A 52,739-nucleotide genomic window follows, 5' to 3' on the forward strand; every position below is an offset into this window, starting at 1 on the left:
TTTACGAATGCGGCCCAACAAACCCAACAAATCGTGCAGCAAGTAGAAAGCCGCGTACAACAGTTGGAAAATGAAGAACCTCAATATAAGGGGTTTTAAGAAAAACAGACAAACCATGAATATTGAGGACATGGCTTGTCTGTTTTCATCGGTGAACAGATTAGAAAAGAGATCAAACCCTACAAGTTGAGTAGGGTTTGATCTCTTTTCGCCACTATTCTTTTGTTTAGACAGCTAACCTTGGATAAACCTAAACACTGCCGCCCCCATCGCCACTGCTAAAGTTGACAGTATCCAAGTTCCCCCTCATTTCGACTGCAGCTTTCCTTTTAAGGAAAACCTCTTTACGTTCTTCCGACCAATCGTCGGTTAAAACGACTGGCCAGTTGTTTATATCCAAATATTTCGGTTCAATTTCGACATTTTCTAAAATCCGTTTTCTACCCAATTCGCTTCACCTCGGTCAAGATTCCTAATTCGACTTCCTTTATATTGGATGCAATTAGTTCTCCTGAATAAATTAAGAAATATATGGATACGACTGATCGGAATTGTTGAACATATGCTTTGCAACTCTCCGATAGTTTTAGTTTCGTCACCGAGAGCACGTAGAATGTGCCTTTTATCCGTTTCGATGGGAATATTCCGTTGACCGATATATGGCAGTAACTACTTCATATTTTTCAGGTAAAGATCTTGTCCGCGTATGTCCTCTTCGTAGAGTACTTTATAGTCATATCCTTATTTAAAGCACCATTTTTCTAACCTCTCATGATCAGTCTCTTGGTTTTTATATCTTACGTTTACAAACGTTTCTTTTCCGTTTCGTTCAAGCTGCCACATATCAAAAACCTTATCTTATGTAAATTATTTTCTAGCAGTTTCTCACTGTTTGGTCTTTCGCAAAATTTAAGAATGTTGGGATCCGTTTCGACCAATATCCAATGATCGTACTTAAGATCACCGAACAATTGAACGTCCTTTTGAAGCTTGTAACTATACCTTTCCCAATAGCTACTACCGACTGCTTCGTTTAATAGGAATATTGGCTCGTACATAAAACACCTTTTTTTGACAAGATTTTGCTATTATCTTATCATAGTCATAATTTTCGGTAAATAATTTTCGCGCCTTATAAGTATATGTTTGTGTCACCAGATACGTAAAAGGGGATGTTTGTGTCACTGAACTAGGACACAAACATCCCCTTTCAACTAATAAGAACCCTTGATTTTATTGAGTATTAATTATGGCATGTTTGTATCATTGGACAGTGTCTAACTGCTCAGGAATAGAGCTATAGTAATATTCGTCTATATTCCATTCATTCAAGTTTGCAGCTTCAAAAATTGTAACTAATCCGGGCAGTGTTTCCTCATCGTTCTCAAATATAAAATCAACATACTCTTTTAATAATTCTATCTTGCCAGACAATAAATCAACGGCGTACCCGTTAGCCTTCGCAAATCCTTTAAACCGCTCAATTTCCTCCATATCTTCATCTGTGGCATTCTCATACCATCCCAAATCCGCATATTTGGCTATGTACTCTCTAGCGCGGTCAAAAAGACCTTGCTTCTGGAAAACGATTGACTTTGCTAAATATCCGTATCCAAAATAAAAAATCAAAGGACGCTTTAGCATTTGATTTAAAGGAATAACAAGTTCACCCCATTTTTTCTTGTTTTCATACATCCGTTCTGCCAAGGACAAAATATGATTAGCAACGCGATCCGCTTCGTTCCAATTGTTCTGCCTGTAGTTTAGTCGGAATAACTCAAACCCTTTATCCAAGGCATTTACATGATCCGACAGCAAATAAAATTCATTGTCTATATCGTTCTGGTTTTCCACTACCAACCGCCTCCATAAAATAGATTCATTTCACTATATAAGAGCATCTTAGCTGTCATTACATAGAAATTTCCTCCATATAATTACAAATATAACCAACGAAATCCCCATTAGTCAAATCCCCTTAGTATCAAGTAGTTTGACCATGAAACTATATATCGACAAAACATTGTTTCTTTTGAAGATATTTACAGTATACCCCATGACACATATGGGAACAATATTTAAAACTTTTAAATCTTATAGTGGCTCCACTACATTTCGCCAATTGTCTACACTTCTTAGTAAGAGGAGTAGATCACTTTTATGAATCAAACTATTGCTGAACAAATCGGAAGTATTATAAGGAAGTTGCGGACCGAAAAGGGTTTAACCCAACAGGCCCTAGCAGATGAAATAGGCTCATCCTTCTCCTTTGTCGGCAGAGTTGAGCGCGGTGAAAGCAACATTACATTAGAGACCATCATAAAGATATCAAGCGCTTTAAATATTGAGTTCTTTGAACTTATGAGTTTAGGAAGAAGACAAGACAGCGAAGATATTATGGAAATCCATGCACTGCTATTAAAAAGAAGCGAGAAAGAGCAAAGAAAAGCACTTAACATATTGAAAGAGGTATTTGACGAAGTATAAAAAGTACAAAATCTATCCTGGCATGTGCAACAGAGCATAATCTGTATACAAAATGTGAGCTGCCGGCTCTTTCCGGAATCGTTTAATGTATACAAAAAACAAGAATGGCCACGCTGATCGAGAGTGGCCATTCTTGTGTATGTGTACAATTCTATTTTTTTGCAGTCGTGATAACGTATTTACCCTCTTCATTTTGATTAGGAATACTTGCAAAAGACCCTAAGTTTGCCTCATCAATACTCCATATCTGCTTTTCCTCATCATATAAAGCTTTTAGGGAAAGAGAATAAACATACTCCTTTTCCCTAAGATAATCGGTTTTCAGTCTATTCAATCGAATAACTCCGTCCAGCTGCATGACCGGATTACCCTCTTTGTCGATTACAATTTTGGGTGTTTCCTTATTGAAATAGGTTTTAATTAAATTATAAGAGTAGTTACCAAACATTGAAGGCTGATAAGCATTTGCTTGTTTAGCCTTGAATTTGTCCGTGGCACTTTTGAAAGGCTCAACACTTTGTTTTACACTTGCTTGAGCGTATTCCTCTGCAAAACCAAGGAACAACTCGTTTGCGAATTCTATATCAGGAATAAAATAGAAGTGTGATCCGCTACCAAGGGTATAGTATGATTTATCATAATGCGAGCTTAACGTTTCTCCCCACGGAAATTGCGCTGCAAGCTGTATCTCTTTCTCGTCAGATTCCTCTATAGGCCCAAACTCTGCTGATTTAGGGTCGCCAACACGGATTCCTGTCCCTTTACCTTTAAACAAAATTTCAGCTCCTTTTAGTTCCTTAGACAAATCCAGAACATACCCCGTTAAGTCAAATGACAATTCCCTACTCGGCTTTTCTCCAGCTGTTACTGATTTCTTATCAGTGATGCTTGTCCATGCAGATGACTTGATAGCTTCAATTTCATAGCTTCCTGCTAGTAATGGTTTTTGTAAGTCCTCACGCTTCACTTCTTTGCCATTAAGTTTCAACGTAACATCATTGCTAAGGTCTTTAAAGGTCACATAAGTTTCTTTAGGCAACAACACGTATTTATCAAAAAACAGCAGTTTCTTCCCCGATTTTTCTATGCTGAATGGAAACTCTCCACTCAAACGCATTTCTTTAACGCTGTTTGCTACATCAGAATTTTCCTTATCCAAGAGTTGCATTGTCAGCTCCTTGTTGTCAGCTGCTGTCTGCAAAAAGTATTTAGCCGAATCCTCCACTGTTGGATAGCCTTGTATTTCATCAGGCATTACAGATATGAGCAATTCTGTATCGTTATTGTCTATTGCCGCGCTGATTCTATTTAGGACACCTTCTCTTGAGGTGCTTGTGTTCACCACCATTGCTCCAGCGATCATAAGCAGTACAACTACTCCAAGACTGACAAACAACCATTTTTTACGTTTCACCATCACAATACTCCCTTCAAAATAAAGGGCTGAATAGCGATTATTCAGCCCTCAGATATAATGATTTAACCTTGCCCCACAGCCTCACCGGATGTATTCCCTCCAGCATCAGCAGAAGCTTTCTTTAAATGGTCAAATTTCCCTTGTTGGATTTCCTTGATTACATCATTCAAATTAATGCCATGGCTACTCAAAATCACTATGCTGTCCTCAATATTTCTTACCTTCTGTTGATGTTCAACTTCCTTGATCTGTTTGGCTACCTTCCGTAAGTCTTCCTCAATTTTCTCCTTTTTCTTTTTCAAAGCCTCTTCTTTCTCCATCAGCTTTAGCAATTTATCTTCCACAAAAAAACCTCCTTAACAAAATCCTTAGCAATCATAGTAATCATGCTTGTAACTAATCTGTTTATAAAGAAATACCATGAGTGCCAACAAAGCAATAATAGTGATCCCAATAATGATTTTCAGTGTTTGGGGTTGTATGGTGAATTTTTGCCGCTGTGGTTTTTCGGTTGGTTTAACAGCAGCTGATTCACTTAAAGCACTGTTTGCGGAGCTTTGAACACCGCGATCTGTAACAGCGTTCTGATTCCCGCTCGAATCCGTCCCGTTAAGCATTCTTTCGACGCTCGCCTCTGTAGGTTCCTCATTTGAAGAAAGCTCTTCTTTTGGCTTAGCCGTGGGTTTCAAAGAAAGCTGTATTTTGAATTCAACCGTATCACCTTTCTTGACGATAACTTTCTCGGACGAATCAATGTTATAGTCCGTGGCATTTTCCCCCACAACATTAATGAAATCAACTTTGTAAGTCCCTGGCTTCACGTCTTCTTCATACGTATATCCGTTCAACTTATCCAGTCGGGCCATAACATTCTCATTGTCAGTAGATGTGAAATTAACAAGGATAGTCTTATCGAATTCTGGAGGAACAGCAGCGCTTATTTGAAGCATGTTCCCTACCGCAGATTCAGCTTCTGGCTGTTTTGTTGGTTTACTCGTTGATCCGGTTGTAACTGGCTTCTGATCAGCCTTATTCGCCTTATTGGTTTGGCTTGCCGCCTTCGAAGAAGGCGGCGGCGTTTTAGTGGCTTCCGCTGCAAAGGAAGAACCAGCGGATACTGCAAAGAAGATAACAGAAGCGATCGCTATACTAGAGACAAAACGCTTTCGCACATATTCACCTACTCTCCTGAAAATAATAAGGGTCTTCTCGGGTACTTGAAGCCTTTATAACTGTTTACAATGACCCCCGTCCCTCCCTGACAATGTACATAGATAGGTTTACCCTTACTGTCTCTACCGATGAAAATACCAATATGATTCACACCGCCCTGTCCCGGTATGTTCTTAAATACCAAATCACCGGGTATTAACTCGCTTTCCTTGATCGCATAGGTTTTACTCCATTGATAAGAGGTACCGCCAGCAGAAAACGAGTTGCCAAGGCCAGCTGTTTTAAATGCCCAATCTATAAAGCCGCTGCAATCCATCCCGTAAGGCTGATATGTCCCGGTCGTCCTACTTCCCGGCGCTGTTACTTTAACCGGAGTTCCCCACTTATCGTTCCAACCGGGGCCGCTTTTCCCTCCCCAGAAATATTTGACCTTACCTTCCAGCGTTAGAGCAGTTTCAATCAGCTTTTTCCTCGCCTCGCTTACATCACCAGTAAATTCAGGCGGTGGAATCCCCGGTCCCGGTCCGGTTCCCCCTCCAGGTAATTCTTGGGCCAAATCCGGAAATTGCTCTTGTATCGCTCCCGAGGTAACAAGTCGCCTAGCCCATTCTTGTTGTTCTTCGTTGAAACCAATCTGTTCGAAAATATCCTCCATATCATAGGTGTAAATCTCAATAACAAGTGTTGTTTTAATTTCCGTTTCACAGTCTCTATTCCCATCGCTGTCCGTAGAACATTTTCTTATTCTTTCAGTCTCTGTCCTTGTTTCTATAACATTGAATTTCTCGTAAATTTCCTCCATAAATTTTTCTTGTTTATCTGTGAACTCTAAATCTTGTTCGAATTGAACTGCAAGAATGGCGAACATCTCAACCCAACTAGCATGGGCAAAACCATCTTCATTCATATAGTCTGTTCGAACCTTATCGTAACCACCACTATTTTGAAGCCGGTTGATTTCTTCTTGAAATTCATTATTAAGCCTCTCCACAACCTCCTTGTATTTTCGAGCATTATCTTCATCTGTCATAAAAAACGAACCAGCTGAAGATGTGGTGGTTCCCCCCATGCTGTTTGTCAGCATCATTAGGAAGAATATACCTGCCGCCACAGCCGCTCCTACAATCCAAACTTTGGGGTTAGCTGCTATAGCCGCCACAAATTTTTTAGCAGCCTGTTGAGCAGCAAGCTTTAAGTAGGAAGCGGCAGAAGAAGCAGCCTTTCTCATCCCATTTTTAAGGCCAAGCGATGAATAACGCCCTTTGGGTACATACTTGCTGCTTAATGTCTTGATCTTGTTGACACTGATTTTAGAACTGCCCTTAGTAGCATTGCTTCCCTTTATTTTGCGATGTGCTGAGATAGTTGGCACACGGTAGCGGCGATTTTTTATATAATGGTTGGCATGTTTAATCCGGTCTGTTGATTTTTTAATATTTTTATACGCGGTTCTGGTTTTTTTTACCCCATCCCTCGGAAGCTCCAAGGATGTAATAACGTCATGTGCTTCCTCATGATCATGAGGATCTATTGTCCGTGTAAGCTGCCTTGCAGTCTCTTTGGCAGCGGTCTTTATCTTTTCCTTGCTTTGCCTTGAAATATGGTTGCGAAGTGCAGCCCTGATCCCTTTGATATTGCTGGTGGAATGAACAGGTGTTTTTCGGGTAAGCTTCATTTTGTTACTGAGGCCACGCTTAACATATACGTTTCTGGCGGTGGTCTTTATCTTTTTGTCCTGGCGTTCCCTTAAAATATGTCTGCGTAGCCTAACGTTCATCCTCCTGTCACTACTGGAGGGGTGAACAGCTGTCCTCCGGTTAACCTTCACTCCACGCTTAACATGTGTATTCCTGATAGTGGCTTTTACCTTTTCATTCTGGCTCTCTCTTGAAATATGGCTGCGTAGCCTAGCATTCATCCTCCTGTCATGGCTGGAGGGCTGAACAACTGTTCTCCCGTTAATCTTCGCTCTGTTACTGAGGCCACGCTTAACATGCGTATTTCTGACAGTGGTCTTTATTTTTTCATTCTGGCTTTCCCTTGAAATATGGCTGCGTAATCTGGACTTCATCCCTCCGTTACTGGAGGGATGAGCAGCCGTGTTCCGGTTAGACTTCACTTTGTTATTGAGGACGCCCTTAGCATATACATTTCTGACAGTGGTTTTAGATGAAGTACGGGTACGGATATTGTTCTTCCTCATGCTGTATTACTCTCCAGATTAGCCTCCCTTACTTCATCAACCTTGGTCGTCATCATTTTGTATAATTTCGTATCCCTTGGGAACTCGTCATGGAAAGGAACAATCCCTTTACCTTCACCGTTCCCGATAAACATTAGCCCCTGCCCACTATCTGCATTTGTCACATAGCTAAGCTGCGTTTCCGATATGTCCAGCAAAGTCGCTAACTCGCGGCGATCCGATTTAGCTTGATTGAGCATCATCAAGAACATGGAGTTAGAAAGCATCGTTCGTGCAAGGTCTGATTTAAGCAAATCCTCGACGTTTTGGGTGATTCCTGTTGGAATCCCTCCCCATTTTCTGGCCCGTTTGTACAGTTCGTATAAGAAAGCTGCTGAATATTCATTAGCAAAGAGCAAGTAAATTTCATCAATATATATCCATGTCCGCTTACCCTTACCACGATTAAGGGTGATTCGGTTCCAAATTTGGTCAAGCACAATGAGCATCCCCATTGTCTTGAGCTGCTTCCCTAAATCCTTAATGTCAAAGCATACAAGACGGTTATCTATATTGATATTTGTCTTATTAGCGAATACAGACAGATTACCCTTAACATAAAGCTCAAGCGCTGTAGCAATTTCGATAGCTTCCGGGTCTTCTTGCTGTTTGAGCTGTTCATAGAAATCAATTAGTGTCGGTATATCATCTTTCGAAAACGTCTGTAGATACTTGTGGTATGTGAGTTTCAAGCATCGGTCAATAATTGATTTTTCCTTTGGTGTAAGGCCATATCTACCACCGACTATTACCTCGCAGAGAGAGAGTACAAAATCAGATTTAAGCATCAATGGGTCATCATCATCTGCATAGTCCATTGTCATATCCAGCGGATTGATGTAGTTCTTTGATCCAGCAGAAATATGAATAACTTCTCCTTTGAAATTGGATACAAGTCGTGTGTATTCGCGCTCCGGGTCGATGATGATCACATCATCATCCGTGTTGAGAAGCACGTTTACCATTTCCCTTTTTGCCGCGAAAGATTTACCTGAACCCGGCGTTCCCAATATAAAGCCGTTCGGTGTATCCAGCGAAAGCCTGTTGAACATAATCAATTTTCGTGATACAGCATTCAGCCCGTAATACATTCCACCCTCCTGAAACAATTCTTGGTTGGTGAATGGCATGAAAATAGCTGTGCTTTCTGTAGTCAATGTCCGTGATATTTTAAGCAGATTCAGCCCAAATGGTAAGCACGAATTCAATGCATCTTCTTGCTGGTAATGCAATGTACCCGTTTGACAAAGGAATTTACTGCTTATGGCTGAAATCTCTTTAGTATCCTTGTTTAATGCCTCAAGCGTATCTGCAAAATGAATCAATACGATGTTTGTTAGGAACATCTTTTGATTTTTATTGATCAAATCATCCAAAAGTTCATTTGCCTCTGTAAGCGAGTGCTTTAATTCATGAGGAATAAACGCCTCCAGATAACCGTTTTTAAGGCTTCGTTTCTGGTATTCAATCTTATTAGCTTCCATGCCTGTAATCTGCTTCTTAACGATCCTGAGCGCCTTATAAGAGTCCACAGATTTGATATTCATAGTCGTGATCAGATTAAAAGAGAAATCGGTGATCTCGCTAAGGAATTTGTCGTTTAGAAAGGTAGGCAAATCTTTGATGTAAATAGCCCTTGCGTATTTATCGCCTATTATCATATGATCCCGTTTAAAGGTAAGAGAGTCCGCAGCTATAAGGTCTTTGGTTATAAGCCCTTTTCTCTTATGCTCTTTCGGATCATAAGTAAAGTGTCCTTCTTGACCCATACGATACACATCATGTAGCAGCTCCAGACGTTCATTAAGGTTTAAACCACTGATGGAGCTACCCATTCTTTTGAATACGGCCTGCGTCTCTCTCTCCATTCTCAGGAATGTGTTGCGTGCTTCGTCCATGGAAATAGACTCAATATTGACCGTGACAAATTTCTCTTTTTTTATCTCATTCTTACCGCCCGATATTCTGCGTTTCAACATTTGATTGTACTCTTCACGAAATGGCTCCATATGGTCATTCCGAGACTTAATCATTACTCTGCTTTCAAAATCTTCTTTGTTAAAGCTTTTATTGATTATGGTCACTTGGAGATTAACAGTGTCATCAAAGAAGTTTAAAAACTCGCAGTATTTCGAAAATACTTCTTCTTGATCATCTTGCTTACTAACCTGATAATTGATGTCCACATAAGAGAAGGTTTTAGAGTAGCGATCCTTGCCATGTTTCAAAATCCCGTCCTCAGAAGCTGCGGAATATGGAATGGATTGTTGACTTGATTTAGGAATTCTCGCTTTCTTTTTTGCGCTTTTTTTGTTTAGAAACAGCACGCTTATTCCCCCCCTTTTGGTTTTCTGTTGTAAGCAGCTCAAACATATTCAAAGTGATATATTTTCTTTTTTGCGGATAAATGAACTCCTGCTGAATCACAGATTTTATAAATTGTTCAAAGGTCATACCGTTATAGTTAAAATATCCGATTAAGAATAATGGCATCGCAACGAATATAACCACCCAACTTGCAGCATCGGCTCCTATAACGTCCCTGCCAAACCAGTACAGCGGCACGTTAACCACAACGGCGATTAGGGTGCAAATCAACTGTCTGAGCGTTAAACCAAAGAACAATTTTTCTTTATAGGTTCTTATCTCCTTGGGGATTCTTATCTCAATCATAGTACCTCCAATTAGTGTACTCATTTATGTTTAGTGATTTAGGAGAGACGGTGAATGTACACAAAATAACGGGATCTTCCTGGCTGCCGGCTTTAAAATTGTATACATACTTTTGGATCTGCAGCTGAACCAGGCTTAAATTTTGTGTACACTCGAACTTAGTCACCCATTATCTTTCTTGACCATGATCCTGATTTGATCACAACAAGCAGTAAGGCCAATGAAGTCAGCATACCTTTCCAAAGCTCCATATTAGCCCCATTTCCGGTAAAGAATCCGAATGATACATTGGCTATGATCGCCACGTATACAATACATCCGATGATGATGATGATTCCCTGTAAGCAGACCGCGGCATAATCGAATACGAACCTTTTAGCCTTTTCTTTAAGTTCATCGTGTATAAATGCAGCTATTGGAATAGGGGCAGCAGCCGTGTATATTAAGAGCTGGAATAGTCGTCCAAAAACAATCAACATGATAACGATTTTGATCCCCTGCAGAATCCATTCGAAAGGCATCAGTTTAACTGAATAAAGCTTTTTATCGAACCAGCCCATATCTTCGTACTCAGCTTCCATGGCTGAAAAATCAATTTTATAAAGTGATGAATCAGCTCCAGTAGTTCCCACAAGACTTGAAACATAAGAGGATACATGGAAAATGATGTTTAACAAGTCAAGCGTGTGTTCCATGACTAACTTGGCAAACACCAGTTTTAACATACATGAGACAACCGTTTCCCACCTGAAAAAAGCGAAGTTCATTGACTTGTTCATAAAATCCAATAAAAAATATAGAGTCAGCAGACTGTATGCAACAGGCAGAATGGCTTGATGAATTTCTGTTATAACCGAGTACACCCCCGGATACTCGGAAGGCCCCTGATTTACTAACCCTGTAACCTCTGTAATAATTCCGCTAAAGCCTTCAAAAGCCGCTTTTATATCCTCAATCGGAGAAGACGCCAACTATTTCACCACCCACTTTTTTTGAGATAGGGGGCTGCAAGCCCCCTCACAATTACAGTCCGAAAAGTGCCAGTGATTTGGAGATACCAAAGACCATAAACCCTGCGGCCATTGTCTTCATTCCTCGAACTTTCCCATCGGCATCATCTTGTTTAAAACCTAATGCTGTTTGGATACCCCCAAAGAAGGCGACAACGAGACCAATTCTTCCTGCCCAAGTGGCAATTACATCAACAACACCGTCGAATTGGTCCATTCCCTCTGCCCCTCCGGCTGCGGCATAAATTTTAGTACCCGCCAACATAAGGGCAAAAGACAAGGACAGGACTTTAGCAACCACAGGTTTTTTGAAAGTGTTCATGATAAAATTTTTCATTTAAAAATCTACCTCTTTCATATTTTAATTTTTAGTTTTCATATCAGAATAATAGGTTTTTGGAATATGCTTTAGCAGTGACTAATTCAGCTTTAGCTAAATTAGCTCATCCATTTGCTTTTCTAAACTATCCAACTCATCAACATTTACAACAGTTAAATCTTCCATCCTTTCCTCTAACTCTTTATCGGGAACTCGCATGTTCACCAATTCAGCTATCGGATCGGAGGACGGGGATTGTTTCAAACTCATGGATGAATCAAAGTAATTATTCTCATTCGCCTCATAAAGTAACTTATAGTTAGGATGGGACTCTAGCTTATACTTGTCAGAATAAAAAGGATCAAGGCCCCTTACAAAAAGAATACATTTATTATCTGGCATTCGTGAAAGTTCGGAGATAGTCATTAAATCACGGCCTTGAGTACCGTAACTGGTACTTGATGAGCTATTCCTTCCTCTGGACTGACTTGTATTTTTGGTGTCAATCGTTTGTTTATCAAGCCCTTTATTCACCCATTCAAGTGTAGAACGCTCCTGTCCACCTAGAAACAGAATCGAATCACAGTTACCTATAATCGTTTCATATGTCTCTTTATAAAGCGATTTAAGTTGTGTCATATTTTGTATTATTGGTGCTACTGAAATATTTCGGCTTCGCATGGTGGCAATTAACTTATCAAATTCCGGAATTTGCCCGATATTAGCAAACTCATCGAGCCAGAACTTAACATGATGCTTTAGGCTGCCGCCACTCACAAAGTCAGCTTGATAATATAGAGAGTCAAACAGCTGGGCATACATCATAGCTACAAGGAAATTAAATGTGGTATCGCTATCCGGTATCAATACAAACAGTGCTGTCTTCTCGTCTCCCAACGCTTGCAGTTCAAGGTCATCGTCACTTAGTAGGTGTTCTACCTCTTCAATACCGAATGGCGATAAACGTACACCTGCCGATATGAGAATACTTTTTGCAGTTTTACCGGAAGCCATTTTAAAAATATCATATTGCTTGACGGCGATATGATTTGGGTTTTCTTCGCGTAGCACTTCGAACAGAAAATCGAATTCGCTTTTAAAGTCTTCCTCATCCTCCTTTATCTCTGCCAGCCTCAACATAGTGAATACTGTTGCAAATTTATGTTCATACTCAGGCAATTCATAAAAGATATAGAGGAATATAGCTTGCAAAAGCGCTCTTTCTGCACTTTCCCAAAATGGATCTGATGCTCCATGTTTGTTCCCATTGGTATTTTTGATCAGGTTGTTAATGACCTTTAGGATATCACTCTCCTTTTTGACATAGGCAAAGGGATTATATCTGCAACTTTGCGACATATCTATCAGGTTAAAAACCTTAACCTTATAGCCTTGTTGTGCTAAGGAATATCCCGTATCCCGAAGCAGCTCGCCTTTAGGGTCTGTAATGACAAAGCTTGTATTTGCCTGTAGAATGTTGGGTTTAACAACAAATCTACTTTTCCCTGTACCAGCTCCCCCAATAACTAAGAGATTTAAATTCTTCCTTACCTTCTTTGTATCAAGGCTAAGCCGTTCGGTTTGAGTTAAGATAATATTTGCAAATTGATCCTTGCTATTTTTTATTCGATTTCTCTCTGCATTACCTCCCCACTTGGCTGTGCCGTGTTCCTTTCCTGGCATAAGGTTCTTTTGAGTTGTGACCTTATATAGTGCAAAAATGAATACAGCGATCAATTCAAAAAATAAAATTTGAAGTGTCTTCTCACTTGGCAATACAAAAATGTTGTTGATCATGCTGGCCTTAGAAGCTTCGGTAAGCTGCTTTACATCCACAGTTTCAATATCAAACGGCTTCCCTGAAAGCTCAATCACATGATGAACATGCAAGGTTATATAAGCGATAACAACGTAAAGGATTACACAGAGGATCAAAAAGTTCCTATTCTGTATTTTCCTTTTTTCTTGATCGGTCATTATTGTAACTACCTCCCCCCTTTCTCCCTATTTCTGTTTTTTGTAGGTGGAGCCTGTTTTTGAGCTTCCACTAGCGGCCTAATTTGTTGTCTTCTTTCATCTAAGTTCATGCGTGTATTAACTCTGTGCAGCATGTCGCGTACCATTGTGGCCCTGTCATCCTGTACTGGCCCCTTACCAGTCGCACCTAACCTTTCTGTGAGGGATTCCCTACCCTTCACTTCTTCCTTTTCAATAGTTAAGTCAGACGTTTCACGTTTGAAATCAATCTCATTAACTTTAATGCCGTAACTTTCTGCCAACTCACGATGTTGAGGATTATTCATATCTAGTGTTACATGTGGAACTTTTATTTTATTCCCCTCAAGCCGCTCATAAAGCATTTGCTGCTCTGGCTCAGGCTCACTTGCCTCAGATTGCCTTCCCTCTCTCTGCTTGAGAAAATCAGGAATAGTATCTGGAGCTTCCTTCTGAGGCTCGGCCTGTAGTTCAGCTTCTTTGGCCTGCCCTCCGATGTAAATCTGCGGTTTAGAGCCATCATACTGAGATACAAGTCCCTCCGATTCCATGCGATCAATGAGGCTTCTCGCCTCACCGTAGCCGACATTAAGCTCGGACTGTAGTTTTGGGATCGCTATTTCCCCGGCCTCTCTCGCAAGATCGACAGCCTGCAAGTAACGTTCGTCTGCCATATTTTTTTGCGGGTCAGTGAATGAAGAAGTATCAATTCCTTCTCTTTCAGCCAGTTCACGTTGAAAACCCACATTCATATCCAGCACGGCATCGTTAACCTTAATTTCACTGTCCCCAACAACGTCATATTTCGATTTACCGTTGTTTGGCGTATCCGCACTATCTCTTACTGCCTTTTCATTTTCGAGACGTGCGTTATTCACTTGAAGGTCACTTAAATTGATACCTTCCTTTGCTGCCAATTCACGATGAAATTTAATGTCCATATCCAACACAGCATTAGGAACCCGGATGCTTGATTCTCCAACCACCTGATAGGGTAATGCTCTTTCAGGCTGCTTATCGGCGCGATCAGTCGGGGTCAGCTCTTTATTTATAAGGTTTTCAATAATACTTTTGACCCGAACTTCATCGCTTTGTTTATAGAAAACAGAATGTCGGCCTTCATCTTCAACCACAGCATAGGCGATTTGATAACGTTTAGCTTTCTCTGCAAATTCCTTTAATCTGCTTTTATCCAGATCGAATAGCTTAATTTCATCCTTGCTGGCAAGGAGCTTTTTCAATGATTTCTCGCCCGGCTTGTCGCCCTGTTCTCTAGCCTTATTGATGAGGAATATCAACATCTGTTTTATTGATTCGTTAGTCATTTTAGCGGTTTCTCTGGAGAAGTCAGAAGCCATTCGCGTAACAATTGTTGAAACATCACCGCCGATATCAGACATTCTATCGCCCCTCATTACGAATTTTTCACTGGAACAGTACACGTTTCATTGATGACCATTACACTGTTGCTGTATCTTCGCTTTCATCTTCAAGCTCTTTAATATCAACCTCCAGCGCCTTAGCAAGCTTTCTTATATTTTCGTGAGTCGGGTACTTGCGATTCCCTTTCTCGATTTGGGATATGGTTGGTTGCGGAACCCCCGATTTTTCCGAAAGCTTCAGCTGAGTCCAACCTTTCTCCTTTCTCTTTTTTTTAAGTTTATAAATAACTCGCACCTCCTTGATGACATTATATTCGAAAACGAATATTTTAGTCAACAGTTTTTTATTCTTATTCGAATAATTATTTGAGTAACGGGCATCGCTTATTCTTTTCTGTTATGATTTAAGTAAAATTCTCAGCAATGGTGCGTGAAGTGAATGGATCAGCTAAACAGTATAATTGGAGCCAATATTAAACATTTTAGAAAAGCAGTAAAAATGTCCACTACGACATTAGCTGAGTTATCAAAAACATCACAAAGTACGATCAGTAAGATCGAAAATGGAAGTTCAACCAGTATCGAAATCCTAATACAGATATGTGATGCTCTCAAAATATCGCTTAATGACATTCTTCCTGCCGGCTTATTGCCCGACACACAACCGGATCATTCCGGAAAGAGACAATTACTTGGGTTATTAGATGAACTAACGGATGCAGAAATTAAAACAATACAATTTTTACTCTCGGCCAACATACTTCCGGTAATAAAGCAAATCACCCCTTTATTAACAGCTTTAGATGAGTTGGATGAAAAATCACGTAATAATCTTCACACCCTTCTTTATTCGATATTAAATAACAGGTGATAGCTATATCGTACAAGTTTCGACAATTTCAAGGGAGGGCCAAAATTATACCCCCTCAATCAAAAATAAGAGACTGACCATATAGGGTCAGCCTCTTATTTTGATTTGTATTTGCTTTATTTGCTTCTTTACAGTCTCAACAGACTTGAACAGCACCTTTGCTATCTCCGCTTTATTCATCCCCTTTTCCCGTAGATCGTAGACCTCTCTCTCTGTGGGAGTAAGGATATACTTTAGCTTCCTCTCCTTTTTCAGCTCCGCAACGAGTACAGCGGACGCGTCAGAATGAATACCCGGATGATCACTGTAAGCTTCCCGTACAGCCCTTGGTATGTCCCGGTAAGACGTTTTAGTAATATAATTAACTGCGCCTTTATCAAAGGCATCCAGGATGATTTCCTTGTCGTTTAGAGCGGTCAACATAATTATATTGCTAAGTCCTAGCTGCTTTAACTCCAAAGCCGTATCCAGCCCGTCACATTCGTTAGGACTTAACATGACATCGACCAAGGCTACATCAACGTTATTTTCTTTATAAGCCCTTATTGCTGCCTCTTTACTTGCCGCGCAGCTAACCACATTCAAATCCTGTTCTCTCTCTATGAAGGAAGACAAGCAGTCTTCCCATACTGGATCATCCTCAACCAACATAACATTTATTTGGGTCATCAAATTCCCTCCTATAGCGGTAAAAGAACCTTCTTTTCAAACACACAGTATGGCGTTATACAAGTTGTTCAGTTATAGGAATTTGCAGAATAAAAGTTGTACCTAACCCCTTCTTGGATTGTACATCAATTTTCCCATCGTGCTTATGCATAACATTCATGCAGTAGGCCAACCCTAATCCGAAATTTTTGCTTCTGTTCTTAGTTGTGAAATACGGATGAAATATACGAGTTAAATCTTCCTGATCAATGCCCGAGCCGTTATCTTGGATTTCAATAACGATAGCCTTTCTGGTTTCATATGCAGATATTCGCAGCTGCCCATTTTGTTCCATAGCCTCAGCTGCATTCTTAATCAAATTCCGTAAAACCTCTTGCATATGCACACTGTCACAATACATTTTCACATTGGTTTTGACATGTATAACAACGTCTATATTTTTCTTTTCCAAATACGGTAAACTCATTTCAATACTGGATTCAATGATCTCACAGACCTTATGGTAATCAGGTATAAGTATAATCTCCTGAGAATGTTTCTGAATTCGATCAACCATTGAGAGCATGTGTGAAGTGGAGTCCATTATAGTATTAATGTCTTTTACAATCGGCTTCGGGTTTTCCCGTTCAGCTTCATACTTAATCCGATCAGAAAGTATGTCAATTTTACCAATCTCATTTTTTATAGTATGGTTTAACGCTGATGCCCCGGAAGTAACCGCACGCATCGCACTTTCACGCTTGTTATTATCGAATCGAAGTCTGACCCCTAAAAGTCCATGCTTTGAAATCAAAATAACAAAAGCCATAAACAAAAGGGTTATAACTAAAGGCATTAACCTCCACACTTCCTCAAAATCAAAAAATGCCTTAAACGTGTAGTTCACAAAAATTTGAAAGATGATCGGTGGAAAGGTGAACAAAATAATATAGAAGCGATTCCGTTTAATTAACTGGATGCTCTCTTTAGCATAGCTGACTATCAATAAAGTCATCCCCACCAATAAATAAGGCACACACCACATAAAGAGTATTCGAAAATTATTTTTTATGTCTGGATAGAATGGAGTGTTGAAAAGCATTATCACTATTGGGATCAGTAAAACATAAGCAAGCTTGCTCTTCAATTGTTTGTTGAAGAATCCGCTGTAACTAATGGCGAACATCAAAAAGCAATAGGGCAATCCATTATGATTCATGAATGAACCTATTATGTGTAATTTAAAAAGTATGTTTTCAATGGTCGGCGTGATCAGCTCATGTGTATGTAAGTAAGGAATGGCCGTTTCTGTCATGGCACGAGACAGGCCACCACCGCCAGCCGCAAAAGCAGAAAATGCAACCCACCGAGTAGATTCATTTTTTGGGTTATTTACAAGAAGAACAGCAGCAATTGTCCATAAAAAAATAAGAACAAAAACCATATTTCCTCCTACAATGTTTCGCCCAGTTGAACTATATCTGCTTTAATAAAACGGGCCTCTTTCTTTATCTGACCCATCCACTTTTCATCTTTCTTCGCAACTACTAAAGGATAGTCCACATGATTCAGTGCTGGTAAATCATATTTTGAATCTCCAATGGATAGAGTTACGGCAGGATCAAACTTGGCAATCTCCCTGCCCTTAAATCCATCAAGATTTGAGAAATCTATTGTTATCCCATTCCCATCCGGTTGTACCTTTAAGCAGCTGTAAGGAACATCGAAATACTCCCCATACTGTTTTACCAATAAATCAAAATTCGTCGAAAGCAATTCAACATAAACACCTTTTTCTTTCAGATGGAAAATCAAATCGTGAGTAAAGCTAATGAACCTACCTTTTAAGCTTTTCTCAAAAAATAACTTCGATAAGTATTCCAACTGAGCATAAGAATATTTTTTGAATTTTCGAAGCACAAAAAGTTTATTAAATGAATCCCGTGACACGGCATCCAATGCTAAAAAATATGGGGCACGGAGAACAAATGTTGAAAAGTATAGGGGCCACAACTTTTCTCCAATTTCTTGTTTTTTTATAAACAGATAAAATTGTACGATGTTACTTTTTGTTATTGTGTTATCTACATCAATAACAGCGTTCCTCACTCCTTTGTTGTCAATCAAGTCGTCAATGTAAGAAAAGTCTGTAATGTAGTTCATGCGTTCTCCCTTCTCCTAATAATTGGTTTACACCCAATTTTATCAGGTATCCGTTTGAGCAAAATGAGTCCATGTATACAAAAAATCTATGCATCTAGTCCCGATCTTTTCGATGCCGGTCCTATTTTTGTGTACAAATAATAGGAGTTCAATTGTGGCCAAGAAATGAAATGAGTACAATCGAACTCCTGCAGCAAGATCCCTGGATTAAATTTTGTGTACATATAATTGTTTTTAGCGTTCTTTCCTTTCATCACGCTCATTATTTTTATTCTTGGACAAATCGAAACGCCCTCTCTGATTCAGCGTTTTTTCAATATCAGTGAGCTTATATAGTTCTTTAGTCATTGCGTTATGCCGTTCCCTCAACTGTTCGATTTTTATTCCGTATGTTTCTTGTCTCTCTCTGTAAATTGAAAAGTCCTTCTCCTGAATATTAAGCTTATCCAGTTGGTTCATTGCTTTTTCAAATGTTTCGATCTCCGCACTATATTTTTTCTTCACGAGCATTTTTCTGATTGTCGCTGACTTATATTCTTCATAAATCGGCTTATGCTTGTTGTAAGCTTCGATTGTCTGATTAATGAGTATGATACTTCGATTTGCTTTATCTGCTTCCTCAATAACTCCATTGATTTGTTTCAATCGTTGCTCTGTATCTTTGATCGCTTGTTGTAGATCACTGCGACTTTTTAAATTGTAATCTGTTATTAGCTGGAGCTGCTTGGACAGTTTCAATATTTCAATGTCGGTGCTAAAATCTCTACGCGAATTTCTCCTTGTTGCCTCTTCTACCTTCCGGTTAGTGAGCGCCCGAAGCAACGCAATAGTCAGCATGAAATTAACCGCCAATGAACCTCTTTTATATTTGTAGTTCCTTGCTGCGTCAAAAATTTGTGTTCGAGTCGGCTTCCTTTTAAAGCGGTATTTGTATTTCCGTTTTGATTCAACAAAATTAAATTCTCTAAGCTGAGTTCGTTCCTTGATACGATCTTCTGTGTATTCTGGCCCTAGGGTTTTTCCGCGAACTGATCTTTCCATGCCAGGAGCCTTGAACGTCATATATTTAACATGACCTTGCTTCATCGTGTACCCAAGTCGCTTCATGTTCTGCATAAACTCTTCGAAGGATTTAGATGATTTAATGACTTCATCTATGTCCTGCTTGATATGTGCTTTCCACGAATTCCCCCTCTTCTCTTCGTTCCATTCTTTATAAGATTTCGGAATAGCATGTTCATTTTGAGGAATAACACTGAGGCTGTATTCCTTTGCAATCTCATCTGAATAATCTCTTGCATCCTGTAAGCTCTGTTTACAAGCATTGAATTTCTTGCCATTCAACGAAACAGAATTTATAACAACGTGATTATGAATATGGCCTTTGTCTATGTGAGTGCTTAGAACGTATTGATACTTATCGCCAAACATTTTCTCGGCCCACTTCAACCCAATTTCATGCGCCTTGTATGGATCAGTAATCTCATTTTCTTTAAAGGACTGCATGAAGTGAAACCCCAGCGTTCCTTTTTCTTTTTTATGATTTTTTTTATTCGCAAGCATCTGCTTATAAGCAAGCTTATCATTAGAAGCACAGTTAACCCCAGTAACCAAACAGCCATGATCGGTCTTATTATCATTCACTATATATTTAAGAGAACGGTTCAGCGTTGATCTAATCGTTATTTGTTTAACATACGGCAATGAAATCAACCTCCACCGTAAAATTTTTCAATCTGCTGATAGATAACGTCCAGTTGTTTTTTCAGATACTTGATGTCATCGAGCGTCACATGCTCCAGCTCATTAGCTCTTCGCGCTACCTGATTAATGTTCGTCCCGATCTTATTCACTTCATAAACCAAATCGTCCACCTGTTTAAAATCTTGTTTGACTATCAGACCATCAAGAGTCATGCTGCGACAGTATTTACTTCTATCTAAACCAGCGGCATCTGCCTTTTTATCAATAATCTCAAGTTCACCCTCAGTAACAAAAAACTTCACTTCTTTATCTCTGTATCGCTTTTTTGCCAACAGGATCACCATCCTCATTTTACAGGGGTATTAGGGCGCAGCCCTAAATGAAACGGGTATTAGGGTGAAACCCTAACAAGCGTTTTTTTCGGAAGTGTGGCTACACTTCCAATGCTTGCTACCCTAAACCAACCCAAAACGCCTTTACCCATCATTTTATCATTTCCATCATTTAGAATAAAGAAAAAACAAAAAAACCTCCCTACAAAGGAAGGTCCTTATACCATAGGTCCTCTCGTACCCTGCCAGATCGGCAGACGGTATAAAAGGGATGAGGTGGCTACGCTTTTAGCGAAACGTTCCTAACTCCAACAATTAGTTAAACCCATATTGCTACTACGTTCCTTATTCATATTGAATTACAAAAGTTCAATTACAAATCGATCCCTGCGAAGTTCTAACGATTGTATGAATAGTTTGTACACTTCGTCACCAGCGTTCCCAAGCCAGCTACTTAAGTCGAAGTAATGCTGACTACCAGTAAACAATTCAACTGTTGATCGAATCAAACCTCGATATGAACTGGAAAGTTGACCGACGATTTCAGACTCAGCATGATAACCATTTTCGTCGTTATCATCCTCACCAATCCACTCTCCCCAGTACCATCCTATCGGCCCATCAGACTCACTCCAATTTACTCTGTAATAAATTTCGGGGTGGGAAACAACGTAACAAGCAGCCGCATATTCCGGATTTTTGTAAGCATTAAATCTCTCTACAAGTTGAATGAAGTTTTCTCCGTGTTCCTTAGAAGCAAACCAAACATTCCCTAACGTCATGCCTCTTTTGGCAGGTTGTCCAGATTGTACTTTTTCCGTTTTCATTTGATCTTTCATGTCCATTCCACGCACTCTCCTAATCTATAGGTTATCGTCTATTCCTTTGGACTTTTTCCCGAGCTTGATCTATCGTGTAACCCTGACGAATATAATGATTTTCTTCCACATACTCCATGTGTCGATCAACTTTTTCTGGCATTGTTTCAGGACTCCAGCCTTCCTGAATAGCTCTTCGAAGAAAATTCAAAGGTGATTTAACCGGACGTGGTGACTGCCTCATAATAAGTAATAATTCCAATACTCGTTCAAAAGGTAACGGTCTTAGCAATTCCATAATTTCGAAACTAGGATAAGTAAGTGTTGCCGTTTGATAAGCCAAAGCTATTGCCCTTACACTCCCTTTCTCCATAAATCAAATCCCCTTTCATTCAATTGAGGAAAGACTTTCTAAAGCCTCCCTGCGTTCCTGACTACTCGACTTTGTATAAACGCGAGTGTAATTCAGGTTCGTGTGACCCAAGATATCAGCTACCCTTTGAAGAGAATAACCAGTCTCTATAAGATCATGAGCGAGTGTATGACGAGGAACATGAGTAGTTAAGTCATCTATGCCTGTCTTTTCGCTTAATGTTCGGTATAGATATTCAATACCTTGTTTAGTAAGGCTAGTGCCGCCTCTTGATGAAGTAAATAATTTTTTAGTGGCTGGATTGCCGCGCTCAGCCAGCCATTCAGTGAGTGCCATACGTAAATCTTTATTCATTTCAATACGTCTGGCTTTGCCTCCTTTACCGTCGCGTACAAATAAATATCCCGTTTCAAATGAGATATCTTCTGGTTCCAGGTCAGTAACTTCACTTACCCGAAGCCCAGCATACAGCTGTACATAGACGATCGCTCGATTACGTGTGAACTTCCAACGGTTCTTTTGCTCTAAATTCTTATCATCAACAGCCCTGAGCAATTTATTACGTTCAAAGCGCTCCAACCATCTCGGGTCTTGGTCAAAATCAGCAGCTATTTTTTGCGTTTTTACTTTCAATGCTGGATTACTTTGGATAAGTTCATTCTCATTAAGAAACCGAAAGAAAGAGCGAATTGATTTCACAAAATTATTTACTGAACTGACCGAATAGCGTTTTGGTTCTTCGTTTCCTCGCTGGTAAGTCGCTTCCTCAAGCAAATACTTTTTCCATGCATTCAAGTCCCGGCCTGACACATTTACGGGATCAAACGCCTCGCTTTTCATTATCCGGTTGTGCCACTCGATGAATATTTTTGCTACGGTAACATAACGATCTACAGTGTTTTTACTCGCTCCATCTTCGAAAAGCCATGCTTCAAATTCTTGTAAGAGGTTAGTCATCGCATTCACGTCCTAATATCAATTAACTTCACGATCTAACCTTACTAAAACTGCTTGCTGATAAACTTTGATCAATTCATTGTCCCAAGTTCTTAAAGCATCGCAAAGGTTAAAATCGTCATAGCTGCTGTTGAACAGGTTAGCCCCCAAAAGTATCAATTTTCGATATCCACTAGATAAAGTCGAATATGCTTCGGTTTCAATTCCATTTCCGCTTTCATCCTCTTCATAAGTTCGCTCAATAATGACGTTCTTCTTTTTTGTTAAAATGTCTTCCACTTCAACTTCCTTGTCCTGAAATTTGTACATCCACTCCATGGGGCCTTCGTCACCAAACTTCCCACTAGTCCGGTTGTAAATTTCGGGCAGCGCAAGAATATAACATAAAGACTTATACTCTGGATCATTTACCGAATGATAAAACTCAACAAGCTTATAATAGTTACTTTGATGGGCATCGTTTACAAAGTACATACCGTACGCCTCCGTTTTCTTTTGCATTAACTTAAAACCACTCAATCTCTTTCAATCCGCTTAATATCTACACCCAAATGATCTGCAAGCATAATCTCTGCATCAGCTTTCACCTTACCCCAAAGCATCGAAATGGAGTCCACATATCCTCTGCAAAGAAACTCAGCAGCAAGGGAATGAGGCGTTCTTTTCTCGTCAATTATTTTAATTCCCTTTTGCCTCATTCTCTGCCTAATAGAACGCTGCTGTTTTATAATTTCGTCTTGTATACTCTTTAGCTGCAATTCAAATATGTGGCGAAGCTTGAAATCAGCTTCCTTCATTTTTTGGATGTTCAGCTCTAAAACATCTAGTAAGACTGGCAATTCCAAGTACGCTTTAACTAACGCCATGTCCTCTGTATCAGCTTTACGCATTTCCCCTCCGCAGACGATTCAGCATCACTTTAAAGACCGATACAGCTCAAACGTAGACTTATCAAGTCTGTTTGATGTCGTGTAATGATGTAAGAGAAATTCAAGCGCCGAAGAATTCTCGTTTAGATTAAGTTCTTGCTTGAGTGCGACAAATTTCTGCTTGTGATCCTCACCTATTTCTAAAGCCTCTTTTTCCAAACGTGCTTTCTCTTTTTTTATCTCCTGTTTATAATTCTGAAAATCTTTATAGATTTGAATTAAGCTTTCAATGACGCCATATGTTGTCTTTGCATTGAACTTATCTTTCAAGTTCTCTATCTCCACTTTCAATTCATCTGGAACCTGTATTGTTGCTCTCGACACGTACACACACTCCTTATAAAGTTGTTTTGATCCTTTAGTTAAGTGGACAGAATCGTACTCAAAAAATCATTCCGGATCTCGCCGGTTCGACTCTTATTGTGTACAAAAATGGATCTGAAGCAGCTCGCCAGGATTGTTATTTGTGTACAGAATTAGAATGATTGTTGCCGATCAATTATTTCTGCCTTCTCACGATACTGTTTATCCTTCACAAGCGTTATCTTCTCATAAGAATCATCATATAGGGCCAATAAATACGCGAGTGTTTCTGAATCGGTCTTGCACTTCAACGCCTCACGTACTGAACGTAATGATGCCTTGACTCCGCTGCTGCAATCCACCCTCGGCCTTGCATCCTTAGACGTTGTTCTAGCCATTAACACACCTCCTGATGGGTCTGTTATGTATCATTTAGGGTCATAAAAAAACGATAAGGGGCCACAGCCTATCTCTCTGGTTCATCCTTGCTTTTAGGTTTCCGTTCAGTCTTACGATTGTCTATTAGAGGTTTAATCCGGTTCAATTTTTCCGCTAACGTAGAACGCGAGTCAAACGAATGTCTGGCCCATTCAGGCAGCTTGTCCACGAGATAGCGTACTTGTCCTCTCTCATTGATTTCGAGTAATTGCGTAAACTCCGAAGTATTGTCAAAAACGTATGTCCGGTCAGCAATTTTCGAAGCAACAGCCAAATTTTTAAGTGAACGATCATAACGGCGTCTAATGTCTTCCTCCGGTATGAAATGTCCTCCTTGAGCAACCCGCATTTCAACACGGCTTATATGGTATTCAACATTCTTCAATCCCACATAATACAAATCAACCTCAAAGCCGGATGCTTTTGCTTGTTCCATTTGACGAATGGCCGTTTTTCCTGAAAGAGTTGTCTCGATGGAAAAGCTTCTCCCTGACCGGATGCATTCCTTAACACGGTTTAAAGTTTCCCTGCCAGCTGCTGGTGAGACACTTTCAGGATTGTCAGGGTTGATACTTTTAGCAATCGCGTCCGGGTCGATTACCTCTCCGATCCGCCCGACTAATTGTTTAGTCAGCGTGCTTTTACCAGCTCCATTTGTACCAGCGAAAACAGTCATGACAGGTTTATTCATGATAGGCTACTTCTTTTCGTCCTTCTTCCGTGAAAACGACTTTAGTTTTTTTACCATCTGGATACTCCTTCACCATTTCCCCATTTTCTTCATAGACAGCTGGTACACCGTTTCTTTTAGCTTCTTCACGAGCAGAATGTGTCGCTTTTTTCAAAACTTCTTTCAATTCATTTGTGGAAATCCGACTCATCTGTAATCGCCACCTTTTCGAAAAAGTTATGTGTTGAATTTATAAATTCATTTTACCATAGTTATGTATTGAAAAACAAGCGTTTAGCGCAAATTTTCAATACATAACTTCTGTTATGTGTTGAAAAAAAACCGCCCTGTTGAAAGGACGGTTTAAGCCTTTATTATTTTCATTTTCAGGAATCTAACCAACAAATTTATGAGGATAGGCAAGGACAATATAACTAATGCAAATAATTTATCCCCCCAATTCGGAATAGAGCCTGAGAACAGAGTGTAGGCCATCATTCCGAACAAGGCTAAACGTGTTAAAAGACCAATCAGATTTTTCATGGGATACAGAAAGCTGGCGATCAGCACGATTATAATAAATTCCTGCATTCTTGCCCTCCTTTCATAGCGTTTCCTAATTATAGCATTTATTCAAGGGTATTGACATAGTAACCAAAGCCTGTTTTGTATCCATGAATACACATACGTATACATTTACGTTTACGTTTACATTCGATAATTGTAATTATATAAACGTATATGTATACGTAAACATTTACGTGTGCGCGCTTTCTTTCGTAAAGAATCACTTCATCCGTCTATTTGCTTAATTAAAGATTACATTTACGTATACGTAAATGTAATCGTATATGTATACGTAAACGTTTATAATTTGAGAAACAGACCGCCCGGTCAAAGGATGCGGTCTGCCCCATAAAGCCCACCTTGTAAGCCGCCGCCTTTATTTAAAGCGACTGCCAGAGAACCGTGTTACCAGCACGGTTCTCCTGAAACAAGTATAACACCTCGTTCAAATGGAATAAATGCCTTTTGTGGCGTTGATTTCAAATAAGGATTTGGCTGAAATAGGTTTTGCATACACGGCCCTAATAAAAGAGGCTGTCTGCGATCCGAGCAGATAGCCTCTTTTTGATACGTAAATGTAAACGTACACGTTTACGTAATTATTTATGTGCTTCATTAAAGTAAAGCCTCAATGCTTCATTGATGATCCTTGTTTTCTCCCCTCTGCCATTTTCCGCACTCTGACTATCTATCTTCTTTTTTAAATCATTCTCGATCCAAACGGTATCTCTTGTATGCGTTTCTTCAAATTTCTTCTTTTTAGGCTTGGGCTTCGGCTTGTCTTCGTGTGAAGTATCAATAAGTTCAGGATGAACGCTGCTGGCTGACGTGCTTCTTATTTTGTTTTTCAACTCATCCATCTTACTACTAGACACGTTTAATCAGCTCCTTAACGAATTCTCTGTACAGTTTTAAACCTTGATTCAACTCAGGATTATCTTTAAACCCATTAATAGACAAGCGGCCTATAGCAGCTGTACGGGTCATTATAGTTTCAAAGCATAATTCCCCGTATTCTTCCTCAATCAGCTCGATCAAAGCCTTATTATCGGTTCTCCTTGAATCTATGAGAGAACGCAGTATTCCTGCAATCTTCATATCCTTATTGACCAGTTCCTGCACATGAATGCATGTTTCTAAAAAGCGGCCAATTGCTGAATAGCAAAATTTACTTGCTTCAAACATAGCAACAACTGCATCAGAAGCAGCTAGTGCATTAATCGTCTGATCACCAAGAGCTGGCGGAGTATCAATGATAATATAGTCATATTCGCTTTGTACGTTCTCAAGAGTCTCCTTTAGCACTAGCGAACGGTTGCCTTTATAAGACTCATATAACCACGATGGAAAACGCGCCAAATGATCCTCTGCCGTGAGCAAGTCTAGCCCCTCAGATACCTTATGTACATACTTACGTGCGTCTTTTTCCTTTAGGGCTTCAAAAACAGTTTTCTCATGAAAGTTATAAATGTCTTGTTGAGTCAGTAATTCAGTCAAATTCCCTTGTGAATCCAGATCAACCGCAAGAACCTTTTTTTCATATTCCTGACTAAGAATATAAGCTACAATTCCGGAAGTAGTTGTCTTGCTCGAACCACCTTTTTGTATGCCAAATGAGATAACCTTTGCCATATCATGCCCTCCCTATACCTTTAATATTGTTGTTATTATAACATACATTTACGTATACGTAAACATAAACGTAAACATGAACTGATCAGCTTAACCCTCACGCTAAAATGTTGTTGTGCCGCAGGTGCGGCAACAGGTGTATTCTGTGGTCATTCCTCCACTTCCTATTATGAATATTTCATATAGTGAAAAATCATAAATAGTAAGTTATACGCAGCATTCGTACTTCTACCATACTCCTATTAAAACCTGTGGAAAAGTCGCCTCCACCCCAAAAGATATCCACACCCCGTTTAGAAAAGGTAGCCGAGCTACGCTCGCCTTAAGGATTAAAATCATCCTCCCCACGCCCACCCCTACATTTGCGGCTCTAAATTTTGTGTTGACAGTCACTTGAATTTGTGGCAGGCGGAGGAGAAGCAGGAGAGAGAGAGCCGCAGCCCCCCCAAAATGGGGGGAGCTGCGGCAATCGGGCTGATGTCAGGCGTATGGAGCCAGCCATCGGTCGTTTCGCTTGTCGGGGGGTGGGACGCGTCCAGGTCGTGCTTTACCGCGTATAGTCGAACTAACTCCCCCCGGCAGCCTGCGCCATAGGCGCACACGGACGGGACATTGGTCGATGGAGTCACATCGCCAATCTGGAAGGGGTGGACACGCGAAATTAGGGCAGTGCCTGCCGCCAAATGGCAGCAGGATGCCCGAATCCCCTTCGGCGGGTTTAATCATCTCCGTCCATGTTAGTCATCCGACGTCGCGTGACCTAAACCATTGAACGGCTTTGGCTTTTTTCACGGATGCACGGTTGGGAGAGACGCGGACGACATACCGCGTATAGTTATAGTCGTTTTGGGGTGGCATTCTGCTTAGTTCTCAAAAAAGGCAATAAGAAACTAAGCCCTCGCATGTCCATTTTTAAAAAAAGTGGATGCGAACGCCTGATATTTGATTATGAAATTAGCCCTATGCTATGTATAGGAACGCAAAAAAACTCTCAATTTCCGCACGCACACCTAAAAAAGGCATCAGGAAAGAGAGAGTCCTTACTTTACTTTAAATTAAGGGCTATAGTATAATAGGCCCATATTATAGTAAAGGCTCATACTCTTGAAACGCTACAAAATGGCTTAGTTTGGCGACGGAGACATTTTGCAGTGTTGGTGTGTGGGCTTTTTGCTATTTTTAAGGTTCTTTTTGTAAAACTTTGAACCTATCAATATCATACGTTATAGGTTTAAATTTTGGCAAATTGCGACAGTATTCACTTTCCGTAGTTAAACGGATGTTTTGAGCGCCTTTTCCGTAGTCAAACGGATGTTTTGAGGTGGTTTTCCGTAGTTAAACGGATGTTTCGGGGAATTGGAACGATTTAGTAAGTAATTTCATGATTTTTGCTTTTTTTTTGTTCTTTTTCCGTAGTCAAATGGATGTTTCTTATCGTTTTCCGTAGTCAAATGGATGTTTTAAGTATCAAAAAAGACCCCTATAAGGGGTCAGGGAAAAACTCTAATTGTTCCGGTATCAACTCTCTCGATTGAGATAATGTATTCAAGAAAACCGGGTTTTTTGTAACCGTCAAATAGCGATCGTGCAACCCTTGTTTCTTTCCTTTAAACTCGAAGCGTTCTATAAAGCCTACTGCTTGCAGTTCGATACATGCGCTCTTGATTCGCTCAACAATTTTATACACCTGCATGATCGGCTCGTTATCATCTAAAAAGTGAAAATGACCAGCCAGCGTTTGAAGTTCAAACGTAACTGTAGATTCTTCGGGATAAGATGACACTAACCAGTACAAACCCTGTGCCAGATATGATTTTAAGTCATTCATAAGGATGAGAGAGATATCAAACAAGTTGCCTACCCGGTTAGCTTCAACTAACCATTCAGGCAGCTTTATTTGGAACTTATATTGAAAGTGGTTGGTAGTTCCTACCTTTCGCCTGAATATAATTTGATCTATTAAGCGAGTAAAAGCGATCTCTTCATATTCTGAATCCTTTGAACGTTGATACTGTGTTAAGGTCACTTCTATTTTCATAAGCCGCATTAAGGCTTCCTGGATGCGCTTATAGTTTGCCGATCCATCCGTTAGCCCTAATTCATTCAATATATCAGCGTATTTTAGTTCAACATAGGGTTTCCCGTCTATGTTCTGCTTGAACCATAGAGACTGTATAGCGCCCATTACACGGGCTTCATAAGTAGTTAGTACCTCGCCCGTATTGTTCTTAATATGGACAGAACGCACACCGTGTACAGTCGTTGTGGGCTGATTCGGCACGTTCTTCGGATTAGCAGAAAACAAAGCGTGCTGCGCTATGTTCCTGTTAATGGGTACAACCTCACGCAAGTATTCCACTGATTTTACTTTTAACGCTCTTTCCAAAATTTCAACTGTTGCCTTTGCTCTGGCTGCATCGCTTTCATTATCATGCTGCTGAGTCTTCACAGTATCAATGTATTGGTTGGCAAACATGAATAATGACTTTGCTGGAACGATCTGAATAAGCCTTGTACTAAGCTCGTCCACTGTTTCCTGCTTAATGGTTGCTGCTTTTAAGGGATCACCGATTTTCCTTGTTCTCTTTAAAAATTCACTTGTTATATCATCAAGACACAATTCAATTTCATTAAATTCCTTCATAAAACCTCCCACCGTTCCTATGTGCCTGTAATTATTCTATATCAAGTAGAAGCAATCGCAAATGAATCCAATTCCCCGAACGGGTTCTTACGTATAGTCTACCATTTCTCAACTTGCCATTGGTATACATGGGAATCGCTTGTTTTTTCCTTTGAGTGTACATTGTACACACTCCTTTCAATGGCCACTTTTTTTAACGTAAAATCCGTACACAGAATTCCGGAAACGTTTAAGCCGGCCGCTGATATTTTGAGTACAAAAATTCACCTTCAGGCGAGATCCAGGTTTAAATTTTGTGTACAGAAAAACAATGAACTTCCCCCATCCAACCGGGAAGGGACCCGGTTGGATGGGGGCCGCTCTAGTTACTCAGAAGCTGCCTCGAACGTTACCCCTAAAATATGATCTGCGGCCTTCTGTGCCTGTCCTGCGGCCTGTACAACTAACTTCTTATCATCTTTAAGCTTGCGCAACCAACTGCCCACATAAGCCGCGCTGTTCTCTATGGTGCTGTTATCAATACCAGCTACACCGCAAAGCATTGCCGCCCCGATCTCCGCTACCAATTCCTCTTTGCTGTAACTCTCATCTCCAAAGGCTGCAAGCTCGGTAATTCCTGAACGATTTAAGCGGCTTTCATGGCCTGTACTGTGAACATGCTCGTGGAATAACGTGCTGTAGTATTCTTCTGGCTTGCTGTAATCGCAGATAGGCGGCACGCTCACAATATCGTCAGCTGGACGATAGAACGCACGCCCGGAAGCAAACCGGACGGGCGGAGCGTCTTTATACCCTTCACAAATCCGCTCTGCTGCTTCTATAGGATCATGGTCAAATGTTTCGTCGTTTCGCTTGCTCTGTAATCCTTCACATTGAGTATTGATTTCAAACACCGTGTAATAGCGGAGAAATGGGATTTTTTCAATTTCTCCCGTTTCGTCGTTTTCCTTCTCCAACCATGTCCAGAAAACAACGAATTGCCCCTTTTCGCCTTTTTTGACTTTGCCCCCGGCTTCGCTTACCTGTTTGAAAGTCGCATACTCTCCCGGCTCCAGAAGTAGCGTATTAACGCCCCGATACGGCTTCTGTGTCTTCCAATTGACAGCCGCACCCACTCGCCACGGGCGGCGCCAAGGCACAACCCCTTTTTCCAAAAGCTCTATCATACGATTTGTAACCATTTCATAGATTTTTTCGCTCATGTTAACCTCTCCCTTATGTGTTATAATGGAGGGGCGAAGGGGTCTCAAATCTTCGCCCCGGCTCGTTTGTTCTGCTAAACAAACGGGCCTTTTGATTGTCTTTGGATTGCTCGATCATATTCATTCAGCACTTTGTCCAACTTTTGCGATTTCTCCACAACTTCCATCGCTGTAAAACCCATCCGTTCTGCTAAATCAATGAGTTCTTTTCGCAACTTTTCAATCTGATTACGCAACATCTCAATGTTCATATCGCTATCACCTCCTTTCAAAATGACTTATTCGGACTTGACTTTTTTGGCCCTAACCCTTATTCGGAACCGTTTGCCTGTCTAGCCCTAGCGGCGATGAGCGGAATCCTTTAAGGTTTGTGAGCAGTTTCTTGCTTGCTGTCTTGCCTTACCGTATGAAGTTTTCAAAGAGCAAAATCATTCGTATACCGTAGCCGTCGCAGATTTAAGATCATATAGGTTCTCGCAGGGCAAGGCTGCCCGAAGGGACGACAAAAATTATTTTGAGTGTACTTCTCAAAAAAATTTTTTCGCCTTGCCCGGAGAGGTTCTATATGATCCCATGCGACTAGATGGCTACGGTATGTGAATGATCTCTTTGAAAAACGGAATATGGTAAGGCTGCACGCAGGTTACTGCGAACGGGCCTTGTCTTTACTTCTTCGATCTTGCCCACAAGGTTTTATCTTCGAAGGGTCTACCTGAATAGGTTTTGGAACGATGAAGGAATGGAGCGAAGCGGAATGGAGTCATGGTTCCCTTTGCTTCGTAGTACATGGGGTCCTACCAACAAAACGCGGAAAACATACGCTAAGCCAATTTCCGGATGAAAAAAAGCCGATTTCCTTACTTTAAGGAATATCGGCTTGATATTATAAAAGATGGTTATCCTGTACAACAAGATAATTTGGATACATCTTTATCAAACGTAAGGGCAGCCAGCTTTAGTTCTTCTGCCATTGTCAAATAGGGAGCAAGGGTTTCGCGAAGATCTTCTACTGTTAAACACCGCAAATTTCGCAGTCTCACGGTCTCATTCATTGGTTTGGGTTTCGTACTTCAAAAATTAAACAAGACGATTGGGTATTATTTAGGATTAGATGTCACAGCAAGACTCATTGGTAGGGCCAGATTCCTCGTAACGTTTTCCCAGAAGGCGACCTAATTCAAAGGCTTCCTTAACGGGGTACACCTTCCCATTTGGATGTTGGTTAAGCCAATTTTGGGCTGCACTTTCCGTGCTAAAAAAATGGACTTCGTTGCAGAATGACGACCGAACAGAGGACGTATCATCCGGTGTTACTATTGAGACAACAGCCGTCGTTGGTTCCAGGCTTAAAACACGATCCGGTTCCACTGTCAATCTTATAGGCTTTCCAGTACTGTAACAAGGCGATTCAATATGAACCATATGCCCTATAAGTTCCGGAAACATAAGGGTGTCAAGAGCACACCACGCATACAATTGTTTCTCATCAACTTCAAAGCGATGGGGCGTAGGGATTAAGGTGAGACCAAAACCGACAACACGACCCTGTTCATCGAGTTCCACACTGGATAAGGTCGAGAGAATGTCCTTAACCTCATCGAGGGGCTTCCCGGTTGTTGTTGCAATGTCCTCAACGGTAACTGGTTCACCTTTTGTTAGCATTTGTAACAACGGGCGAAAGAGCCACTTCATGGAGCCTCCTCCCTCTCCCTTGTTCTGGTCAAATAGGGTTACAAGTTCCTGAATTTCAGTTTTCATGACTTTTTCCTCCTTGGATTTTTTTGTCAGTTTTATTGTTTTTCGATGTTACTTACATGATTATATCTACATTCGATTGTAAAATTCTTAGGAAGATATACTTGATTGAATACGTCTTTCGGGGAATCCAGAAACGCTCCAACGTGTTGTCGTAACTTTTGTAGATCTTTAATATGCTCATCTATCATAGTCAGTTTCTCCTTTAACAAATGCTGAAGACGAGGTTCTACCTCCACAGGTTTTTTTTCGAAAATCACTACCAGATCCGTCATTTCCTCCAGCGATACGCCTAAAGATCGGAGTTGTTTGATACCATTGATACAAAATACATGCTCTTGGTTATAAACGCGGTAATTGCCTTCACTCCGCTTAATGGAAGGTAGGATAAGTCCCTTTTCTTCATACAATCGAATGGCTTTTCGACTGACTCCTGTTTGTTGGGCTAGTTGACCAATCGTAAATTGCTCCACTTTCCTCCCTCCTCGTTAACTGGTGGTACCATCAGCTGAACTAACTATAACTAGAGTATACAACCTTCACCTAAGGGGAAGGTCAAGAAGAAAAAGATCTTTTCCCAATGAAATTGATAAGTACAGGGGTACCACCAACATTTTGACATAAAACCCACGCTAAGACATTTTTTGGAATAAAAAAGACAATTATCTCTATGTTAAGAGAAGAATCGTCTTTTATAAAAGCTTTCTTTAACTGAAGACGTACATTAAGGCTTCCTAAAAAGGTGATTAACCTGCACAACAAGATAATTTTGATACATCTTTATCAAACGTAAGAGCAGCTAGCTTCAATCCTTCTGCCATTGTTAAATATGGAGCCATGGTTTCTCGGAGATCCTCCACGGTTAAACCGAATTTGACAGCCAGTGTCGCTGCATAAATTACGTCTCCTGCATTTTCTGCTACCACATGAGCCCCTAACACTTTCAGTGTCTTCTCGTCCGCCACCAGTTTAAACACGCCTGTTGTTTCCCGATTAACCAGTGCTCTTGGAACGGCATCTAACGGCAAGACGGATGTTTTCACTTCATATCCTTTCTCTTTTGCCTGTTGCTCCGTTAAACCAACCGTTGCAATTGCTGGAGCTGTAAATGTAACCCCCGGAACCACTTCTAAATTCAGCTTTTTGTTCAGTCCACCGATAGCATTTCCTGCCGCAACTCCACCTTGATAAGCTGCTACATATACAAATTGAGGACCAAGCGTGACATCTCCTGCTGCATAGATGCGTGAATTCGTTGTTTTTGAATACTCATCGATTACGATTTCACCACGGGGGCCTACTTCAACGCCTGCATCCTGTAAATTCAAGGTTGCCGTGTTTGGTGTTCTTCCTGTGGCAACCAGTAATTGATCTGCCTCAATGATTCGCTTCTTGCCATTTACCTCTACATGGACCTTTTTAATGTCTCCATCTTGTTCGATTCGTTCAAAAGATGCTCCCGTCACTAAGTTGACCCCTTGTTCTGTCAAGGCTTGCGTGATTGCTTCTGAAACCTCAGGATCGTATTCCTTTAACAAACGCGGGCTTCTTTGCATCAATGTGACTTCTGAGCCTAGATTATGGAAGAGTTGTCCCAATTCCATCCCGATATAGCCAGAACCGATGACCGTAAGACGCTTAGGCACCTTCTTTAATTCAAGCAGAGTTGTGCTTGTTAAATAATCGACTTCATCCAGTCCAGGAATGTTTGGCACTGCTGGTGAAGCACCTGTCGCGATTAAGAATCGTTTGGCTGACAACTGCATGCCATTGACTTCAACGGTTTTTTCATCTACGAATTTCGCTTCGCCTTTGATTAATTCAAAGCCGTAGTCATCAATCAAATCCACATATTTTGAGTTTCGAAGATCCGTCACCAGTTCATTTTTCTGCTTGATCAATGGTGCCAAATCAACGTCGCCAGCTGACGTGTGCAATCCGATGAATGGATTATTTTTTGCCAGATGATTGATTTCGCCAGCCCGCAGCAATGTCTTCGAAGGAACGCAGCCAATATTCACACATGTTCCACCAACCGTTCCACGTTCGATGATCGCCACTTTCGCTCCGTATTTCACAGCTTCAATGGCAGACGAAAAAGCAGCACCGCCAGAACCGATGATAATGTAATCATAATCGCCTTCATCGCCTAACTGCACCATTTCTTGCGGTTGTAATTCTTCTACCTCTCCTGGCTGGTATTTGGCTTCAGCAATCGCCTTTTTCGCTGTTTCCACCTCCACGTCATTCGTTAGCTCAAATACAGCTTCTCCGCGACGAAAATCCACTTCAATCCCTTTTGCACCCATGTTTTCAAGAGCAACAGCTACATGCTCTTCACAACCCGTACAAGTCATTCCTTGAACGTTTACTCGATATTTTTTCATGTTAAATCTCTCCTTTTACTCGACTCCAAGCCCGAAATTCGAAACTGCCGTCTTAATTGCCTGTAAATCCGTTTTCTTATCATCAAAGGAAACCGTTACTTCGCCCTTGCTTCCACTGACTTTAATGGCTGTTTTGCTAACGCCATCTACCTGTTCCAGGACGCTTTCTACAACAGACGGTGGACAACAATCCATCCCCAAAACCGTGAATGTCCCTGTTTTAGTTGTTTCAATGGTAGTTTTTACTTCCTGCTTAGCATCTATAGTATTTTGTGCTTCTTTTTCGTTGCTACACGCACTAACCACTAACAGAAGGGATAATAGCATCATAATCCTAATTATTTGTACGCTCATATAAAGCACCTCATCTTTTATAGTCCACCTTCAACTAGAAATAAAAAAAGAAACATGCAGAAAACGAAAAACGTCGTGATCCATAAGCCGATGATAGAACTCTTCCTTTTGCCTTTTCTCCCGTAAACCATGTAAAAGGAGTATGCAAGAAGGATGATGGTAACGATGCTGAACAATAACCGATACTTTAGTGAATAGAAGGCTAATGCTCCTGCAAATCCAGTTAGTCCAAGAGGAATGAAAATCAGTGGACCTAGGCAGCATGCAGCCATAACAAAAGCTGAAAATACAGTAGCTACTTGCGACACTTTTTCCTTCATGATTTAAACCTCTCCATACTGCAACAATCATGCGTTTTTGTTTCCTTTTTTGTTTCATTCTTTGTTTCTGGGTCAAGTTTTCTCCAGCCCTTGAAAAGAGCAAAGACAAATAACAGACCCATCACGATGAAAATAACATCTTTAAAGTCCGTGAAGTATGAACCCAGTGCCGTTCCTGCAACCAACGGAAGCAGTAAAAACAGATGACACGGGCATGTGATTAGTGCGACAAGAAACCAGCCTGAACTTTTTATTGTGTTTTTCATCCTGTTTCACCTCTTATTTCTTCATCAATGTTTCAATAATGGGGCATTCGTAAATATCTTTGTTTTCAGGACATCTTTCTTTAAGATCCATCAGCATTTGTTCAATTCTTTTGAGATCTTGAATTTTATGCTGGATGTCTTCTATCTTAAGAACGGTGAAATCATACATATCACGGCACTTTGCTTCATCGCGATCGACGACCCCTAGCAATTTGTCAATTTCATTTAAGCTAAATCCTAATTCCTGCATCCGTTTTATGAAATTCAACCGATCGACCGTTTGTTGTGAATACATTCGGTATCCTTTTTCGGTACGATCAGGCTCTGGAATTAAGCCTAAACGCTCATAATATCTAATGGTCTCTTTGTTAACGTTACACTTCTCTGCGATTTCTCCGACTCGAAAATGCAATTTACTTCACCTCACATATAATATAAACCATGTACCATAGTACATGGTCAATATATTTTACTCCCTTCAATTAAATGATTCCAATACCGAAAACGACCGTTTTTGGTTAAAAACAGAGAACTTCTCTAAAACCTCAAAAACTACTTAAAATACATAACCAAAAATATAACCAAAATCTAAATACCAATATATCTATTACAAATCCCTTTTTGGTATAGTTAGGATATTAAAAAAGGGGGGATTCTTGTTGAAATTTGGATATGCACGTGTCAGTACACAAGATCAGTCATTATCGTTACAACTCGATGCATTGACTCACTACGGAGTGGACCAGACTTTTGAAGAAAAGGAATCAGGCAAGAGAAAAAACCGTCCGCAGCTTGACGAGCTTCTTAAAGTTTTGCGTAAAGGTGACACGGTAGTTGTCTATAAATTAGACCGTATCAGTCGTAGTACCAAACATTTAATTGAGCTTATGGAACATTTTGAAGCAAAGGGTATTCATTTTGTCTCCATACAAGACAAGATTGACACAACAACTGCTATGGGACGATTCTTTTTTAGAATGTTGGCCAGCATAGCAGAATTAGAACGAGATATTATTAGTGAACGAACGAAAGATGGATTGACGGCTGCTAGAGCTAGAGGAAGAAACGGAGGCAGACCGAAGGTTGATTTAAAGAAAATAGAACTTGCTATAAAAATGTACGAAAGCAAAGATTACTCTTTATCTCAAATTAAGACGGCAACAGGGATTGGAGCGACAACCTTATATCGTTATCTAGAAAAGAAAAAGATATCTAGCAAGGAGTTGTAGCATGAGAGGGAAAGAATTACTAACAGAAGATCAAAGAACGGAATTTGTACGAATTCCAGCTGATATGAGCGAAAGTGAACTAGAAACTTATTATACTTTTTCACAATATGACCTTGAAATTATAAAACGACACAGAAGAGATCATAATCGATTAGGCTTTGCTGTTCAATTATGTGTTCTACGCTATCCCGGATGGTCCCTTTCAGATGTTGGACCTATTCCAGATTACATAATCGAATACATAGCTAGACAAATAAATGTTAATCCTAATTCATTTTCTTTATATGCCCAACGAGAGCCAACTAAACATGAGCATATGGAAGAAATCCGTCAAGTTTATGGTTATGAAAATTTTTCCCTAGGGAACTATCGTAAGGTAGCTCAGTTTCTGTTGAATCATGCCCTTCAAAATGGAAATTCAATGTATCTTCTTCGTACAGCGCAAGAAGAACTACGAAATCAGAAAATTATTCTCCCTGGCATGACTACTATAGAAAGGCTTGTTTGGGAAACTCGTCAACGAGCAGAGGAAAGAATTTTTAAATCATTAACTTGTACTCTTTCAAAATGGCAAAAACAAAAGTTAGATAAACTTATAGATCCCTTTGTAGACAATAGAAAAACCCCCTTAGCATGGCTTAGAGAACTTCCCGGCCAATCTTCACCTGAAGCCTTTTTAAAAGTAATAAAGCGCTTAGAATATATACGAGATTTAAAATTAGAGATAAATTCAGAGCAAATCCATCCCAATCGGTTACTTCAATTATCTCGTATTGGAGCAAGGTATGAACCACACTCATTTCGAAGGTTTAAAGAAAAAAAGAAATATGCAATTCTTGTTTCCTATCTAGTAACACTAAGCCAAGATCTAATTGATCAAGCAATTGAAATTCATGATCGACAAATGATGATCTTGCAATCAAAAGGACGTAAAACACAAGAGGAAATGCAAAAAGAAAATGGAAAAGCAGTGAATGAAAAAGTCGTGCATTTTGCAGATATTGGTGCAGCACTTATCCAAGCACGAAATGAAGGGCTTGATCCATTTAATGCTATTGAAATGATTATGCCGTGGGATAAAATTGTTTCTTCCGTCGAAGAAGCCCAAAAATTAGCCCGTCCGATGGATTACGATTATCTAGATTTGTTAGAAAATCGGTATTCTTATCTAAGAAAATATACTCCTACTTTTCTTAAATCTCTTGAATTTCGTTCTACACAAGGTACAGAGCCATTATTGCAAGCTCTAAAAACGCTAAATGAAATAAATGAATCTGGTAAAAGAAAAATTCCAAATGATGCGCTAGAAAACACAGTAATCGTATTCATGTAATGGGTGAACGCCTAGATACATCGGCCTTTTTTTCCATTAGTGACGTTGTTGTAGGAACAGGTCGAGTAGCTCTTGAAGCGATGTCCTGCAAGCGGCCTGTAATTGCAATCGGTGCAAAGGGGATTTTTGGAATTGTGAAGCCAGATAATTTCAAGCTTGCTTGGAGGTATTACTTCGGAGATCACAGAGCCAAGGAAACTCTTGAAATAAGCAAGATCGAAAATCTGATTCTTACTGCATTAAGGTCTAAGAAAAGTTCAAAAAATTGGGGAGAAGCAGGACGTGAATTCGTTAAGAAGCAATTTAATATCTCTGGCATCGTCGATAAGCTGCTTAGCTTATATCAGTCCTTCATCTAGAAGATTTGGAGGGAAGACAATGTTCAATAAATTGATGATTGTAGCCCATCCTGATGATGAAATAATCTTTGGAGGAGCTCAACTTATCAAGGGAAAAGGGTGGAAAGTTATTTGTGTAACTAATGGAAAACACAAAGTGCGGGCAAGAGAGTTTAAAAAAGCAATGAAAGACGTAGGAGCCGAGTATGAAATGTGGAGTTATAAAGATAAATGGGAAGGAGATTTTAACCGAAAGGCTTTGAAAAAAGATATCGCACAGGTACTGCAAGCCAATCCTCAGATCACGATGATTGTGACCCACAATAAAAAAGGGGAGTATGGCCATACTCAACACAGAGCATTGCATCAGGTTGTCAGAGAGCTGGCTCAGGAGAAGATGTATATTTTTAAACGCTCTAAATATAAATTGCCTGAAGATCTGATCAAGCAAAAATACAAAATTTTAAAACGATACAGAAGTCAGGACATTGAATGGCTAAAGAAATATACGGATTACGAAAGTATTCGGAAATTAAGTTAGTGTATAATAATCGAATGTGCGGCAATGTTGTTTGTTACAGCGAATAGAATGGACAGTCCCTAAAGTAGTTATACTACCGGAACAGCCCATTCTTCGCTTCAAATGTCCAATTTGCTAAATGGAGACATTTGAGAGTGAATTATATTCTTCTCTACGGGTACCTTCATCTGGAATAGTTACGGTTGTATAAGGTATAAAGTCATCTGTATAGGTAACTAATTTACAATTTCTCATATATTCCTCAGTGTCCCGTTTCTGTGTATGTGACTGAATGTTCTCTCTTCGAATACATACGTAATTTTTCTTAGACACATAATATACGGTATAGCCAGCTCTGCGGCATTTTTTTGCCCATTTGGCATCTGATCCTCCGATCGTATCCTCAGGAAATTTCACCTGTTTCCATACCCTTTTACGAAAAAATAATGTCCCGCCTTTAACCCTTTTGCCAGGCACATTCTCTTGTCCGGGTCGGTATTCCATAAGCGCTTTTTTCGCCTCAAAATAAATATACGCTGTGTGTTTACCAACAATCGGTGCCTTTTGTGTTCTTAGTGCAATGATGGATTCTTTTAAATAATGAGCACCATAATAATCATCATCATCAAATTTGGCAATAAACGAACCTTTTGCCCGGGCAATGGCCCAGTTAAGACATTTCCCCAGTGTAAATTTCTCAGGAAGCTTATAGACTCTAACATTTTCGTACTCTTTTGCCTTCTTTCGCCACTTTTTAAGATTCATACTATCCTTATTAAGGATGACGATCATTTCTTTGTTATGCCATTCCTGTCGTTCATAGTTCGCAAAAATGTTATCCATATATTCAGGTCTCATGGTACACGCTATGATTGAAGCCACAGATTTCAACTCCTTTTCAGAATCATATTTTTTCTGGTGTTCCACACCGACTGACGGATAATTTTATATTCCTTATTCGTGATGACTTTTTTATACAACTTAAGAAAATTGTCAGCCATGACTTTATCCGAAAAATGCCTTTTTACATAGGATCGGCAAACTCTTGCGGTGGGGAAATTGTTACGGTATTTCACTTTGCGAACCATATCATCCGTAGAGTTACATAATAATTGTGGTAAGCCTTTTAGCACTTCTGGAACGGCCCCTGCTTTGAATCCGAGTACTGGTGTACCACAAGCCAAAGATTCGATAAGCACAAGTCCGAAGGGTTCGTTCCATGTAGAGGTAAATAACACACAGCTCGCTCTTGAAATCAAATTAATTTTCTTTGCTCCACCGACAGGACCGATAAATCGTATCTTTTCATTTAGATGCGGTTTGACTTCGCTATCGAAATACTCTTGATATGCAGGCTTGTTAATTGTGCCAGCAATAATTAATTCTTTCCCCGTTTTTTGTGCAACTTCAATCGCTAAATGAACTCCTTTTTCTTTCATGATTCTACCCAAAAATAAAAGATAGCCCTTTTTCTTGGTTCGAAAAGTATAGTCACTAAGACGAATCCCGTTATGCACGAAATAACCTTTCTTGTTCTTATCACGAATTTTCTTGCTTACAAATACGGGGATTTGTGATCCTTTTGCCTTTTTGGAATGGGAGTTGTGGAGCGTAGGAATGGGCGGATTTGTTTTCGCAACAATGCCATAGTGATCATGGATAATATCTACATTTGAAGGAATGCGCTTAATGATGAAATCCAACTGCTGATCCGGGTCATCAGTAGGATATTCGTACGTCCTTGTGGCGTTGGTTTTCGAACCTTTCTTAGCAAATAAAATGACCTCATGACCTCGACGAACCAACTCTTCTGTCAGGTAGTGAATATCGCGCTGAGTGCCGCCATAATCTTCTGGGGGAACGGGAAGTGTATTCGTAGATATTTGAACTATTTTCATACCATTTCAGTCTCCTTTGGTTAGCATGAAGCCAACGGCTCTTTTGCCGTCATCTTATGCGAATGACCTGTGGAATGAATGGGCGTCAGAAAATTTTCACAAGCGTCAACGAACCATTTCATAAGAATTAGAAAACTTAGTTTTCTGAGAAACGTTCAAGGCTGTTAGAGCCTATCTATAAAATCTATCAGATGTTCGTCCAATCCAAATATATTTGTTTTTCATAGAGTATACAGAAGTGAAAATTAGAAGGGAGGAAACGACTTGAAAGGACTAATTCTTTGTGCTGGGAAAGGTTCCCGTATGTATCCATTCACTTTCTCTTATCCAAAATCATTGATTCCTGTAGCCAATACTCCCTTGTTGCACTCCTGTATAGATAAATTGGTCGAACAAGAGGTTTCTGAGATCGGAATAGTAATCCAAAAATCCCAAGAATCACTCATTAGAAGTAGCTTAGAGAATGTCACTAGGTGGAGTACGAATATTACGTTTATTTATCAAAAAGATCCAAAAGGAATTGCAGATGCCATATTGCAAGCAGAGCATTTTATTGGTCAGGACTCATTCATTTTACTCTTGGGGGATAACTTAATTTCCATTTCACTCTCTCAACTTAAGAAGCAAATAGAAGAACATGGGAATCATGCTGCGCTGCTTCTATCGGAAGTGGATAGCCCTCAAGATTATGGCATTGCAGAGGTGGAAGACCACCGGATTGTAAAGCTTGTAGAGAAGCCGAAAGCTCCCAAATCAAATCTTGCGGTATTAGGAGCATACGGTTTTACCTCCTCTATTTTCGAAGCTGCCAAAAAGATAGAGCCTTCGGCGAGAGGAGAATATGAAATTACAGATGCGATCCAATGGCTGATTCAACAGGGCTACTCGGTATCTTACCATCAAGCTGAAATAGCAAATATTGACGTAGGAACTTTACAGAGATGGCTTGATGCCAATCAGAAAATGCTTCGGGAGATGCCGGTTGAAAATGATATTCATCCTTCGGTGACTCTAAAAAACTGCAAGATTATTGCCCCAGTCTCTATAGAAGCAGGCTGTATTTTAGAAGATAGTGTGGTTGGTCCTTACGTTTCTATTGGTGCAGATTCCACTATTAAAAGCTGCTACGTCAGAGACAGCATCCTATTAAGTAATGTTCATATCAAGCAACTAACACACGCTGTTGTTAATACGGTAGTGGGGATCGGTTCTACCTTGGCTGGCTTGGAAGCGAGAAGGAAGGGTGACGAAGAATGAAAATACTCGTGATTGGGACAGGCTATGTGGGTACGACGACTGCCTTGGTATTTGCCGAGATGGGCTGGAAAGTAGTAGGACTTGATACAGATGCACACAAGGTCGATCAATTAATGAAAGGTGAACTTTATTTCTATGAGCCGGGTCTCAAGGAACTACTGGTAAAACACCTTAAATCCGGTCAGATTATGTTTACTACAAATCAAGCAAAAGCTATTCAGGAGAATGATGTAATATTTATATGTGTCGGGACTCCAGCGCTTACTGATGGCAGTGCGGATTTAACTTATGTGAAGCAGGTTTCACAAGATATTGGTCGTTATATGAACGGTTATAAACTCATCGTTAACAAAAGTACCGTACCCGTAGGGACGCAGGAAAAAGTGACTCAATGGATATTGCGGTCACAGGCAGCATCTTATCCTTATGATGTTGCATCCAATCCTGAATTTTTAAGGGAAGGCAAGGCAATGGAGGATTCTCTAAATCCAGACCGGGTTGTCATTGGCGCGACGAGTACTAAAGCGACCAAAATGCTTCAGACCCTCTACGCTTCAGTTCAATGTCCCATTGTGGTAACAACACCGCGGACCGCAGAGCTCATTAAATATGCATCGAATGCTTTTCTAGCCACAAAAATTTCTTATATTAATGAACTTTCCAGATTAAGTGACAAACTTGAGGTAGATATAAAAGAGGTTGCTTTTGGGATGGGACTTGATCAAAGGATTGGCAGCAGCTTCCTGCAAGCAGGAATTGGTTATGGTGGATCATGTTTTCCAAAGGACGTTGCAGCTTTACTCCGTATAGCAAAGGATAATAATACGGAACTACAGGTACTGAAGAATGTCGTTGAGGTTAATGAAACACAATATTTGTATATGGTTGAGAAAGCTAGAAGAAGGTTAGGAGATTTCGCAGGCAAAAAAATAGTGGTTCTTGGCCTGGCATTCAAGCCCGATACGGATGACATACGGGAAGCTCCTGCGATCCGGCTCATTGAGGAATTGACTGTGGGACAAGCACATATTAAATTGTTTGACCCGGTCGCCAAACTTCCCTCATATTTGAAGAATTCAAATATTCAATCCATGATTACCCCTGAGGAAGGCTTTAAAGATGCAGATGCTGTTTTTATATGTACGGAGTGGAAGATGTATCATGACCTAAACTGGAGTATGCTCAATAAACAGATGAAGCAGCCCAACATCTTCGATGGCCGAAACATGTTGAATGCCGACTTCATGAAATCGCTGGGCTACTATTATCAAGGTATAGGCTACAACTAATATAGGTTGATGATTCTTGTAATACTCCTCAACCTAAAGGTGTCTTACTAAAAAGATGTTTGGATTCAATGGCTGATATAGTTCCAAAATATGCTGCCGGTGCGAGCTCATAAATTAAATCTGAATAAGTTATACTTCTCATAAAAATCCCCTGGTCCTTGATACTAAAGAACCAGGGGATTTTACATCCGGAATTGAAGAGAAAGACTACATCTCCAATGAACTGCACTTAAATAAAACTGGCTCTAGGGCCGCGGCAGTGAATACGAGTGAACCAGTGACAAATGCTGTCGTCGCCAATTCTAGTGATTCCACTTCTTCCTGTAATCAAGTTGTCTTGAAAACTCATTTACTTCGACACGCCTTCGCTACGCATGCTGCTCAAACGGAAAAGATTCCGATCGATATTGTGAAAACACTGTTACATCAAAAAGATTTATCTGTCACTGAGTATTATTCCGTACCCACACATCGACAAAATTTAGATACTGGAGACTCTCTGCGTGATAGTTGGCTTCTTTCATTGATATCCAGAAGGGTGGATTGTCAACAGTAAATTAGACAGCTTTTTTAAGGGCTTCTTGGCGATACTGAACAGGTGTCAGGTATCCCAACGTTCCATGAATCCGATGTTTGTTAAACCAGTTAACGTAATCGTATAATTCCAATTCCAGATGGCGAAGGCTCTGGAAGCTCATCTGGTGGATGAACTCAGTTTTCATGAATTTGTAGGTCGCTTCGGCCACGGCATTGTCATACGGACAGCCTTTCATGCCGATTATATTATCTTTTTTGATTGGCTGATTGCTTTACCACAGTTCAAAAAAGAATAGAAATTGAATTATCCACGCTAGAAACATTAACGATACGTGAAACAGAAAGCTTTTTGTCTTTTTTGGAGTATCAACTTGGGAATAATAAGCTAACAATCAACCGTAAGCTTTCTTCTCTTAAGTCCTCATTTGATTACTTACAGAATAAAGCCGAAACAATTGATTTAAAGAAAAAGAAAGTCAGGAAACGATCGCGAATCGTATGGAAGGAAAAATACTGAGAGAAAATGATTTTGAAGCTTTTAGAGTGTTTGTAGCATACGATTATGGCGAATTAAACAAAACAAACAAACGTATCATGCATTTCCATCAGTTTAATCGTGAACGAGATACGGCAATAATTTCATTAATCTTAGGAGAGGACTTAGATTATCAGAAGTTTCCGGAATCAATCTTGAGGATTTAGATCTGACGAAATCGTCTGTAAGAGTAACTCGAAAAGGGGGAAAAGAGCATTTAGCAGCCAAACATCCCTAGATATTGAGAATTACCTGCAGGTAAGGGAAACAAGATATACCCCAGAAAAAAATGAAAAATATTTGTTTATTGCAGCACCTGTAGGACGCAAAGGTAAAAATAGACGTTTAACACAACGTTCTATTGAAAAACTTATTGAGAAATATGCAACAGCCTTTGGAAAGCCGGCTTTGACGGTTCATTCTTTGAGGCATTCATTTGCCACACGTTATCATATTGAGAATATTGATGTCCCAAAATTAAAAAATCAATTAGGACATTCTTCAATACAAACTACAATGATTTATACGCACTTAACAGATGATCAAATGAAAAACGCTGTAAACAACATGGATAAATAATTTGGAGGGAGTGACACAAAGTTGCCTACCAAGTTACAAATTTGCTCCGTTAATTAAAGACAAAGGGCATAAATGCATGAAAGTAGGGTACTTTGTGTCATTTTGGTAGGGAACTTTGTGTCAATGTACAACGCTAAGTTCTTGCCCTTTAACGGAACAAGTTCTTGTCCTCCGACAAAAGGGGATCTTATAAAAAACAGAACGAAAATTGTCGAGGGACAAAAACATGTTCCCATTGACGATTAGATGTCTATCTAATCGGTTGGTTCATTAAGCTAACGGGCAGCACATTTCGAATGGAAAAGAATTATTCGGAAAAATTTCTGATGGAGAACTAGCCATAATTTCTTTGTTGCAAAACGCCGGAGCTTGAAGTATCTAGAGGAATTGCAACGCTGATTCATATTTTCGATCCTCCTGCAGTGATCGTTGGTGGCGGTATTATGGAGCAAGAATGGCTTGTACGTAGGATAGGCAATTGTACCCAAAAACTTCTACTGGATAGTTTTAAACATACGCAGATCATTCCAGCTAAGCCTGGGCAATAAAGCAGGGCTGATTGGAGCAACCTCTCTGTTTCATCGCAATATATAATGAAGGCCCCTTGATGATTGAGTAGCTAACGGATATCTATTCTTATAAGATAAATGTAAATTACCCTGTATGCGGATTGATCCGCATACAGGGTAATTAATTCTAGAAACAGCTAAACGTGCTGATTTGCTGCAGATCAATGCCGCTGTATAGCCAGAAGAAGCCATTCCAGCGGAAGCCAGCCACCGAATTTCTGCCGACAAATACCGGGAACATCCAGAAGCCGGGACCACGATTCGGCCAAATATATGTGTAGCGAAACAGACAGCCGGATATGGCTCTTGGATCTACCGCAAATAACGAAGCGGGTTGCTGTGGAATGAATGATGGTGGCGGCCCGGTAGGTGCCTGCATGCCTTGTGGTCCGCCGCCTCCACCCCCGGGGAACGATGGAGGACCAGGCATTCCACTGGCTCCTCCGGGACCCCCAGGTCCGCCAAACCCTCCGCCAGGTCCAAAAGGAGGTAAAAAATGTCATATAACATCACTCCTGTTCATTAGTGTATTGTATGTAGGCAATTGAGCAGGGGAATGGGTGTGAGCCCATAGAAGGCCGCTAATTTGGTCAAAATCCTGTCAAGTAGACAGTACAAAAAAGACACGATCAAGCTGCGACCGTTTATCCTTGGGCGCGCGGAGTAATGAAAGTGGCGCATATTAATTTTGAATGGGAGTGTTGTATTCATTTGTCGGATTACAATGAAGAGCCCTCGAAGCTTTCCAGAAGGATTCCTTCAAGGGGAACACAGGTTGTGAAACCACATAAATAGGGGTTCCTGAATTTGTGGATCCTCTAAAAATCTCACAACGCACTGAAGAAGGAATAGAAGACAAATTGGCTACCGAAATGCGATAGGCGCCATTGAATTGGGTGCGGATAAATTCCAACAAGGGCTAAAAGGGAATTGAACGGAAACGGTTCCTTTAAACTGAACACGAGGGTTTGTCTCAGCACCGGCAGTCATTAGACCTATCTGTCCGAATAACTGAGGCCTGCAAATGAATAGAATGGGCACCAAAATAGAGTTAGCCAAACTAGCATTTTGTGATGTTCGAGCATCCAAAAAAAAGTATTCATGATATGCTCACTTCCTCATGAATAGATATAGCATAGGATAATATATGTAATACCGGACGCAATGCATGGATGAAGTGGCTATGAAACTCAAAAAAGGCAATTGTCAGGTAGCGATTAGGTTAGCCATTATATTATTTTATATTTACAACGAAACAGCGTATTTTGGGATGTCTCCAAGGAATATATGACCTCGCATCCTGGAAGCGATTACATCCTTGTTGGTACTTTAGAGCGAACTGATGTTGACTCGAGTCGTCCTGTGGTCAGGGCAACAATGTAACCGTTATTATCAAAAAATCTTCCATTCGTTAATAATGCTCAGGGTAACTTCAAAGGATTTTGCAAAAACGGCTTCCTTCCAGGCCTCACCTATTCTTGTTAAATGGAGGTGATTTTTCATGCTCAGTCAGAGAATTGTATTTCATTCGAAATACTATAAAACGCCTGTTTTGTCTTCTTGGGTGTATTCCAGTAACGATATGAATTAACACCCCATACTATAAGGAGTGAGATTCATAACCTTATTGGAGGGGAAATTCATGAAGAAGCCAACTCTTCGATTGCTTATGATCATAGATAAATTGGAAGTGGGAGGAACAGAGACATATGTGTCCGCTGTTGTCGAAGAGATGGGAAAAAGAGGGGTCTCCATTTATGTAGCAGGTAATCGGGGGAGTTTGTTGTCCAAGTTCAGGGCGCTTGGTTGTCCAATATTTACGAAAATAAACGACCGGCAAAGATTGGAGCAATGGATTATCAAGCATAAGATCAACGTCATTAATGCTCACCATGAATCTACCGGAATAATCGGTAGCGCCCTCAGCAGAAAGCTGAGAATCCCTTTTGTCTACACCATACATGGGACATACTATCCTCGGGCACTGATCACGAAAATAATGAAGAGGTGTTATAGTCGTCACGCGGTTATTAGCGTTAGCTGGCCGGTTAAAAAGTGGCTGGAAGAGAAAAATATCCAATCTGTATTAATTCCAAATGGAATTAATACGCAGCATTTTAGATACAACAGAAACCAGCAGTTGCTCACACAATTAAACATTGCCAGTAAGTCGAAAGTGCTATTGTATGTCAGCCGAATAGAGGATGAAAAAGCAGAGATATGTAAAAGTTTTTTAAGAGCTGCACAGCGCTGTATGGATTCCTCCCCAAACATGCATGTCGTAGTGGTTGGTGGTGGACCAGGGTTGAATAGTGTCAAGAAACTAGCAGCCCGGTAGATTTTATTCCTAAACGTTGGAAGAAGCATGTTTATGGTGATGATGGAATAATTAACCGACACTATTATGAGATGGCTGCACTAACAGAGTTGAAAAATCATATTCGTTCAGGCGACATATCCGTAGTCGGTAGTAGACTTCATAAAGATTTTGAAGAGTATCTTGTTCCTAAAGAAGATTGGAAAACAACTCGTCTTACGGAAACTAAACTAGCCGTTCGTTCATCGGCAGATGAATATCTTGAGGAAAGAAGAAAGTCACTAGCTCAACGCCTTACATGGGTTTCAAATAATCTTGATTCTCTAGAAGGAGTAAATATCGAAAAGGCTAAGATCCGATTGGACCGTTTGGAGAAGAATACACCCGAAGAAGCGAGAGCTTTTAGCCTGTCTTTATATAATATGTTGCCAAGAATAAAGCTCACTGATCTTTTAATGGAGGTAGCACACTGGACAGGATTTGACGAAATGTTGATACATGCCTCAACCAATCGCCCACCAAAGGGAGAGGAAAAAGTAGTTCTCATGGCTGCTCTCATGGCGATGGGAACTAACATAGGACTTACTAAAATGGCAGAAGCGACACCAGGAGTTACCTATCATCAAATGGCTAATGCAGCGCAATGGCGTTTATTCGATGATGCTATAAGTCGTGCACAAGCGACATTAGTGAATTTTCAACATAAGCTTAAACTAGCTTCCTATTGGGGAGATGGAAGTACCTCTTCCTCTGATGGAATGCGCGTACAGGTTGGTGTTTCATCGTTACATGCCGATTCCAATCCACACTATGGGTCTGGAAAAGGAGCAACCATTTATCGATTTACTAGTGATCAATTTTCAAGTTTTTATACGAAAGTCATTAATACCAATGCTCGTGATGCTGTACACGTTATTGATGGATTACTTCATCATGAGACAGATTTAAACATTGAAGAGCATTTTACAGACACAGCTGGCTACGCCGACTCAGTATTTGGATTGAGTCATTTACTAGGATTTCGTTTTGCACCAAGGCTACGTGATTTAGCTGACTCTAAGCTATTCACGATCCAAACGCCAAATGAATTCCCAAAATTAGAAAATATACTCCGTGGTCGTATTAATACAAAAATTATTCAAGAGAATTTCGATGACGTATTACGTGTAGCTCATTCTATTCGAGAAGGAAAAGTGTCCGGTTCACTTATGATGGGGAAATTAGGGTCGTATGCGAGACAAAATAAACTTGCAACTACTTTGCGAGAAATGGGGAGAATCGAAAAGACCATTTTTATTTTGGATTACATATCTAACGAAACACTACGCCGTCGAATTCAACGAGGACTAAATAAAGGAGAAGCGATGAATGGGTTAGCGAGAGCCTTATTCTTTGGAAAACGAGGTGAGTTGCGGGAACGAGGAATACAAGACCAGCTACAACGTGCAAGTGCTTTAAACATTCTAATTAATGCCATTAGTGTATGGAATACCGTTTATCTTACAGAAGCAACAAAACTATTGAAGGAAAAAGGGAATTTGAGAGAAGACTTACTTAAACATATTTCTCCATTAGGATGGGAACACATTAATTTTCTTGGTGAATACAACTTTGATGCAAGAAAAGTAACAAGTTTACATTCCCTACACCCTCTTCTTCAATAATATTAAAGGCCGATGATTCCTTAGCGTAGGAATCATCGGCCTTTTTACCTCGGAATTTCTCTTGGCGTATGTTTTCCGCGTTTTGTTGGTAGGACCCCTACATGATGGGGTTTGTGGAGTGGAGTGAAACGGAACGGAGCAATCCCCATGATGTATGAGCATTGCCCCAGAGTCTTTAGCTTCCCTGCTAGGCCCGTTAAGAATCCCAATGGAACCCGGATGCTTTTTCCGGGGTCGCTTGGGATTTAGGGCCGATGAACCGGGGGATTAAACACCTGTTTTCTTCACTTGTTTAGGTTTGATGTGTACGTATTTTTCTCCTGGTACTTTCTGCAGCAGATAAAATGTACACAGAAACTATCACGGCCGCGGATCTGAAGCCGATAATATGTGTACAGGACTGAATCTCTCACATAATGGGTATAATATTACTAGAAGGGAGCGTGAAGATATGGCAACAGTATTTACTATAGCCATTTTGTCTTTTGTAGCGTGGCTTCATGCGGTAATCCTGCGGATCAGCACGAGCAAAGAGGAATATAACAAATACGTTTTCATATCCGCAATACTTATGTATCTATCCTGCAACTATATCCAAGCACAAACTTTTCAACATAAGACTATATTCAACTTAGCATTTATCGCTTATTCTTTAGTATCAATTCCAATCCATATATGGCTCCTATCAGCATGGACGAAATCGAAACGGAAACCTACACATTAAATTGTGATGAAACAGAAAACCTTTTGCCGCACCTGCGGCACAACTACTATAGAGACGCACAATATAAGCAAACGTAAACGTAAACATATACGTGTACATTGTTGATTCCATTACAAAAGGCCACCTGCATATGCAAGTGGCCTTTGTTTTACCCGTTAACGCCGTGATTAAATGGTGTTATTGTTGGATTGGAAGGCGGTGAAGAAACCGGAATCACAATACTAAGAAATGTCATCAGCATAAATGTAGCTACTAATGCTTTTTTCATGATGCACCTCCTGTAAGATATTTTGGTACTTTATTTGTTGCTCTGTGGTAGCTAGGTTACGGACGTTTTCAAACATCCCTATAGTTGTAATAAATTCCCTGTATAAGTCCATTGTAACCGCTATTTGCATATAATCAAGGATATAATTAATTGCGATATCGTACCGTCGCTGATTCAAATTGTATGCTGCAAGTTGATTCAGCAATTTTACGTAATATACACGATTTCCAAGGTCTTCAAGCTCAGAAAAAGTGTCTGTCTAATGACACAAACATCACCTTAAAGCCCAAATTCGGATGGATTTTTGACACAAACATCTCCTTACAAAGTTCTGAATGGAAATACTCTCAGTGACACAAACATCTCCTTTTATGCCGCTTGTGACACAAACATGCCATGATCCAATTTAGGTTAATTCCAAAGGGTTTGATGTCACGATTTTTCGCATTTTCTCTATATTCACTTTTGTATAAATCGTGGCTGTTTTGGGGTCCGCGTGGCCCAATAGATCAGCAATTGCCAACAAATCAGCTCCCTCACCGTCGTTATATAGAACGGTTGCACAAGTATGGCGCAGCTTATGAGGCGTTACTTTATAATTATTTGCTCGAACACCGGCATCTTTTGCAATTTCCTCGATGATTAATCCCACAGCTCTTCTTGTTAGCCGCTGCCCTCGTTTTTCCGAAATAAACAACGCTGGTTCATCAATTCTATTGCGTTTTTGTAGGATCATTTGCCGAACTGGCTTATAATTCTCCAGGGCCCGAATTATTTTCGGTGTCAACACGAGTTTTCTTTCCTTGTTCCCTTTACCAATGACTGCGAGCGATCCATCATCTTCATTGAAATGCTTGAGATCGATACTTACGAGTTCAGAAACCCGTAGTCCGAGCAATAAAAACAGCGTAGTGATTAATGAGTCTCTTTCTTTAAATTTGCGCTTCGCGGCGTATTGTTCAAATGTCATGGCATCCTGTAGAGAAAGGCTTTTAGGAAGCCGTTCACCGAGTTTCGGGTTCTCTATATACTGGGAAACATCATATCGAAGGTATTGTTGTTTAACAGCCCATTTAAAAAACTGTCTTATTGAGGAAATGATGCGTGCTCTCGTCGTGGCTGCAAAAACGGTGCCCAATTTTGGATGCCTTTTATTCGTATTCGTTGTGGAAAGTTTACCTCGAAGAATTTTTATCTATCAGCACTGATCGGACCTCGTTCCAACTCGATAATTGTACTTATACAACCTCCACGGTATATATACTAATGGTGGGGTACAGTCCCCTCCTTGTATTTAGAGCAAATAGGCTGCCTGACTTACTTTTTCTGGTAGCCTATTTGTCTCGTCCTGGTGATCATTCATGGATCGCAATTTGCCATCTAACCTCTCTTGCACGAGTACTCCCGAGTAATTCTTTTTATCCTGCCAAACTTGCCCTACGATCGATTGTAATGCCGAGTGTTCAGGGAATTCTTCTGCGGGGGTTACTGAGACCAGCTTAACTTGGAGGTTCCTCGAACTCTAGCCTTGGAAACCGACTTCTGATCTACGAAAGAGCCGATCCACCACGCGCTATTATTTGCCATGAACATCCTCCTCGATTTTCAGCTGACGTATAATTGGCGAATTGTTAACGAATCAGCAATGGTT

At 40.3% G+C, this 52,739-nt stretch carries 52 protein-coding genes and 6 pseudogenes; 13 read left to right on the plus strand and 45 right to left on the minus strand.

From position 1 onward, the window contains the following. Positions 1–99: pseudogene (locus QP794_RS31880) on the plus strand (DUF1657 domain-containing protein); the annotation flags it as partial. Between the two features lie 151 nt (positions 100–250). Here the strand turns inward: QP794_RS31880 and QP794_RS31885 are convergent. Together QP794_RS31885 and QP794_RS31890 are read right to left on the minus strand one after the other, a co-directional pair. After that, a complete protein-coding gene (locus QP794_RS31885) occupies positions 251–448 on the minus strand; it encodes a hypothetical protein (protein WP_028407011.1) in 198 nt (65 codons plus the stop codon). 815 nt (positions 449–1,263) lie between these two features. Beyond that, complete coding sequence (locus QP794_RS31890; RefSeq protein WP_047914445.1) at positions 1,264–1,854, minus strand: hypothetical protein; 591 nt, start codon at positions 1,852–1,854, stop codon at positions 1,264–1,266. A gap of 306 nt (positions 1,855–2,160) precedes the next feature. On the opposite strand from QP794_RS31890, the gene QP794_RS31895 reads away from it, so the two are divergent. After that, positions 2,161–2,487, plus strand: coding sequence for a helix-turn-helix domain-containing protein (locus tag QP794_RS31895; protein WP_047914423.1), 327 nt, complete (start codon positions 2,161–2,163; stop codon positions 2,485–2,487). 151 nt (positions 2,488–2,638) lie between these two features. Here the strand turns inward: QP794_RS31895 and QP794_RS31900 are convergent, their stop codons facing one another. The 11 genes from QP794_RS31900 to QP794_RS31950 all read right to left on the minus strand — a co-directional run bounded on the left by QP794_RS31900 (position 2,639) and on the right by QP794_RS31950 (position 15,035). Then, the gene (locus QP794_RS31900) at positions 2,639–3,904 is read right to left on the minus strand and encodes a TcaA second domain-containing protein (protein ID WP_047914422.1); all 1,266 of its coding nucleotides are present in this window, start codon (positions 3,902–3,904) and stop codon (positions 2,639–2,641) included. Between the two features lie 62 nt (positions 3,905–3,966). Continuing rightward, complete coding sequence (locus QP794_RS31905; RefSeq protein WP_090728099.1) at positions 3,967–4,248, minus strand: hypothetical protein; 282 nt, start codon at positions 4,246–4,248, stop codon at positions 3,967–3,969. A gap of 24 nt (positions 4,249–4,272) precedes the next feature. Then, the gene (locus tag QP794_RS31910; protein ID WP_047914420.1) at positions 4,273–5,076 is read right to left on the minus strand and encodes a hypothetical protein; all 804 of its coding nucleotides are present in this window, start codon (positions 5,074–5,076) and stop codon (positions 4,273–4,275) included. A gap of 8 nt (positions 5,077–5,084) precedes the next feature. After that, positions 5,085–7,280: a C40 family peptidase gene (locus QP794_RS31915; protein ID WP_047914419.1), complete on the minus strand. Its 2,196-nt coding sequence runs from the start codon at positions 7,278–7,280 to the stop codon at positions 5,085–5,087. Further along, a complete protein-coding gene (locus QP794_RS31920) occupies positions 7,277–9,646 on the minus strand; it encodes a VirB4-like conjugal transfer ATPase, CD1110 family (protein ID WP_047914418.1) in 2,370 nt (789 codons plus the stop codon). The genes QP794_RS31915 and QP794_RS31920 overlap by 4 nt, the downstream gene beginning before the upstream one ends. Beyond that, positions 9,597–9,992, minus strand: a complete 396-nt coding sequence (locus QP794_RS31925; RefSeq protein WP_052512301.1) for a PrgI family protein — start codon at positions 9,990–9,992, stop codon at positions 9,597–9,599. Before QP794_RS31925 ends, QP794_RS31920 begins: the two co-directional genes overlap by 50 nt. A 158-nt stretch (positions 9,993–10,150) precedes the next feature. Then, the gene (locus QP794_RS31930; RefSeq protein ID WP_047914417.1) at positions 10,151–10,963 is read right to left on the minus strand and encodes a VirB6/TrbL-like conjugal transfer protein, CD1112 family; all 813 of its coding nucleotides are present in this window, start codon (positions 10,961–10,963) and stop codon (positions 10,151–10,153) included. Between the two features lie 52 nt (positions 10,964–11,015). Next, positions 11,016–11,339 carry a hypothetical protein gene (locus QP794_RS31935; protein ID WP_047914416.1) on the minus strand — a complete coding sequence of 108 codons (324 nt, stop codon included), beginning with the start codon at positions 11,337–11,339 and terminating at the stop codon, positions 11,016–11,018. Positions 11,340–11,435: 96 nt separating this feature from the next. Next, complete coding sequence (locus tag QP794_RS31940) at positions 11,436–13,298, minus strand: VirD4-like conjugal transfer protein, CD1115 family (RefSeq protein WP_047914415.1); 1,863 nt, start codon at positions 13,296–13,298, stop codon at positions 11,436–11,438. 8 nt (positions 13,299–13,306) lie between these two features. Further along, complete coding sequence (locus tag QP794_RS31945; protein ID WP_047914414.1) at positions 13,307–14,716, minus strand: DUF3801 domain-containing protein; 1,410 nt, start codon at positions 14,714–14,716, stop codon at positions 13,307–13,309. 58 nt (positions 14,717–14,774) lie between these two features. Continuing rightward, a complete protein-coding gene (locus tag QP794_RS31950) occupies positions 14,775–15,035 on the minus strand; it encodes a helix-turn-helix domain-containing protein (protein WP_081872839.1) in 261 nt (86 codons plus the stop codon). Between the two features lie 102 nt (positions 15,036–15,137). Here QP794_RS31950 and QP794_RS31955 point away from each other — a divergent pair, with 102 nt between their 5' ends. Further along, entirely contained in the window at positions 15,138–15,569 is a 432-nt protein-coding gene (locus tag QP794_RS31955; protein ID WP_047914413.1) for a helix-turn-helix domain-containing protein, read from the plus strand. A gap of 87 nt (positions 15,570–15,656) precedes the next feature. Here QP794_RS31955 and QP794_RS31960 read toward each other — a convergent pair whose 3' ends face one another. From QP794_RS31960 to merR1, 27 genes are all read right to left on the minus strand, one after another. Next, the gene (locus QP794_RS31960; protein ID WP_047914412.1) at positions 15,657–16,238 is read right to left on the minus strand and encodes a response regulator transcription factor; all 582 of its coding nucleotides are present in this window, start codon (positions 16,236–16,238) and stop codon (positions 15,657–15,659) included. 55 nt (positions 16,239–16,293) lie between these two features. After that, positions 16,294–17,661 (minus strand): sensor histidine kinase, encoded by a 1,368-nt coding sequence (locus QP794_RS31965; protein WP_047914411.1) that lies wholly within the window; start codon positions 17,659–17,661, stop codon positions 16,294–16,296. Positions 17,662–17,669: 8 nt separating this feature from the next. After that, positions 17,670–18,380: an HAD family hydrolase gene (locus QP794_RS31970; RefSeq protein WP_047914410.1), complete on the minus strand. Its 711-nt coding sequence runs from the start codon at positions 18,378–18,380 to the stop codon at positions 17,670–17,672. A 234-nt stretch (positions 18,381–18,614) separates the two neighbouring features. After that, complete coding sequence (locus QP794_RS31975) at positions 18,615–20,024, minus strand: relaxase/mobilization nuclease domain-containing protein (RefSeq protein WP_483311976.1); 1,410 nt, start codon at positions 20,022–20,024, stop codon at positions 18,615–18,617. Between the two features lie 65 nt (positions 20,025–20,089). Further along, positions 20,090–20,416, minus strand: a complete 327-nt coding sequence (locus tag QP794_RS31980; protein WP_047914409.1) for a plasmid mobilization protein — start codon at positions 20,414–20,416, stop codon at positions 20,090–20,092. A 359-nt stretch (positions 20,417–20,775) separates the two neighbouring features. After that, the gene (locus QP794_RS31985; RefSeq protein WP_090728101.1) at positions 20,776–21,261 is read right to left on the minus strand and encodes a DUF2538 family protein; all 486 of its coding nucleotides are present in this window, start codon (positions 21,259–21,261) and stop codon (positions 20,776–20,778) included. A gap of 25 nt (positions 21,262–21,286) precedes the next feature. Beyond that, positions 21,287–21,607, minus strand: a complete 321-nt coding sequence (locus tag QP794_RS31990; protein WP_052512299.1) for a hypothetical protein — start codon at positions 21,605–21,607, stop codon at positions 21,287–21,289. Between the two features lie 15 nt (positions 21,608–21,622). Continuing rightward, positions 21,623–22,564: a tyrosine-type recombinase/integrase gene (locus QP794_RS31995; RefSeq protein WP_047914407.1), complete on the minus strand. Its 942-nt coding sequence runs from the start codon at positions 22,562–22,564 to the stop codon at positions 21,623–21,625. A gap of 18 nt (positions 22,565–22,582) precedes the next feature. Beyond that, positions 22,583–23,038: a DUF2538 family protein gene (locus tag QP794_RS32000; RefSeq protein WP_047914406.1), complete on the minus strand. Its 456-nt coding sequence runs from the start codon at positions 23,036–23,038 to the stop codon at positions 22,583–22,585. A 41-nt stretch (positions 23,039–23,079) separates the two neighbouring features. Beyond that, positions 23,080–23,454, minus strand: a complete 375-nt coding sequence (locus QP794_RS32005) for a YhjD family protein (protein WP_047914405.1) — start codon at positions 23,452–23,454, stop codon at positions 23,080–23,082. Between the two features lie 24 nt (positions 23,455–23,478). Continuing rightward, positions 23,479–23,817 (minus strand): hypothetical protein, encoded by a 339-nt coding sequence (locus tag QP794_RS32010; RefSeq protein ID WP_047914404.1) that lies wholly within the window; start codon positions 23,815–23,817, stop codon positions 23,479–23,481. A gap of 152 nt (positions 23,818–23,969) precedes the next feature. Then, positions 23,970–24,194 carry a hypothetical protein gene (locus tag QP794_RS32015; protein WP_047914403.1) on the minus strand — a complete coding sequence of 75 codons (225 nt, stop codon included), beginning with the start codon at positions 24,192–24,194 and terminating at the stop codon, positions 23,970–23,972. Between the two features lie 68 nt (positions 24,195–24,262). Then, positions 24,263–24,925, minus strand: coding sequence for an ATPase (locus QP794_RS32020; RefSeq protein ID WP_090728092.1), 663 nt, complete (start codon positions 24,923–24,925; stop codon positions 24,263–24,265). Next, positions 24,918–25,115, minus strand: a complete 198-nt coding sequence (locus QP794_RS32025) for a hypothetical protein (RefSeq protein WP_047914433.1) — start codon at positions 25,113–25,115, stop codon at positions 24,918–24,920. Before QP794_RS32025 ends, QP794_RS32020 begins: the two co-directional genes overlap by 8 nt. A 152-nt stretch (positions 25,116–25,267) precedes the next feature. Continuing rightward, on the minus strand, positions 25,268–25,495 hold the full coding sequence (locus tag QP794_RS32030) for a hypothetical protein (protein ID WP_047914432.1): 228 nt from the start codon (positions 25,493–25,495) through the stop codon (positions 25,268–25,270). Positions 25,496–26,070: 575 nt separating this feature from the next. Further along, positions 26,071–26,346: a hypothetical protein gene (locus QP794_RS32035; protein ID WP_047914431.1), complete on the minus strand. Its 276-nt coding sequence runs from the start codon at positions 26,344–26,346 to the stop codon at positions 26,071–26,073. Continuing rightward, a complete protein-coding gene (locus tag QP794_RS32040) occupies positions 26,339–27,103 on the minus strand; it encodes a ParA family protein (protein WP_047914430.1) in 765 nt (254 codons plus the stop codon). Before QP794_RS32040 ends, QP794_RS32035 begins: the two co-directional genes overlap by 8 nt. A gap of 1,480 nt (positions 27,104–28,583) precedes the next feature. Beyond that, the gene (locus QP794_RS32045) at positions 28,584–29,747 is read right to left on the minus strand and encodes a replication initiator protein A (RefSeq protein ID WP_047914429.1); all 1,164 of its coding nucleotides are present in this window, start codon (positions 29,745–29,747) and stop codon (positions 28,584–28,586) included. A gap of 365 nt (positions 29,748–30,112) precedes the next feature. Next, positions 30,113–30,949: an ArdC family protein gene (locus QP794_RS32050; RefSeq protein WP_047914428.1), complete on the minus strand. Its 837-nt coding sequence runs from the start codon at positions 30,947–30,949 to the stop codon at positions 30,113–30,115. Between the two features lie 74 nt (positions 30,950–31,023). Next, positions 31,024–31,200, minus strand: a complete 177-nt coding sequence (locus QP794_RS32055; protein ID WP_081872843.1) for an aspartyl-phosphate phosphatase Spo0E family protein — start codon at positions 31,198–31,200, stop codon at positions 31,024–31,026. Between the two features lie 856 nt (positions 31,201–32,056). After that, positions 32,057–32,707 (minus strand): organomercurial lyase MerB, encoded by a 651-nt coding sequence (merB, locus tag QP794_RS32060; RefSeq protein WP_047914400.1) that lies wholly within the window; start codon positions 32,705–32,707, stop codon positions 32,057–32,059. Positions 32,708–32,739: 32 nt separating this feature from the next. Next, entirely contained in the window at positions 32,740–33,177 is a 438-nt protein-coding gene (locus QP794_RS32065) for a MerR family transcriptional regulator (RefSeq protein ID WP_103110951.1), read from the minus strand. 273 nt (positions 33,178–33,450) lie between these two features. Further along, positions 33,451–35,091 (minus strand): mercury(II) reductase, encoded by a 1,641-nt coding sequence (gene merA, locus QP794_RS32070; RefSeq protein ID WP_031642482.1) that lies wholly within the window; start codon positions 35,089–35,091, stop codon positions 33,451–33,453. A gap of 15 nt (positions 35,092–35,106) precedes the next feature. Continuing rightward, entirely contained in the window at positions 35,107–35,445 is a 339-nt protein-coding gene (gene merP, locus QP794_RS32075; protein WP_031642481.1) for a mercury resistance system substrate-binding protein MerP, read from the minus strand. Between the two features lie 17 nt (positions 35,446–35,462). Then, positions 35,463–35,765: a mercuric transport protein MerT gene (gene merT, locus QP794_RS32080; RefSeq protein WP_047914438.1), complete on the minus strand. Its 303-nt coding sequence runs from the start codon at positions 35,763–35,765 to the stop codon at positions 35,463–35,465. Continuing rightward, on the minus strand, positions 35,762–36,031 hold the full coding sequence (locus QP794_RS32085; protein ID WP_047914437.1) for a hypothetical protein: 270 nt from the start codon (positions 36,029–36,031) through the stop codon (positions 35,762–35,764). Before QP794_RS32085 ends, merT begins: the two co-directional genes overlap by 4 nt. Positions 36,032–36,044: 13 nt before the next feature. Then, on the minus strand, positions 36,045–36,443 hold the full coding sequence (gene merR1 / locus QP794_RS32090) for a mercury resistance transcriptional regulator MerR1 (RefSeq protein WP_047914436.1): 399 nt from the start codon (positions 36,441–36,443) through the stop codon (positions 36,045–36,047). A gap of 247 nt (positions 36,444–36,690) precedes the next feature. On the opposite strand from merR1, the gene QP794_RS32095 reads away from it, so the two are divergent. The 4 genes and pseudogenes from QP794_RS32095 (at position 36,691) to QP794_RS32110 (ending at position 39,472) form a co-directional block, all read left to right on the plus strand. Beyond that, on the plus strand, positions 36,691–37,260 hold the full coding sequence (locus QP794_RS32095) for a recombinase family protein (protein ID WP_047914435.1): 570 nt from the start codon (positions 36,691–36,693) through the stop codon (positions 37,258–37,260). 1 nt (position 37,261) lies between these two features. Then, positions 37,262–38,563: pseudogene (locus QP794_RS32100) on the plus strand (DUF4158 domain-containing protein); the annotation flags it as partial. 29 nt (positions 38,564–38,592) lie between these two features. Next, complete coding sequence (locus tag QP794_RS32105; RefSeq protein WP_274360070.1) at positions 38,593–38,952, plus strand: glycosyltransferase; 360 nt, start codon at positions 38,593–38,595, stop codon at positions 38,950–38,952. A gap of 19 nt (positions 38,953–38,971) precedes the next feature. Next, entirely contained in the window at positions 38,972–39,472 is a 501-nt protein-coding gene (locus tag QP794_RS32110) for a PIG-L family deacetylase (RefSeq protein ID WP_274360072.1), read from the plus strand. 114 nt (positions 39,473–39,586) lie between these two features. On the opposite strand, the gene QP794_RS32115 is transcribed toward QP794_RS32110, so the two are convergent. Together QP794_RS32115 and QP794_RS32120 are read right to left on the minus strand one after the other, a co-directional pair. Continuing rightward, positions 39,587–40,378, minus strand: a complete 792-nt coding sequence (locus QP794_RS32115) for a glycosyltransferase family 2 protein (protein WP_350338909.1) — start codon at positions 40,376–40,378, stop codon at positions 39,587–39,589. After that, positions 40,339–41,349, minus strand: a complete 1,011-nt coding sequence (locus QP794_RS32120) for a glycosyltransferase family 4 protein (RefSeq protein WP_163753989.1) — start codon at positions 41,347–41,349, stop codon at positions 40,339–40,341. Before QP794_RS32120 ends, QP794_RS32115 begins: the two co-directional genes overlap by 40 nt. Before the next feature lie 264 nt (positions 41,350–41,613). Here QP794_RS32120 and QP794_RS32125 point away from each other — a divergent pair, with 264 nt between their 5' ends. Both QP794_RS32125 and QP794_RS32130 read left to right on the plus strand, forming a co-directional pair. Next, positions 41,614–42,606, plus strand: a complete 993-nt coding sequence (locus QP794_RS32125; RefSeq protein ID WP_274360075.1) for a sugar phosphate nucleotidyltransferase — start codon at positions 41,614–41,616, stop codon at positions 42,604–42,606. Beyond that, the gene (locus tag QP794_RS32130) at positions 42,603–43,895 is read left to right on the plus strand and encodes a UDP-glucose dehydrogenase family protein (protein ID WP_274360077.1); all 1,293 of its coding nucleotides are present in this window, start codon (positions 42,603–42,605) and stop codon (positions 43,893–43,895) included. Before QP794_RS32125 ends, QP794_RS32130 begins: the two co-directional genes overlap by 4 nt. Positions 43,896–44,452: 557 nt before the next feature. Here QP794_RS32130 and QP794_RS32135 read toward each other — a convergent pair. Continuing rightward, positions 44,453–44,665, minus strand: a pseudogene (locus QP794_RS32135) (IS3 family transposase); the annotation flags it as partial. On the opposite strand from QP794_RS32135, the pseudogene QP794_RS33415 reads away from it, so the two are divergent. Then, positions 44,645–45,546: pseudogene (locus QP794_RS33415) on the plus strand (tyrosine-type recombinase/integrase). The pseudogenes QP794_RS32135 and QP794_RS33415 sit on opposite strands and share 21 nt — an antisense overlap. Positions 45,547–45,929: 383 nt before the next feature. Then, positions 45,930–46,094, plus strand: a pseudogene (locus tag QP794_RS33275) (ROK family protein); the annotation flags it as partial. A gap of 148 nt (positions 46,095–46,242) precedes the next feature. Here the strand turns inward: QP794_RS33275 and QP794_RS32150 are convergent. Next, positions 46,243–46,545 (minus strand): collagen-like protein, encoded by a 303-nt coding sequence (locus QP794_RS32150; RefSeq protein ID WP_274360078.1) that lies wholly within the window; start codon positions 46,543–46,545, stop codon positions 46,243–46,245. 1,239 nt (positions 46,546–47,784) lie between these two features. Here QP794_RS32150 and QP794_RS32160 point away from each other — a divergent pair. After that, positions 47,785–48,453, plus strand: a complete 669-nt coding sequence (locus tag QP794_RS32160) for a glycosyltransferase (RefSeq protein ID WP_268811932.1) — start codon at positions 47,785–47,787, stop codon at positions 48,451–48,453. After that, a pseudogene (locus tag QP794_RS32165) lies at positions 48,444–50,096 on the plus strand (Tn3 family transposase); the annotation flags it as partial. The gene QP794_RS32160 and the pseudogene QP794_RS32165, both read left to right, overlap by 10 nt. 1,398 nt (positions 50,097–51,494) lie before the next feature. On the opposite strand, the gene QP794_RS32170 reads toward QP794_RS32165, so the two are convergent. Beyond that, complete coding sequence (locus QP794_RS32170; protein WP_052512302.1) at positions 51,495–52,226, minus strand: tyrosine-type recombinase/integrase; 732 nt, start codon at positions 52,224–52,226, stop codon at positions 51,495–51,497. Between the last annotated feature and the right edge of the window lie 513 nt (positions 52,227–52,739).

The sequence above is a fragment of the Paenibacillus sp. UMB7766-LJ446 genome, assembly GCF_030226665.1.
Taxonomy (GTDB): Bacteria; Bacillota; Bacilli; order Paenibacillales; family Paenibacillaceae; genus Paenibacillus; species Paenibacillus vandeheii.

Bases quoted from the DNA above. Each gene is read 5' to 3' on its own strand.
- QP794_RS31955 (WP_047914413.1), top strand. From the start codon at position 15,138: ATGGATCAGCTAAACAGTATAATTGGAGCCAATATTAAACATTTTAGA.
- QP794_RS31945 (WP_047914414.1), bottom strand. From the start codon at position 14,716: ATGTCTGATATCGGCGGTGATGTTTCAACAATTGTTACGCGAATGGCT.
- QP794_RS32085 (WP_047914437.1), bottom strand. From the start codon at position 36,031: ATGAAAAACACAATAAAAAGTTCAGGCTGGTTTCTTGTCGCACTAATC.
- QP794_RS32050 (WP_047914428.1), bottom strand. From the start codon at position 30,949: ATGAGCGAAAAAATCTATGAAATGGTTACAAATCGTATGATAGAGCTT.
- QP794_RS32105 (WP_274360070.1), top strand. From the start codon at position 38,593: ATGGGTGAACGCCTAGATACATCGGCCTTTTTTTCCATTAGTGACGTT.
- QP794_RS32000 (WP_047914406.1), bottom strand. From the start codon at position 23,038: ATGTACTTTGTAAACGATGCCCATCAAAGTAACTATTATAAGCTTGTT.
- QP794_RS32160 (WP_268811932.1), top strand. From the start codon at position 47,785: ATGATCATAGATAAATTGGAAGTGGGAGGAACAGAGACATATGTGTCC.
- QP794_RS31985 (WP_090728101.1), bottom strand. From the start codon at position 21,261: ATGGACATGAAAGATCAAATGAAAACGGAAAAAGTACAATCTGGACAA.
- QP794_RS32120 (WP_163753989.1), bottom strand. From the start codon at position 41,349: ATGAAAATAGTTCAAATATCTACGAATACACTTCCCGTTCCCCCAGAA.
- QP794_RS32030 (WP_047914432.1), bottom strand. From the start codon at position 25,495: ATGCAGGAATTTATTATAATCGTGCTGATCGCCAGCTTTCTGTATCCC.
- QP794_RS31925 (WP_052512301.1), bottom strand. From the start codon at position 9,992: ATGATTGAGATAAGAATCCCCAAGGAGATAAGAACCTATAAAGAAAAA.
- QP794_RS31900 (WP_047914422.1), bottom strand. From the start codon at position 3,904: ATGGTGAAACGTAAAAAATGGTTGTTTGTCAGTCTTGGAGTAGTTGTA.
- QP794_RS32015 (WP_047914403.1), bottom strand. From the start codon at position 24,194: ATGGCTAGAACAACGTCTAAGGATGCAAGGCCGAGGGTGGATTGCAGC.
- QP794_RS32130 (WP_274360077.1), top strand. From the start codon at position 42,603: ATGAAAATACTCGTGATTGGGACAGGCTATGTGGGTACGACGACTGCC.
- QP794_RS31965 (WP_047914411.1), bottom strand. From the start codon at position 17,661: ATGGTTTTTGTTCTTATTTTTTTATGGACAATTGCTGCTGTTCTTCTT.
- QP794_RS31935 (WP_047914416.1), bottom strand. From the start codon at position 11,339: ATGAAAAATTTTATCATGAACACTTTCAAAAAACCTGTGGTTGCTAAA.
- merT (WP_047914438.1), bottom strand. From the start codon at position 35,765: ATGAAGGAAAAAGTGTCGCAAGTAGCTACTGTATTTTCAGCTTTTGTT.
- QP794_RS32150 (WP_274360078.1), bottom strand. From the start codon at position 46,545: ATGCCTGGTCCTCCATCGTTCCCCGGGGGTGGAGGCGGCGGACCACAA.
- QP794_RS31990 (WP_052512299.1), bottom strand. From the start codon at position 21,607: ATGGAGAAAGGGAGTGTAAGGGCAATAGCTTTGGCTTATCAAACGGCA.
- QP794_RS32025 (WP_047914433.1), bottom strand. From the start codon at position 25,115: ATGAGTCGGATTTCCACAAATGAATTGAAAGAAGTTTTGAAAAAAGCG.
- QP794_RS31960 (WP_047914412.1), bottom strand. From the start codon at position 16,238: ATGACCCAAATAAATGTTATGTTGGTTGAGGATGATCCAGTATGGGAA.
- QP794_RS31970 (WP_047914410.1), bottom strand. From the start codon at position 18,380: ATGAACTACATTACAGACTTTTCTTACATTGACGACTTGATTGACAAC.
- QP794_RS32005 (WP_047914405.1), bottom strand. From the start codon at position 23,454: ATGCGTAAAGCTGATACAGAGGACATGGCGTTAGTTAAAGCGTACTTG.
- merP (WP_031642481.1), bottom strand. From the start codon at position 35,445: ATGAGCGTACAAATAATTAGGATTATGATGCTATTATCCCTTCTGTTA.
- QP794_RS32020 (WP_090728092.1), bottom strand. From the start codon at position 24,925: ATGAATAAACCTGTCATGACTGTTTTCGCTGGTACAAATGGAGCTGGT.
- QP794_RS32045 (WP_047914429.1), bottom strand. From the start codon at position 29,747: ATGAAGGAATTTAATGAAATTGAATTGTGTCTTGATGATATAACAAGT.
- QP794_RS31940 (WP_047914415.1), bottom strand. From the start codon at position 13,298: ATGACCGATCAAGAAAAAAGGAAAATACAGAATAGGAACTTTTTGATC.
- QP794_RS32055 (WP_081872843.1), bottom strand. From the start codon at position 31,200: ATGAACATTGAGATGTTGCGTAATCAGATTGAAAAGTTGCGAAAAGAA.
- QP794_RS32040 (WP_047914430.1), bottom strand. From the start codon at position 27,103: ATGGCAAAGGTTATCTCATTTGGCATACAAAAAGGTGGTTCGAGCAAG.
- merB (WP_047914400.1), bottom strand. From the start codon at position 32,707: ATGAAAACTGAAATTCAGGAACTTGTAACCCTATTTGACCAGAACAAG.
- QP794_RS32110 (WP_274360072.1), top strand. From the start codon at position 38,972: ATGTTCAATAAATTGATGATTGTAGCCCATCCTGATGATGAAATAATC.
- QP794_RS31915 (WP_047914419.1), bottom strand. From the start codon at position 7,280: ATGAGGAAGAACAATATCCGTACCCGTACTTCATCTAAAACCACTGTC.
- QP794_RS31895 (WP_047914423.1), top strand. From the start codon at position 2,161: ATGAATCAAACTATTGCTGAACAAATCGGAAGTATTATAAGGAAGTTG.
- merA (WP_031642482.1), bottom strand. From the start codon at position 35,091: ATGAAAAAATATCGAGTAAACGTTCAAGGAATGACTTGTACGGGTTGT.
- QP794_RS31995 (WP_047914407.1), bottom strand. From the start codon at position 22,564: ATGACTAACCTCTTACAAGAATTTGAAGCATGGCTTTTCGAAGATGGA.